51 protein-coding genes (1 of these 51 running past the window's edge) are annotated in these 57,005 nt (G+C 66.6%); 25 read left to right on the top strand and 26 right to left on the bottom strand.

The window, feature by feature from the left end:
• Positions 1-66, top strand: a 66-nt coding sequence (locus DXK93_RS32640) for an IS3 family transposase (protein ID WP_370126299.1), incomplete at its 5' end; no start/stop codon positions are given.
• A gap of 67 nt (positions 67-133) precedes the next feature.
• On the opposite strand, the gene DXK93_RS30710 is transcribed toward DXK93_RS32640, so the two are convergent.
• A complete protein-coding gene (locus DXK93_RS30710; RefSeq protein ID WP_054457459.1) occupies positions 134-1,033 on the bottom strand; it encodes an AEC family transporter in 900 nt (299 codons plus the stop codon).
• A gap of 241 nt (positions 1,034-1,274) precedes the next feature.
• Here DXK93_RS30710 and DXK93_RS30715 point away from each other — a divergent pair, with 241 nt between their 5' ends.
• The gene (locus tag DXK93_RS30715) at positions 1,275-2,267 is read left to right on the top strand and encodes a tripartite tricarboxylate transporter substrate binding protein BugE (protein ID WP_054457457.1); all 993 of its coding nucleotides are present in this window, start codon (positions 1,275-1,277) and stop codon (positions 2,265-2,267) included.
• 87 nt (positions 2,268-2,354) lie between these two features.
• On the opposite strand, the gene DXK93_RS30720 is transcribed toward DXK93_RS30715, so the two are convergent.
• Positions 2,355-3,260 (bottom strand): LysR family transcriptional regulator, encoded by a 906-nt coding sequence (locus DXK93_RS30720; protein ID WP_054457455.1) that lies wholly within the window; start codon positions 3,258-3,260, stop codon positions 2,355-2,357.
• Positions 3,261-3,383: 123 nt separating this feature from the next.
• On the opposite strand from DXK93_RS30720, the gene ggt reads away from it, so the two are divergent.
• Complete coding sequence (gene ggt, locus DXK93_RS30725) at positions 3,384-5,141, top strand: gamma-glutamyltransferase (RefSeq protein ID WP_119452125.1); 1,758 nt, start codon at positions 3,384-3,386, stop codon at positions 5,139-5,141.
• Between the two features lie 12 nt (positions 5,142-5,153).
• Here the strand turns inward: ggt and DXK93_RS30730 are convergent, their stop codons facing one another.
• Genes DXK93_RS30730 through DXK93_RS30740 form a run of 3 tightly spaced genes read right to left on the bottom strand, consistent with a single transcriptional unit; the run spans position 5,154 to position 9,024 of the window.
• Entirely contained in the window at positions 5,154-6,281 is a 1,128-nt protein-coding gene (locus DXK93_RS30730) for a CaiB/BaiF CoA-transferase family protein (RefSeq protein ID WP_119452126.1), read from the bottom strand.
• 11 nt (positions 6,282-6,292) lie between these two features.
• Positions 6,293-7,276 carry a tripartite tricarboxylate transporter substrate binding protein gene (locus tag DXK93_RS30735; protein ID WP_054457449.1) on the bottom strand — a complete coding sequence of 328 codons (984 nt, stop codon included), beginning with the start codon at positions 7,274-7,276 and terminating at the stop codon, positions 6,293-6,295.
• 47 nt (positions 7,277-7,323) lie between these two features.
• Positions 7,324-9,024, bottom strand: coding sequence for an acyl-CoA dehydrogenase family protein (locus tag DXK93_RS30740; RefSeq protein WP_119452127.1), 1,701 nt, complete (start codon positions 9,022-9,024; stop codon positions 7,324-7,326).
• A gap of 125 nt (positions 9,025-9,149) precedes the next feature.
• Here DXK93_RS30740 and DXK93_RS30745 point away from each other — a divergent pair, with 125 nt between their 5' ends.
• Complete coding sequence (locus tag DXK93_RS30745) at positions 9,150-10,097, top strand: LysR family transcriptional regulator (protein WP_054457446.1); 948 nt, start codon at positions 9,150-9,152, stop codon at positions 10,095-10,097.
• A gap of 3 nt (positions 10,098-10,100) precedes the next feature.
• On the opposite strand, the gene purU is transcribed toward DXK93_RS30745, so the two are convergent.
• The 6 genes from purU to DXK93_RS30775 form a co-directional block, all read right to left on the bottom strand.
• On the bottom strand, positions 10,101-10,955 hold the full coding sequence (gene purU / locus DXK93_RS30750) for a formyltetrahydrofolate deformylase (protein WP_119452128.1): 855 nt from the start codon (positions 10,953-10,955) through the stop codon (positions 10,101-10,103).
• Positions 10,956-11,034: 79 nt separating this feature from the next.
• On the bottom strand, positions 11,035-12,144 hold the full coding sequence (locus tag DXK93_RS30755; protein WP_054457440.1) for an NAD(P)/FAD-dependent oxidoreductase: 1,110 nt from the start codon (positions 12,142-12,144) through the stop codon (positions 11,035-11,037).
• On the bottom strand, positions 12,141-12,665 hold the full coding sequence (locus DXK93_RS30760; RefSeq protein WP_059371570.1) for a flavin reductase family protein: 525 nt from the start codon (positions 12,663-12,665) through the stop codon (positions 12,141-12,143). The genes DXK93_RS30755 and DXK93_RS30760 overlap by 4 nt, the downstream gene beginning before the upstream one ends.
• Before the next feature lie 38 nt (positions 12,666-12,703).
• Entirely contained in the window at positions 12,704-13,333 is a 630-nt protein-coding gene (gene pdxH / locus DXK93_RS30765; RefSeq protein WP_054457438.1) for a pyridoxamine 5'-phosphate oxidase, read from the bottom strand.
• Positions 13,334-13,438: 105 nt separating this feature from the next.
• Complete coding sequence (locus DXK93_RS30770) at positions 13,439-14,101, bottom strand: gamma-glutamylcyclotransferase (protein WP_054457436.1); 663 nt, start codon at positions 14,099-14,101, stop codon at positions 13,439-13,441.
• 2 nt (positions 14,102-14,103) lie between these two features.
• Positions 14,104-15,312 (bottom strand): MFS transporter, encoded by a 1,209-nt coding sequence (locus DXK93_RS30775; protein ID WP_119452129.1) that lies wholly within the window; start codon positions 15,310-15,312, stop codon positions 14,104-14,106.
• Positions 15,313-15,723: 411 nt separating this feature from the next.
• On the opposite strand from DXK93_RS30775, the gene DXK93_RS30780 reads away from it, so the two are divergent.
• The 3 genes from DXK93_RS30780 to DXK93_RS30790 are packed head-to-tail and all read left to right on the top strand — an operon-like array spanning position 15,724 to position 20,316.
• Complete coding sequence (locus DXK93_RS30780; RefSeq protein ID WP_054457433.1) at positions 15,724-16,911, top strand: efflux RND transporter periplasmic adaptor subunit; 1,188 nt, start codon at positions 15,724-15,726, stop codon at positions 16,909-16,911.
• 1 nt (position 16,912) lies between these two features.
• Positions 16,913-18,871: a MacB family efflux pump subunit gene (locus DXK93_RS30785; protein ID WP_119452200.1), complete on the top strand. Its 1,959-nt coding sequence runs from the start codon at positions 16,913-16,915 to the stop codon at positions 18,869-18,871.
• Between the two features lie 5 nt (positions 18,872-18,876).
• On the top strand, positions 18,877-20,316 hold the full coding sequence (locus DXK93_RS30790) for an efflux transporter outer membrane subunit (protein WP_119452130.1): 1,440 nt from the start codon (positions 18,877-18,879) through the stop codon (positions 20,314-20,316).
• Between the two features lie 831 nt (positions 20,317-21,147).
• Here DXK93_RS30790 and DXK93_RS30795 read toward each other — a convergent pair.
• The gene (locus DXK93_RS30795; protein WP_370128021.1) at positions 21,148-22,926 is read right to left on the bottom strand and encodes a M61 family metallopeptidase; all 1,779 of its coding nucleotides are present in this window, start codon (positions 22,924-22,926) and stop codon (positions 21,148-21,150) included.
• 31 nt (positions 22,927-22,957) lie between these two features.
• Here DXK93_RS30795 and DXK93_RS30800 point away from each other — a divergent pair, with 31 nt between their 5' ends.
• Positions 22,958-23,734 (top strand): enoyl-CoA hydratase, encoded by a 777-nt coding sequence (locus DXK93_RS30800; RefSeq protein WP_054455195.1) that lies wholly within the window; start codon positions 22,958-22,960, stop codon positions 23,732-23,734.
• Here the strand turns inward: DXK93_RS30800 and DXK93_RS30805 are convergent.
• Positions 23,731-23,991, bottom strand: a complete 261-nt coding sequence (locus tag DXK93_RS30805; protein WP_119452131.1) for a hypothetical protein — start codon at positions 23,989-23,991, stop codon at positions 23,731-23,733. The genes DXK93_RS30800 and DXK93_RS30805 overlap by 4 nt on opposite strands.
• On the opposite strand from DXK93_RS30805, the gene DXK93_RS30810 reads away from it, so the two are divergent.
• From DXK93_RS30810 to DXK93_RS30880, 15 genes are all read left to right on the top strand, one after another.
• Positions 23,990-25,540: a DUF1254 domain-containing protein gene (locus tag DXK93_RS30810; RefSeq protein ID WP_119452132.1), complete on the top strand. Its 1,551-nt coding sequence runs from the start codon at positions 23,990-23,992 to the stop codon at positions 25,538-25,540. The two genes, DXK93_RS30805 and DXK93_RS30810, sit on opposite strands and share 2 nt — an antisense overlap.
• Positions 25,541-25,974: 434 nt before the next feature.
• Entirely contained in the window at positions 25,975-26,391 is a 417-nt protein-coding gene (locus DXK93_RS30815) for an ATP synthase subunit I (protein WP_367648175.1), read from the top strand.
• 82 nt (positions 26,392-26,473) lie between these two features.
• Positions 26,474-27,355 carry a F0F1 ATP synthase subunit A gene (atpB, locus tag DXK93_RS30820; RefSeq protein ID WP_054455191.1) on the top strand — a complete coding sequence of 294 codons (882 nt, stop codon included), beginning with the start codon at positions 26,474-26,476 and terminating at the stop codon, positions 27,353-27,355.
• A 118-nt stretch (positions 27,356-27,473) separates the two neighbouring features.
• Entirely contained in the window at positions 27,474-27,716 is a 243-nt protein-coding gene (gene atpE / locus DXK93_RS30825; RefSeq protein ID WP_003815363.1) for a F0F1 ATP synthase subunit C, read from the top strand.
• A 144-nt stretch (positions 27,717-27,860) separates the two neighbouring features.
• Entirely contained in the window at positions 27,861-28,331 is a 471-nt protein-coding gene (locus DXK93_RS30830) for a F0F1 ATP synthase subunit B (protein WP_013391129.1), read from the top strand.
• Between the two features lie 12 nt (positions 28,332-28,343).
• Complete coding sequence (locus DXK93_RS30835) at positions 28,344-28,883, top strand: F0F1 ATP synthase subunit delta (protein ID WP_054455189.1); 540 nt, start codon at positions 28,344-28,346, stop codon at positions 28,881-28,883.
• Between the two features lie 28 nt (positions 28,884-28,911).
• Positions 28,912-30,453, top strand: coding sequence for a F0F1 ATP synthase subunit alpha (gene atpA, locus DXK93_RS30840; RefSeq protein ID WP_054455187.1), 1,542 nt, complete (start codon positions 28,912-28,914; stop codon positions 30,451-30,453).
• A 98-nt stretch (positions 30,454-30,551) separates the two neighbouring features.
• Complete coding sequence (atpG, locus tag DXK93_RS30845; RefSeq protein ID WP_054455186.1) at positions 30,552-31,457, top strand: F0F1 ATP synthase subunit gamma; 906 nt, start codon at positions 30,552-30,554, stop codon at positions 31,455-31,457.
• A gap of 43 nt (positions 31,458-31,500) precedes the next feature.
• Positions 31,501-32,901: a F0F1 ATP synthase subunit beta gene (gene atpD / locus DXK93_RS30850; protein WP_054455184.1), complete on the top strand. Its 1,401-nt coding sequence runs from the start codon at positions 31,501-31,503 to the stop codon at positions 32,899-32,901.
• A gap of 9 nt (positions 32,902-32,910) precedes the next feature.
• Positions 32,911-33,336, top strand: coding sequence for a F0F1 ATP synthase subunit epsilon (locus DXK93_RS30855; protein ID WP_013391134.1), 426 nt, complete (start codon positions 32,911-32,913; stop codon positions 33,334-33,336).
• 251 nt (positions 33,337-33,587) lie between these two features.
• Positions 33,588-34,400 carry a helix-turn-helix domain-containing protein gene (locus tag DXK93_RS30860; protein WP_119452202.1) on the top strand — a complete coding sequence of 271 codons (813 nt, stop codon included), beginning with the start codon at positions 33,588-33,590 and terminating at the stop codon, positions 34,398-34,400.
• 174 nt (positions 34,401-34,574) lie between these two features.
• Positions 34,575-35,648 (top strand): uroporphyrinogen decarboxylase, encoded by a 1,074-nt coding sequence (gene hemE / locus DXK93_RS30865; RefSeq protein ID WP_119452133.1) that lies wholly within the window; start codon positions 34,575-34,577, stop codon positions 35,646-35,648.
• 304 nt (positions 35,649-35,952) lie between these two features.
• Entirely contained in the window at positions 35,953-38,040 is a 2,088-nt protein-coding gene (locus DXK93_RS30870; protein ID WP_054455181.1) for a primosomal protein N', read from the top strand.
• A gap of 208 nt (positions 38,041-38,248) precedes the next feature.
• Positions 38,249-40,312 carry a UvrD-helicase domain-containing protein gene (locus DXK93_RS30875; protein ID WP_054455179.1) on the top strand — a complete coding sequence of 688 codons (2,064 nt, stop codon included), beginning with the start codon at positions 38,249-38,251 and terminating at the stop codon, positions 40,310-40,312.
• A 104-nt stretch (positions 40,313-40,416) separates the two neighbouring features.
• A complete protein-coding gene (locus DXK93_RS30880; RefSeq protein ID WP_054455178.1) occupies positions 40,417-41,271 on the top strand; it encodes a class II glutamine amidotransferase in 855 nt (284 codons plus the stop codon).
• A 13-nt stretch (positions 41,272-41,284) separates the two neighbouring features.
• Here DXK93_RS30880 and dapD read toward each other — a convergent pair whose 3' ends face one another.
• The 10 genes from dapD to DXK93_RS30930 all read right to left on the bottom strand — a co-directional run bounded on the left by dapD (position 41,285) and on the right by DXK93_RS30930 (position 52,023).
• Positions 41,285-42,268, bottom strand: coding sequence for a 2,3,4,5-tetrahydropyridine-2,6-dicarboxylate N-succinyltransferase (gene dapD / locus DXK93_RS30885; protein WP_054455175.1), 984 nt, complete (start codon positions 42,266-42,268; stop codon positions 41,285-41,287).
• A gap of 59 nt (positions 42,269-42,327) precedes the next feature.
• Positions 42,328-43,326: an autotransporter outer membrane beta-barrel domain-containing protein gene (locus DXK93_RS30890; protein ID WP_233564655.1), complete on the bottom strand. Its 999-nt coding sequence runs from the start codon at positions 43,324-43,326 to the stop codon at positions 42,328-42,330.
• Between the two features lie 7 nt (positions 43,327-43,333).
• Entirely contained in the window at positions 43,334-44,464 is a 1,131-nt protein-coding gene (locus DXK93_RS30895) for a M20 family metallopeptidase (RefSeq protein WP_054455173.1), read from the bottom strand.
• Positions 44,465-44,503: 39 nt separating this feature from the next.
• Positions 44,504-45,409: a hydrolase gene (locus DXK93_RS30900; RefSeq protein ID WP_054455171.1), complete on the bottom strand. Its 906-nt coding sequence runs from the start codon at positions 45,407-45,409 to the stop codon at positions 44,504-44,506.
• Positions 45,409-46,419 carry an ABC transporter ATP-binding protein gene (locus tag DXK93_RS30905; RefSeq protein WP_013391145.1) on the bottom strand — a complete coding sequence of 337 codons (1,011 nt, stop codon included), beginning with the start codon at positions 46,417-46,419 and terminating at the stop codon, positions 45,409-45,411. The genes DXK93_RS30900 and DXK93_RS30905 overlap by 1 nt, the downstream gene beginning before the upstream one ends.
• On the bottom strand, positions 46,416-47,399 hold the full coding sequence (locus DXK93_RS30910; RefSeq protein WP_054455169.1) for an ABC transporter ATP-binding protein: 984 nt from the start codon (positions 47,397-47,399) through the stop codon (positions 46,416-46,418). The genes DXK93_RS30905 and DXK93_RS30910 overlap by 4 nt, the downstream gene beginning before the upstream one ends.
• A complete protein-coding gene (locus DXK93_RS30915) occupies positions 47,396-48,316 on the bottom strand; it encodes an ABC transporter permease (protein ID WP_054455166.1) in 921 nt (306 codons plus the stop codon). Before DXK93_RS30915 ends, DXK93_RS30910 begins: the two co-directional genes overlap by 4 nt.
• A gap of 6 nt (positions 48,317-48,322) precedes the next feature.
• The gene (locus DXK93_RS30920; protein WP_054455165.1) at positions 48,323-49,300 is read right to left on the bottom strand and encodes an ABC transporter permease; all 978 of its coding nucleotides are present in this window, start codon (positions 49,298-49,300) and stop codon (positions 48,323-48,325) included.
• Between the two features lie 49 nt (positions 49,301-49,349).
• Entirely contained in the window at positions 49,350-50,981 is a 1,632-nt protein-coding gene (locus DXK93_RS30925; RefSeq protein ID WP_119452134.1) for an ABC transporter substrate-binding protein, read from the bottom strand.
• Positions 50,982-51,051: 70 nt separating this feature from the next.
• Positions 51,052-52,023 carry a succinylglutamate desuccinylase/aspartoacylase family protein gene (locus tag DXK93_RS30930; RefSeq protein WP_054455161.1) on the bottom strand — a complete coding sequence of 324 codons (972 nt, stop codon included), beginning with the start codon at positions 52,021-52,023 and terminating at the stop codon, positions 51,052-51,054.
• Positions 52,024-52,304: 281 nt separating this feature from the next.
• Between DXK93_RS30930 and DXK93_RS30935 the strand changes: the two genes are divergently transcribed.
• Complete coding sequence (locus DXK93_RS30935) at positions 52,305-53,219, top strand: LysR family transcriptional regulator (protein WP_054455159.1); 915 nt, start codon at positions 52,305-52,307, stop codon at positions 53,217-53,219.
• An 82-nt stretch (positions 53,220-53,301) separates the two neighbouring features.
• Here DXK93_RS30935 and DXK93_RS30940 read toward each other — a convergent pair whose 3' ends face one another.
• The 3 genes from DXK93_RS30940 to DXK93_RS30950 all read right to left on the bottom strand — a co-directional run bounded on the left by DXK93_RS30940 (position 53,302) and on the right by DXK93_RS30950 (position 56,516).
• Entirely contained in the window at positions 53,302-54,915 is a 1,614-nt protein-coding gene (locus tag DXK93_RS30940) for an ABC transporter substrate-binding protein (RefSeq protein ID WP_054455157.1), read from the bottom strand.
• Between the two features lie 386 nt (positions 54,916-55,301).
• Positions 55,302-55,535 carry a hypothetical protein gene (locus tag DXK93_RS30945; RefSeq protein ID WP_054455155.1) on the bottom strand — a complete coding sequence of 78 codons (234 nt, stop codon included), beginning with the start codon at positions 55,533-55,535 and terminating at the stop codon, positions 55,302-55,304.
• A 120-nt stretch (positions 55,536-55,655) separates the two neighbouring features.
• A complete protein-coding gene (locus DXK93_RS30950) occupies positions 55,656-56,516 on the bottom strand; it encodes an NAD(P)H-hydrate dehydratase (RefSeq protein WP_119452135.1) in 861 nt (286 codons plus the stop codon).
• Between the two features lie 113 nt (positions 56,517-56,629).
• On the opposite strand from DXK93_RS30950, the gene DXK93_RS30955 reads away from it, so the two are divergent.
• Positions 56,630-57,005, top strand: the 5' end (the start) of a protein-coding gene (locus DXK93_RS30955) for an enoyl-CoA hydratase/isomerase family protein (RefSeq protein ID WP_054455150.1). Its footprint extends 458 nt past the window's final position; the window shows 376 of its 834 coding nt (coding positions 1-376); it begins with the start codon at positions 56,630-56,632; its stop codon lies off the right edge, out of view.

The following is a 57,005-nucleotide window of genomic DNA, read 5'->3' on the forward strand; positions in this document are numbered from 1 at the left end:
CGCATCAAGCTCAAGCTAAAAGGCCTGAGCCCGGTGCAGTACCGAGCTCAGGCCTTCGGCCTTTAGCTTCTGACCATCCAACTTCTGGGGGTCAGTTCAGCGGCGGTCTTTTTTCGTTGTCGGGCCTTGCCGCTCAACCTGCGCCGGTGAGCATCAGCCACAGCGGAATCGTCAACGCCGAAAGCAGCGTGCCCAGCGATATCAGCACGGCCACCATGCGGCCGTCGCCGCCCATGCGCATGGCCAGCACATAGGCCGCGGACGCGGTGGGCAGGGCCGCGAACAATAGCAGCATCTGCGATTCCAGCGGCGGCAGCGCCAGCAGATGCGCGATCAGCAGGGCCGCCGCGGGCAGCGCCAGCAGCTTGACCCCGAGCATCCAGGCGATCAGCGCGCCATGGCCCTTGCCGCCTTCCCATGAAAGGCTGGCGCCCACGCACATGATGCCCAGCGCGAGCGCGGCAGCGCCCAGGCGTCCCAGCGCCGTGTCCAGCGGGCCGGGCAGATGCACGCCGGCCAGATTGCAGGCCAGGCCGGCCAGCGTGGAAATGACCAGCGGGTTGCGTGCCAGTTCGCGCAGCAGGTTGCCGCCGCTGTGGCGCGCCAGGCCGTAGACCGCCGCCATGTTGGCCATCGGCACGGCGAACCCGACGATCAGCGCCATGACCGTCTGGCCCTGGGCGCCGCCCAGGCTGGCCGACAAGGCCAGGCCGAGATAGGTGTTGAAGCGGTAGCCGCATTGCGCGGACGAGGCCAGGCTGAGCGGCGACGGCCGCAGCGCCCAGCGCGCCAGCCAGGTCAGCGCGACGCCGGTCGCGATGACGGCTGCGCAGGCCTGCAGCAGCATGGCGGCGTTGCCGGCGGTGATGGGGGTGCGCAGGATGGACTGGAACAGCAGTGCGGGGAGCAGGACGAAGTAAACCAGGCGCTCGGTGCCGGCGAAGAATTCGCGCGAGAAATTCAGTTTGTGACGCAGCGCCCAACCCAGCGCGACCAGCATGAAATCAGGGAAAACCAGAAGGGCAACGGACATGTGAGAGCAGGTATTTGATGCGCGTCAGAAGGGGATCCCGGCGCTATGCGTCTGTAAGCATTTGCTGCTATTCTCCGTCATTCTGGCGGGCGCATGTGCCACAAGCAACCTATAAAAGCAGTGCTCTCCCTGCGCACAGAACTTGCGCCCTCCCGCCGTTCATTGCTGACCTGTCTACAGGCAGGCGCATCACACAACGGTCCGTACACACACGGGCTCGCATATTGGAGGAAACACACCTATGAATAAAGTCCGCTCCCTGGCCGTGGCCATTGCCCTGGCCTCCGGCGTTGCCGGCACCTTTGGCGCCTCCGCCGCCTTCGCTGCCGACAAGTACCCGAGCAAGCCTATCCGCGTGATCGTTCCGTTCGCGCCTGGCGGCTCGACCGACATCATCGCGCGCCTGGTGACGCAGCGCATGAGCCAGGAACTGGGCCAGCCCATGGTTGTGGAAAACAAGGGCGGCGCCGGTGGCGCCATCGGCGCATCCGAAGCCGCGCGCGCCGATGCCGACGGCTACACGCTGTCGATCGCCACCGTGTCGACGATGGCCGTGAACCCCGCTTGCCGCCCCAATGACCTGCCCTACGATCCGATCAAGGACTTCCAGCCGGTCACCAACTTCGCCAACACCGCCAACGTGGTGGCCGTGAACCCGAAGTTCCCCGCCAAGGACTTCAAGGGCTTCCTGGAAGAGCTGAAGAAGAACCCGGGCAAGTACTCCTACGGCAGCTCGGGCACTTGCGGCGTGCTGCACCTGATGGGCGAATCGTTCAAGATGGCCACCGGCACGGACATCGTGCACGTGCCGTACAAGGGTTCGGGCCCGGCCGTGGCTGACGCCGTCGGCGGCCAGATCGAAATCCTGTTCGACAACCTGCCGTCGTCGATGCCGCAGATCCAGGCGGGCAAGCTGCGCGCCATGGCCATCGCGTGGCCGACCCGCATCGATTCGATCAAGGACGTGCCGACCTTCAAGGACGCCGGCTTCCCGGTGCTGAACCAGCCGGTCTGGTACGGTCTGCTGGCGCCCAAGGGCACGCCGATGGAAGTCGTGAACAAGCTGCGCGACGCTGCCGTGGTGGCCCTGAAGGACCCCAAGGTCATCAAGGCGCTGGACGACCAGGGTTCGGCGCCGTCGGGCAACACGCCGGAAGAATTCGCCAAGGAAATCAAAGAGCAGTATGACTGGGCGAAGGACGTCGTGAAGAAGCAGAACATCAAGCTGGATTGACGCCGCGCGGGGCGGGCGCTGCCTGCCCTGTCTGCACGCAATGACGGGCGCCTTCGGGCGCCCGTTTTTTTTTGTGCGCCGGCCGCTTCAGGCCGCGGCGTCGAGTCCGGCCTGCAGCGCTTCGCAGGCGGCGCGCAAGCGTTCGATGAAGTCGCGGTGCAGCGCTGACAGCGGATCCTGGTTGCGCACCATGATGCTGATCGGCACGCGCAGCGCGGGGTCCAGCCGGCGCAGGTTCATGCCGGGACGCAGCATCGCCTGCGCGGTGATGGCGTCCACGATGGCGTCGCCGCAGCCTGCGTCCACCAGCGCGCAGGCCACGTAGTGCGTTTGCACCTGGATGGCGACTTGCGGATCCAGGCCCTGCGCGTCCAATGCCATCTGCAGCAGGGCGCCGGAGGCGTCGGCCGCGTCCAGCACGATCAGCGTGTCGCCCGCCATGGCCGTCAGCTCCGCCAGCGGCAGCGGTCCCGTGCCTTCCTTGCGGCTCAGGTGCACCAGCTCCGTGTGGCCCAGCCCCATGCGGGTCAGGCCCGGATAGTCGTTGGTGTCGAAGGTGATGGCCAGGTCCAGTTCGCGCGTCAGCAGCCCCTGTACGAGTTCGGTGCTGTGATGCGTGTGGATGTCGAAGGTGATGCCGGGCTGCGCCTCCCGGCTGTCGCGCACCACGCCGGGCAGCAGCCCCAGGCCCAGCGCTGGCGCGCAGCCCAGTCGCAGGTGGCCGTTGGGATGGTCGCGCAGGCTGGCGGCCAGCCTGCGCACGCTGTTGAGGTCCTGGTTCAGGCGCGCGACTTCGGGCGTGAGGATCTCGGCTTCGCGCGTGGCGACGAGCCGGCCCTTGACGCGCTCGAACAGCTTGAAGCCCAGCTGCGCCTCGGCGTGCGCCAGGAGCTTGCTGGCCGCGGGCTGCGAGATATGCAGCGCGGCCGCGGCCTCGGTCAGGGATCCGGTACGGCGGATCGCTTCGAAAATCTCGATGTGGCGCAAACGCATGGCACGGTGGACGGTGGGCGGAAACCGCGATTCTAAGCCGGATGCGGCTGGCGTCGCGACAGCCGCGGGCGCCTTGACTATCATGAACCCCTGCCGGAAAGCCGGCGCACACTGGAGCTTCCCATGCGCGCACCCCGCCACGCCGCCGCCCTCATGCTTGCCGCCGCGCTTGCCGCCATGCCCGCGGCCTGGGCCCGCACGCCGCAGGCCGCCGAGGACCTGAACCCCGAGGCCGCCAGCGGCATACAGACGCGCCAACTGGTGCGTGCGCCGCATTTCATGATGGCATCGGCCAATCCGCTGGCGACGCAGGCGGGCGACGAGATGCTGCGCCGGGGCGGCAGCGCGGTGGACGCCGCCATCGCCGCCCAACTGGTCCTGAACCTGGTGGAGCCGCAATCGTCGGGCATCGGCGGCGGCGCCTTCATGGTGGTGTATTCGGCCAAGAGCGGCCGTATCCAGACCTACGACAGCCGCGAGACCGCGCCCGCCGCGGCCCAGCCGCAACGTTTCCTGGATGCGGACGGCAAGCCGGTGCCATTCGCCCGTGCGGTGAACAGCGGCCTGGCGGTGGGCGTGCCGGGCTTGCTGCGAGGCTTGGAGCTGGCGCACAAGGAGCAGGGCGCGCTGCCCTGGGCCGACTTGTTCCAGCCCGCGATCCGGCTGGCCGAACAAGGTTTTGCCGTGTCGCCGCGCTTGCATAAGCTTTTGGCCGGCAACAAGGAACTGCGCACGCAAGCCGCGGCCGCGGCCTACTTCTACGCGCCGGACGGCGCTCCCTGGCCGGTGGGCCACGTGCTGAAGAACCCGGAATTCGCGCGCACGCTGCGCGCGGTGGCGGAGCAAGGCGCGGACGCGTTCTACCAGGGCGACATCGCCCGGGATATCGTTGCCGCCGTGCGCGGCCACGCCGTGCCTGGCGACCTGACCCTGGCCGACCTGGCGGGCTATCGCGCCAAGACGCGCGATCCCGTCTGCGGCGCCTATCGCGGCTACCAGCTGTGCGGCATGGGGCCGCCCAGCAGCGGCCCGATCGCGGTGCTGCAGATGTTGGGCGAACTGGAGCAGTTCCCCCTCGCCCGCTACAAGCCGGGCAGCCTGGAGGCGGTGCATTACTTTTCGGAAGCTGGCCGGCTGGCGTTCGCCGACCGCGATTTCTACGTGGCCGATCCGGACTTCGTGAGGGTGCCGGTGCGCGCCATGCTGGACCCCGCCTATCTGCGCGCGCGCGGCGCGCTGATCCAGCCGGACCGCAGCATGAAGGTGGCGCTGCCCGGCGATCCGGAAGGCAAGCTGCTGTCGCTGGGCAAGGACGACGCGTGGGCGCTGCCCTCGACCAGCCATCTGGTGGCGGTGGACGCCCAGGGCAATGCCTTGAGCATGACGACCACCATCGAAAACGAGTTCGGCAGCAAGATCTTCGTGCGCGGCTTCCTGCTGAACAACGAGATGACGGATTTTTCCTCGTCCTACAAGGATCCCGAGGGCCGCCTCGTCGCCAACCGCATCGAACCGGGCAAGCGCCCGCGCAGCTCGATGGCGCCGATGATCGTGCTGCGCGATGGCAAGCCCTATCTGCTGGTGGGGTCGCCGGGCGGCAGCGCCATCATCAACTATGTGGCCAAGACCATTGTGGGCGTGCTGGACTGGGGCCTGGACATCCAGGCGGCCATCGACCTGCCGAACATGGGCAGCCGCAACAAGGAGACCGAGCTGGAGAAGGGCACCGCGCTGGAGGCGCTGGCGCCAGAGCTTGAGCGCATGGGGCATCCGGTGCGCATCACCGAATTCCCCAGCGGCATCCACGGCATCGTGATCGATGCTGGCGGCCTGCAGGGCGGCGCCGATCCGCGCCGCGAAGGCGTGGCCCAGGGCGGCTGAGGCCGCGCGGGCCTATTCGCCGGCGTCGGAGGGACGCAGCGTCGGCGGCAGCTTGCGCAACGTGGCTGGCGTGCGCGACAGCTTGATCGGCGAACCCACGCCGCGATAGTCGCCGTGCTCCAGCACCATGCCGCGATGGCGGGTATGCGGATGCGCCAGGGCCTGGTCCACGGTCTGTACGGCGGCGGCGGGGACGCCGCCACGCAGCAGACGGTCGGCCAGCGCAGCGGCGTCGTGGCCCGCCAGCAGCGCGGACAGGTCGTCGCGCAAGGATGAGCGGTTGCGCAGGCGGTCGGCGTTGGTGGCGTAGCGCGCATCGTCCGCCAATCCTGGCGCTTCCAACGCCTGAGCCAGCTGCGCGAACTGGCGGTTGTTGCCGACCGCGAGAAAGATCGGGCCGCTGGCCGTGGGCAGCGTTTCGTAGGGCGCGATGTTCGGGTGCGCGTTGCCGCTGCGCGCGGGCACCTTGCCGCTGTAGAAGTAATTGGGCGCGTGCGGATGCAGCAGCGACAGGGCGCAGTCGTACAGCGTGATGTCCAGGAATTGCCCCAGTCCGCTGCGCGTACGCTCATTGAGCGCCAGCAGGATGGCCACGGCCGCGTTCAGGCCGGTCACCATGTCCACCACCGGCAGTCCGACCCGGGTGGCTTCGCCGTCCGCATCGCCGTTCACGCTCATCAGGCCGCACATGGCCTGGGCGCAGGCGTCGTAGCCGGGCAGGCCGCCCAGCGGACCGTCCGCGCCGAAGCCGCTGACCCGGCAATGGATCAAAGCGGGGAAGTCGCGGCTCAGCGTGTCGTATCCCAGGCCCCATTTCTCCAGCGTGCCGGGCTTGAAGTTCTCCACCAGCACATCGGCGTCGGCCAGCAGATGGCGCAGCAATTCCTGCCCAGCGGGCTGCGACAGGTCCAGCGTCATGCCGTCCTTGTTGCGGTTCACGCCGATGAAGTAGGACGCCGTATCGCCCAGGAAGGGCGGCCCCCAGCCGCGCGTCTCGTCGCCGCCGGGAGGCTCGATCTTCAGCACGTCGGCGCCGTGGTCGGCCAGGATCTGCGTGCAATAGGGGCCGCCCAGCACGCGCGACAGGTCTATCACTTTGCAGCCGGCGAGCGCGCCGGCGTTGGGCAGGGTTGCAGCCATGTGGGGTCCGTTCAGTCGATGGAAACGTGGGCGCTCTTGATGAGGTCGCGCCATTTGGGCACTTCGGCCGAGATGAAGGTCGCCAGGCCCTGCGGCGTCTGGTCCTGGGCTTCGACGATGCCCTGGCTGCGCAGCGTCTGCGCGACCTCGGGATCGGACAGCGCGGTCTTGAAGGCGCGGTTCAGCGTGTCCACTACGTCAGCCGGCGTGCCCTTGGGCGCGACGATGCCGAAGAAGACGCTGACGTCGTAGCCCTTGAGTCCCTGCTCGGAAAGCGTCGGCAGGTCGGGCAGCGCATCCGAGCGCTGGGCGCTGGCCAGGCCGATGGCGCGCAGCTTGCCCGCCTTGATGTAGGGCAGCGCGGTGAGGATGTCGGTGAACGACATCGACACCTGCCCGCCCAGCAGGTCATTGAGGGCCGGTCCCGTGCCTTTGTAGGGGATGTGCATGATCTGGGTGCCGGCCATATTGTTGAAGAGAATGCCGGCCAGGTGCGACGAGGCGCCGTTGCCCGACGAGGCGTAGCTCAGCTTTTCCGGATTCTTCTTGGCGTAGGCGATCAGTTCCTGCGCATTGTTGGCGGGCACTGACGGGTTCACCACCAGGATGTTGGGCAGGTGGCCGATGCGGATGATGGGCGCGAAGCTGGTCTCGGGGTTGTAGCCCTGCTTCTTGTACAGGCTGACGTTGATCGCCAGCGGCCCCGAGGTGCCGAACAGCAGGGTGTAGCCGTCCGGCTTGGCGGTCGCCACGTACTCGGAGCCGATGTTGCCGCCGGCGCCTGCGCGGTTTTCGACGATGACGTTCTGGTTGAGCGGTTGCCGCAGCTTGTCGGCCAGCCTGCGCGCCAGGGCGTCGGTGGGACCGCCCGGCGGGAAGGGCACGATCAGCGTCACGGGCCGGGCCGAGGGATAGGCGTCCGCGGCCAGCGCGGGTGCGGCGGGGGCGATGGCGGCGGCAGCCGCCAGCAGCAAAGGGGCGAAGGTTCGGTTCATGCTTGTCTCCAGTGGTTGCGCGCCGGCTGTGCCGCCGGCGTCGGTTCTTACAGCGCGTATTGCAGGATGGCGCGGCACGCCGTGCTTTCGTCGGCCGCAATGGCATAGGGATCGCGCGGGCCCAGGCGATGCCGCAGCACCTGGTCGGCCAGCAACGCGCGGCTTTCCAGGCCGGGTTCGGTGGCTTCCCAGCGCAGGGCGGCCATGGAAACCGCGTGGTACAGCAGCGAAGCCGCCTGGCGCGCCAGCTCGGGGCGGTCGGCCTGCGCGGCGTGTTCGGCCAGGGCATAGGTCTGCTCCAGCGCGCGCGCCTGCATGTCGGCCAGTTCGGGCGGGCAGGGGCGGCCTGCGGCCAGCAGGCCGTCGATATGGCTGCGCAGCGCCGGCAGCGAGTTTTCCCGGGTGATGGCGCGCAGCACGTCCAGCGCCACGATGTTGCTGGTGCCTTCCCAGATGGAGCCCAGGTGGGCGTCGCGCACCAGACGCGGTTCGGTCCATTCCTCGATGTAGCCGCAGCCGCCGCGCACTTCCATGGCGTCGCCGGTCACTTTGCGCGCATCGCGGCAGGCGCGGAACTTGATCAGCGGCGTGAGGATGCGCGCCAGCGCCGGATCGGCCGCGCCCTGGTCCGCGTCGGCCAGCGCACGCGCCGTCTGGAACATCACGCTGCGGGCCTGTTCGGCCCAGACCGTCATCTTGACCAACTGGCGCTGCATCAGCGGCATGTCGATCAGGCGTTTGCCGAAGGCGCGCCGGTGCTGCGAGACATAGACCGCCTCGGTCACGGCGCGGCGCATCAGGCCGGCGGCTCGCATGCCGTTGGACAGGCGCGAATTATTGATCATGTCGGCCATGTGCTTGAAGCCGCGGCCGCGCTCGCCCACCAGCCAGGCCACCGCGCCTTCCAGGCGGATCTCGCCGCTGGCCATCGAGCGCGTGCCCAGCTTGTCCTTCAGGCGCAGGATGCGGTAGTGGTTGTGCGTGCCGTCGGCCAGGTCGCGCGGCAGCAGGAACAGCGATACGCCCTTCAGGCCGGGCTGGGATTCGCTGCGCGCCAGCACCATGGCGTAGCCTGCGTCCGGATTGGAGCAGAACCATTTGTCGCCGTGGATGAGCCAGGTGCCGTCGTCCTGCGCCGTGGCGGTCACTTCGGTGGCGCTGACGTCGGACCCGGCGCCCTGTTCGGTCATGAACATGGCGCCCTGGCGCAGCGCATCGAAATCCTGCGAGGTCACTTCGGGCAGGACTCGCTCGACCAGTTCCGGGTCGCCGAACTTGCGCAGGGTGCGAGCCAGCGAGTCGGTCATGCTGACCGGGCAGCACAGGCCGAACTCCGCCTGCACGAACAGGTGGCTGAGCGCGTACTTGGCGGCCGCGGGCATGGGTTCGGGCCAACCCAGGACGCCGCCGCGGTGCGACAGCGCCGCCAGGCCGAATTCGCTGTAGGCCAGGCGCTCCAGTTCGACGTAGGCCGGATGCTTGTCGATGCGGGACTCGTCGGCGCCGGCGCGGCTGCGCACGGACAGCGTGGGCGGGTGCTTGTCGGCGGCGGCGGCCAGTTCGTCCATGACGCCGCCTGCCAGCGCGCCCAGCCGTTCCAGGTGGGGCAGCAGGTGGGCGTGCAGCGCGGGCGGCAGGTAGCGCCGGCTGAGCGCCTCGGCGTAAGGGTCCGCGCTGAACAGGTTTTGTCCGCGCGAATCCGGAACGGGCGTGGCGGCGGTGGGCGCGGTCTTGACGGGGGTATCCATGGCGGCATCCTGCTGAAGACGGGAACGATGCCTGTGATGGTGCTTGCATGGATTAATCTATACAAATACTGTTTGTGTGTAGAACAATCCAAAAAAAGTATGGATTGCAGTCCCAGGGGAGACAAATGGACCTGGATCCGCGCCTGTTGCGCTATTTCATCGCCGTGGCCGAAGAACGCCACTTCAGCCGCGCGGCCACGCGGCTGCACATTTCCCAGCCGCCGCTCAGCTACGCCATCCGCCAACTGGAGGACAACGTCGGCGCGCGCCTGCTGACCCGCACCAGCCGCCACGTCGAGCTGACCGACGCCGGCCAGGTGCTGTACCGGGAAGCCCTGACGTTGCTGCGCCAGGCGGAAGAGGTGCGCACGCTGGTGCAGCGCGTGGACGCGGGCCTGCGCGGCCGGCTGCGCATCGGCTTCGTCGGTTCCATGCTGTACCGCGGCCTGCCAGCGCTGCTCAACGCCATGCGCGCCGAGCTGCCGGACGTGGAACATGTGCTGACCGAATTGAATTCCCATGACCAGATCGAGGCCGTGCGCCGCGGCGAGCAGGATCTGGGCTTCATCCATGCCAATCCGGTGCCGCCAGGCGTGCTGGCGCGCGACTTGATGGCCGAGCCTTTCGTGGTGTGCCTGCCGCAGGCGCATCCCCTGGCCGGCCGGGAGTCCCTGCGGTTGGCGGAATTGGCCGCGGACGACTTCGTGTTCTTCGCCCGGGCCGCTTCGCCCAGTTATTACGAGACGGTGCTGTCCATGTGCGTGTCGGCGGGCTTCATGCCCGTGATCCGGCACGAGGTCAGGCACTGGCTGAGCGTGGCGTCGCTGGTGTCGCAGGGGCTGGGCGTGTCCATCGTGCCGGCCTGCCTGTCGCGCAGCGGGCTGGCGGGGACGCGCTTCATTGCCTTCGAGCACGCGGCCCGCTCGGTCAGCCAGATGATCTGGCCCGAGGCTGCGCGTTCGCCGCTGCAGGAAAAGGCGGTGGAAATGGCGGCGCGCCAGTTCCCGCTGGGGGCAGGCGCGCCCGAGGATCCGCCGCCAGGCGAATCCGCCGGACGGCGATCCGCAAGCTGAGGATCAGCGGAAGACGACGGTCTTGTTGCGGTTGAGCAGGATGCGGTGCTCGACGTGGCTGCGCACGGCGCGCGACAGCACCAGGGATTCGATGTCGCTGCCGACCTGGGTCAGGTCCTGGGCGGTCATCGTGTGGTCCACGCGTTCGATGTCCTGGTCGATGATGGGGCCTTCGTCCAGGTCCGAGGTCACGTAGTGGGCGGTGGCGCCGATGATCTTGACGCCGCGCGCATGCGCCTGGTGGTAGGGGCGGGCGCCCTTGAAGCTGGGCAGGAAGCTGTGGTGGATGTTGATGGCGCGGCCGTTCAGCGCGCGGCACATGTCTTCCGACAGGATCTGCATATAGCGGGCCAGCACCACAAGGTCGATGCCTTCCTGATCGACCAGGGCCAGCACCTGCTTTTCCTGTTCCGCCTTGGTGTCGGCGGTGACCGGCAGGTGGTGGAACGGGATGCCGTAGGACGCCGCCAGGCTGGCGTAGTCGTTGTGGTTCGAGACGATGGCGGCCACTTCGGCGTGCAGATGGCCGCTGTGCACGCGGAACAGCAGGTCGTTCAGGCAGTGGCCCTGCTTGCTGACCATGATCAGCAGGCGTTCCTTGCGGCGGGCGTCATGCAGCTTCAGCTCCATGCCGTATTCCGCCGACATCCCGTCCAGCCGCGCCCGCAGGTCGCTGGCGGCTACGCCCGCCGGGACGTCGAAGTGCACCCGCAGGAAGAAGCGCCCGGTCTCTTCGTCGCCGAACTGCTGCGAATCCAGGATGTTGCAGCCCAATTCGAACAACAGGCCGCTGACGCGGTACACGATGCCCGTGCGGTCGGGGCAGGACAGGGTCAGGATGTAGTCGTTGTGCTGCATGGTTCAGGGAGAGGAGAAAAAGGAGAAGAGGTGACAGTATTTGTTGATGCCGCCACGCGCGGCATGCGCGGCGTGGGGATCATCCGTTCAGACGGGCCAGGGTCTCTTCGGCCAGGGCCAGGCTGGAGGTCAGCCCCGGGGATTCTATGCCGAACAGGTTCACCAGGCCGGGCACGCCATGCGCGGCCGGGCCGGCGATGACGAAATCGGCCGCGGGCTCGTGGGGGCCGGAGATCTTGGGGCGGATGCCGGTGTAGCCGGGCGCTAGCGCGTCATCGGGCAGGGCCGGCCAATAGCTGCGCACGGCCTCGTAGAAGACGTCGGCGCGGGCCGGGTCCAGCGTGTAGTCCTCGGTTTCGACCCATTCGGTGTCGGGGCCGAACTTGGCCTGGCCGCCCAGATCCAGCGTCAGATGCACGCCCAGGCCGGCATGCTGCGGCACAGGGTAGATCAGGCGCGAGAACGGCGCGCGGCCGGACAGCGTGAAATAGCTGCCCTTGCACAGGTAATCCTTGGGGATGTTGGACGCGGGCAGACCGTCGATGCGGCGCGCCAGCGCCGGCGCGTGCAGGCCGGCTGAATTGATCAGCACGTTGCAGCTCAGGGTCATGGCGTCGTCGCCGCCGAATTGCAGCTCGAAGCCGCCTTCGGGGCGGACCCGGCCGGACACCAGCGGCGTGTGGAAGACGCACTGGGCGCCGGCGTTTTCGGCGTCGCCCTGGAACGAGAGCATCAGCGCATGGCTGTCGACGATGCCGGTGGACGGCGAGGACAGCGCCGCGGTGCAGCGCAGCGCGGGCTCCAGGCGCATGGCGTCCTCGCCGGAAATGAACTGCAGGTCGTCCACGCCGTTGGCGCGGGCGCGCTGGGCAATGCCCTCCAGCTGCGCGGCCTGTTCCGTCGTGGTGGCGACGATGAGCTTGCCGAGCCGCTTGTAGGGCACGCCGCGCTCGGCGCAATAGGAGTAAAGCAGGTGCTTGCCGCGCACGCAGAGCCGGGCCTTGAGGCTGCCCGCCGGGTAGTAGATGCCGGCGTGTATGACTTCGGAGTTGCGCGAACTGGTGCCGGTGCCGATCGCCTCGGTGGCTTCCGCCACCAGCACCTCGCGTCCGGACTGGGCCAGCGCGCGCGCGATCGCCAGGCCCACCACGCCCGCGCCGATGACGACGCAATCCACATCCACGCTCATGGCGTTTTCCTTTCCGAACGGGCGCCAGCCGGGGTCAGGTCGAAACCGCCGGCATGGAAGACCAGCGGCGGCTCGCCGCTATGGCCGCAGCGCTCCACTTCGCCCACCATGATGACATGGTCGCCCTCGACGTAGCGGCTGCGGTTGTGGCATTCGAACCAGGCGGCGCAGTGGCCGTCCAGCATGGGCGTGCCGCCCGGCGCGTGGTGCACCGTGAGGCCTGCGTAGCGGTCCGGCGTCTTGCCGGTGGCGAAGCGGCGCGCCAGCGCGATCTGCTCCGCGCCCAATACGTTGACGACGTAGCGCTCGCACTGCTCGAAGGCGGCCAGCGACGACGAACTGCGCGACAGGCTCCACAGCACCAGTGGCGGGTTCAGCGACACGGAGTTGAAGGAGCTGACCGTCAGGCCGATGGGCGCGCCATCGGGGTCGGCGGTCGTCACGACGGTCACGCCCGTGGCGTAACGGCCCAGCGCGGTGCGGAAAAAGGCGGCGTCAAAATCAGGGGAGGAGGCGGTCATGCAATCGTTAATTGGGGGCGGGCGCGCGGCGCCCGGCATCAAGGCGACAGGCGTTCGATCTTCCAGGCCTGGCCGTCGGCGACATAGCGCAGGCGGTCATGCAGGCGCGAGGGCCGGCCTTGCCAGAATTCGAAGGCGGTGGGCTTCAGGCGGTAGCCGCCCCAGTGCGGCGGGCGCGGCGGCTGTTCGCCGAAGCGCTCGCGGAATTCCCGTTCGCGGGCTTCCAGCTCTTCACGGGTGATGGGCTGGCTCTGGCGCGAGGCCCAGGCGCCGATGCGCGAACCGGCGGGGCGGCTGTGGTAGTAGGCGTCCGACTCGTCGCCGGCCACTTTTTCGACCACGCCTTCGATGCGGACCTGGCGCTCCAGTGGCTGCCAGAAGAACAGCAGGCTGGCGCGCGGCTCGGCCTGCAGGTCCAGGCCCTTGCGGGATTCGTAATTGGTGAAGAACGTGAACCCGCGCTCATCGAAGCCCTTGATCAGGACGATGCGCGCGCTGGGCTGGCCGCTGGCGTCCACCGTGGCCAGGGTCATGGCGTTGGGTTCGGGGACCTTGGCGGCCAGGGCCTCGTCGAACCAGCGGGTGAACTGCTCGAACGGGGAGGCGGCGGCCTGGCCTTCGAGCAGCACGTTCTTGTCGTAGCTTTGACGCAGATCAGAGACGGACATGGGGCTAGTAGTTCAGCGTTGATAACAAGGAGTTTATACCGCCTGGGAGGCGGTACCCTCATTGACCCCGCTCAGGGCGCAGGCAAGATTTCCCGAGGCCGGGCCTCAGGCGCCTTCCGGCAGGGTGTGCCCGTCCAGCTCCAGCCGGCGCGCGATGGCGTCCAGGCGGGCGTCATGGATGCCGGCGGCGCGCAGCGCCTGGGCGGTCTGCACCACGTATTCGGTGCAGGGGCCATAGCGTCCGGCAGCGCGGCGCACGATGGCCAGCAGCTCGGGTTCGGGCAGGGCGCGGATGTAGGCCGGATTGTCCCGGTTCATGATGAAGACCAGCGCCCGCACGGTGCCGGTATCGGTGGCGCAGTTGATCCAGCGGGGCAGATAGGCGCCAGTGGACATCTCGCGCTCCCAGAGCGCGGGGAAATAGGTCGGCACCTGGTCGCCCGCCAGGCGGTAGACCACCCCGCGGCAGGAGCCTCCCCGGTCCAGGCCGAATACCAGACCGGGGCATTCCGGGGTGCCGCGGTTGACCCGCGACCACAGGCACAGCGCCCGGTGGTGGCCGCGCAGCGTTGCCAGCCGGCGCTCCACGAAGTCGAAGTCGGGCCGCCAGATCAGGGAGCCGTAGCCGTAGACCCACACGTCTTCGCCCGATTGCCAGTGGCGCAGCGCCTCGTCCAGTGATTCCTGCCGCTCTTGCGCAGTCCAAAGACGAAAGGGCAGGCTGGCGCCGGAATTGCCGGCGGCGGGAGGAGAGGACTGCATGTTCACGGCTACGCTTTGCGTTCAGATTCGATCGGGGGATTGCGGTTGGCCCAGCCTCCGGCCATCAGGGCCACGGAGTACGCCCAGAAGAGGGGGGCAACGCCAATTACCGCACCGAGCGCGCCGAAGGTCAACGGCAGGGACACCTGCGAGCCGTTGATCAGGGCCATCCGCAGGCCCACCGCCTCGGCGGCGCGGCCCGGCGGCGAATGCTGGTGCAGCAGGGAAAGCATACTCGGCTGGCAGCAGCCCAGGGCCAGACCAAGGATGAAAGACAGCACGATCAGGACGTTAACGTCGGTGAACAGCGGGTAAAGCATGAAATCAATGGCCGCTGTCGCCATTGCTACCCGCACCAGCGTCCAGGACCGCACACGGCGCTGGATGAAGGGCAATATCAGGCGGATAACGAAAGTAGCCGCCGCGAAGGACGCAAGAATGACGCCAATGGTGGTAGCCGACAGGCCGATGGCGACGCCGAAAATGGGCACGACGAACAAATGGGTGTCCCACGCGCCGGACAAAATCGTGTTGACCATCAGGATGCGGCGCAATGCCGGCACTTCCAGCAATTCAGTAACGCGCCGCTTTTCAGCCTCTTTTTTGCCTGACAGCTGCGAATCCACCGCCTTCAATTGGTGACGCAAGACATAAAGGCCGCCCGCCGAAAGCAACGGACCCAAGGTCAGCAGGCCGAAGGCCAGACGCGTCCCCAGATGGTCGATCGCCAGCCCGGCGATCAGCGGGCCCGAGAATCCGGACCCCGCCAGCGCCAGCGACATAAAGGAGAAATTGCGCAGCCGTTGAGCCGGTTCCGCGTGGCCCAGCAGGTCTTGCGTGGCGACCTGATGCAACATGAAGCCGATGCCGATGCAACAGGAGGCTATCAGCAGGGCGAACTGGGTCTGTGAGATGAAGGGCAGCGCGGTGCCCGAGGCGACCAGGGCCGTGCCGATGACCAGCGGCCGCACAATGCCGACCCGGTCAACCCAGCGGCCGGCGCGCACAGAGAACAGCATGGGCAGCACCGCGAACACCGCGACCAGCGTGCCCACCTTGAAGGTCGACAGCCCCATCTGCAGCGCGGTGAGGGAAACCGTGATCCGTCCCCCAGTGAGCGCCACGTGATTCATCATGGCCAGCAGGCACAAAAGCACCGCCCCGGAAAATTCTGGGGAACTGGGTGACGAAGAGGGGGATCTATGAGAAGTGGACACGGATACGGCGTAACTGCGTTCATTCTGGCCATATCGTCGCCCTATGTCGAGGCGCTGCTGTTTTGCAGCGCCGCAAACGTATTTTGGCGCCAATCGCATGATGGCGGCTATCTAGGGGCGAAGTCGCATGCTTATGGCGCAAGATGGCGGCACGTTCGCCGCATCTGTGTGCGAGGGCTTGCGTGGGTGACGGACAAAGCGTTGTATCGTTCATGCAACGGAACAATCACGCGGACCTTGACGTTCCGTTCCGCTTTACTGTTTTTCACCGTTTCGCCACAGATCGTCGATGGTTCGGACGCACTAGACGTTTAGGATGTGCAGGCAGCGTGGGCAAGCCTCCCCTTGTCCGGTCCGCAATTCGCAATACCGGCGCTGGCTCGATTTCCAGCGCCACATCCGACAGGTTCAATGAAAAAGTCTCGCAGCAAGTTCAAGCGCTACGCCCTGATCGCCGTTTTTCTGCTTTTAGCCGGTTTCGGCGTGCGCGCCGCATTCTTTTCCGCGCCGCCGCCGCCCACTTTCGCGGTGGCCGAGGTCACCCGGGCCGACCTTGAAGACAGCGTGCTGGCCAGCGGCACCATCGACGCCATCGAACGCGTCAGCGTCGGCGCCCAGGCTACCGGCCAGCTCAAATCCCTGAAGGTGGCGCTGGGCGACCGCGTCAAAAAGGGCCAGTTGGTCGCCGAGATCGACGACATGACCCAGCAGAACGAGCTGCGCAACGCCGAGGCCGCCTTGCAGACCCGGCGCGCCGAGCGGGCCGCCAAGGTCGCCACGCTGAAGCAGGCCGAGCTGGCCTTCCGCCGTCAGCGGCAGATGCTGGCGGCCGACGCCAGTTCGCGCGAGGCCTACGAGAGCGCCGAGGCTACGCTGGGCGTGACCCGCGCCGAAATCGCCTCGCTGGATGCGCAGATCGCGCAGGCCGAGATCCAGGTCGACACCGCCCGGGTCAACCTGGGCTATACGCGCATCGTCTCGCCCATCGACGGCATGGTGGTCGCGGTGGTGACCAAGGAAGGACAGACCGTCAACTCGATCCAGAGCGCGCCCACCATCATCAAGGTGGCTCAGGTGGACACCATGACCATCAAGGCGCAGATCTCGGAAGCCGACGTGACCCGCGTGAAGCCCGGCCTGCCGGTGTACTTCACCATCCTGGGCGAACCCGACGAGCGTTACCGCGCCGCCCTGCGCGCCGTGGAGCCGGCGCCGGATTCCGTGCAGAAGGACGACGCGGCGTCTTCGCTTACCGGATCGACCAGCGGCAGCTCCACCACCGCCGCCGTCTACTACAACGGCCTGTTCGACGTGCCCAATCCGGACGAGAAGCTGCGCATCTCCATGACCGCCCAGGTCTTCATCGTGCTGGGCGAGGCCAAGAACACGGTCGTGGTGCCGGCCTCGGCGCTGGGCAAGCGCGGCGAGGACGGCCGCTACGCCGTGCGCGTGGTCCTGAAGGACAACAAGACCGAAACGCGCCAGGTCAGGATAGGCATGAACAACAACGTCCAGGCGCAGGTGCTGGAAGGGCTGGAGGTGGGCGAGCGCGTCGTGTCGGCGGATGCCGCGCCGGCCGCGGCTGCGCCGGGGGCCTGACATGAGCGGGCCTTTGATATCGCTTACGGGCGTGCGCCGCGAGTTTCCCGCGGGCGAACAGACCATCGCGGTGCTGAAGGACGTCAACCTGGCTATCGAGGCCGGCGAGATGGTGGCGATCGTGGGTGCGTCCGGGTCGGGCAAGTCCACGCTCATGAACATCCTGGGCTGCCTGGATCGCCCCACCCGCGGCGAGTACCGGGTCGACGGGCGCAGCACGGGCGAGCTGGACCCGGACGAACTGGCCGAGCTGCGCCGCGAGCACTTCGGCTTCATCTTCCAGCGCTACCACCTGCTGTCCGATCTGACCGCGCAGGGCAACGTCGAGGTGCCGGCCGTCTACGCCGGCAAGCGGCGCGAGGCGCGCCTGGAACGCGCCGATGAACTGCTCAAGCGGCTGGGATTGGGCGACAGGTCCGGGCACCGGCCCGGCCAACTGTCCGGCGGCCAGCAGCAGCGCGTCAGCATCGCGCGGGCGCTGATGAACGGCGGCGACATCATCCTGGCCGACGAGCCGACCGGCGCGCTGGATACGCACACCGGCCAGGAAGTGCTGCGCATCCTGGAAGAACTGAACGCGGCCGGCCACACCATCATCATCGTCACGCACGATATGAATGTGGCGCGCCACGCCCAGCGCATCATCGAGATCAGCGACGGCGAGATCGTCGCCGACAAGCGCAATCCCGACGCGCCGCGGCGCGAACGCGTCAATGAAGATGCGCCGGCGCTGGCCGCGCGGCCTGTGTGGCAGGCCTACCTGGACCGTTGCCGCGAGGCTTTGCGCATGGCGTTGCTGGCGATGAATGCGCACCGGCTGCGCACCTCGCTGACGATGCTGGGCATCATCATCGGCATCGCGGCCGTGGTGTCGGTGGTGGCGCTGGGCGAAGGCTCGCGCCGCAAGATCCTGGACGACATCAGCGAGATCGGCACCAACACGGTGGAGATCTTTCCGGGCAAGGACTTCGGCGACGAGAAGGCCGTCAATATCCGCACCCTGGTGCCGGCCGACGCCGACGCCCTGGCGCGCGAATCCTATGTGGACAGCGTCACGCCGGAAGTCTCCACCAGCAACACGCTGCGCTATCGCAACGTGTCGGTGACCGGCGTGATCCAGGGCGTGGGCGAGCAATATTTCCGCGTGCGCGCCATCAAGCTGGCCCAGGGCAAGTTCTTCGACGAGACCAGCGTGCTGCGGCGTGCGCAGGAAGTGGTGATCGATGACGCCACCCGGCGCAAGCTGTTCGGCTCGCATACCGAGCCCATCGGGCAGGTGGTATTCCTGGGGTCGATGCCGGCGCGCGTGATCGGGGTGACGCAAAAGAAGGAAACCGTCTTCGGCAGCAATGATTCGTTGAACGTGTGGGTCCCCTACACCACGGCGCTGTCGCGCGTGCTGGGCCAGCAGCATCTGAAAAGCATCACGGTGCGCGTCAATGACGCCTCGCCGCCCGCCGCGGCGGAGCAGGCCATCGTGCGCGTGCTGACGCGGCGCCACGTGACCAAGGATTTCTTCGTGTTCAACACGGACGCGATCCGCAAGACCATCGAACGCACCACCGCCACCATGACGCTGCTGGTGTCCATGATTGCCCTGATCTCGCTGATGGTCGGCGGCATCGGCGTCATGAACATCATGCTGGTGTCGGTGACCGAGCGCACCCGCGAGATCGGCGTGCGCATGGCGGTGGGGGCGCGGCGCAGCGACATCATGCAGCAGTTCCTGATCGAAGCGGTGCTGGTGTGCCTGATAGGCGGCGCCATCGGCATCGTGCTGTCCCTGGGGCTGGGCGTGCTGGTGTCCAAGGCCACGGGCGGGTCGTTCCAGATGATCTATTCCACGACATCGATGGTGGCGGCGTTCAGCTGCTCGACGCTGATCGGTGTGCTTTTTGGCTATTTGCCGGCGCGCAATGCCGCGCGCCTGGATCCCGTCGAGGCCCTGGCCCGGGAATGAGGAAGATGAAAGCGGTTTCCCTGATCTGCAAACCTGCCGCCCTGGCGCTGCTGCTGGCCCTGGCCGGCTGCGGCAGCCTGCTGCACACCGACTACGAGCCGCCGCTGACGTCCATTCCAGCCGCCTGGACCCATGCGCCCGCAGGCGACTTCCAGGCCGGGCCGCTGGCCGATGGCGGCCAGTGGTGGCGCAATTTCAACGACCCGACGCTCAACGGCCTGGTCGACGCCGCGCTGGCGCGCAACAACAACCTGGCCGCCGCCGCGATCCGCGTGCGCCGGGCGCAGTACCAGGCTGGAATCACCGAGGACAAGCTGCTGCCGCAACTGGGCGGCAACGCCAATGTGACGCGCAACCGCAATCTGTACGGAGATCGCGCGATCTCTCGGACCAACGCGGCGGAGTTGACTGTCAGCTACGAAGTGGACCTGTGGGGCAAGCTGTCCAGCCAGCGCGACGCGGCGCAGTGGGATGCGCTGGCGACCGAGCAGGACCGCCAGAGTGCCGCGCTGTCCCTGGTGGGCACCACGGCCACGCTGTACTGGCAGACCGCCTTCATCAACCAGCGTATTGCCAGCAGCGCCGAGAGCATCGCGTACGCACGCAGGACGCAGGACCTGGTGCGCGCCCAATACGCGGCGGGCGGCGCGTCGGCGCTGGAAATGGCCGAGGCTGAACAGACCGTGGCCAGCCAGGAAGCCGCTCATACGCTGCTGGTGCAGCAACGGGTGGAATACGCCAACGCCCTGACCATCCTGTTCGACGGCCCGCCGGACCGCATGATGGCCGACCCGGCGCGATTGCCGGGCTATCCCTTGCCGCAAGCGCGCGCCGGCGTGCCGGCCGACCTGCTGGGCCGCCGTCCCGACTTGCGCGCCGCCGAGCTGCGCCTGCGCCAGTCCCTGTCCACCGTCGACGCAACCCGCGCCAGCTTCTACCCGCCGTTGACGCTGACCGGCGCCTTGGGAAGTTCGAGCCCCACGTTGTCCGATGTCCTGAAGAACCCGGTGGGCTCGCTGGGGGCGGCGCTGACGCTGCCGTTCCTGCAATGGAACCAGATGCAGCTCAACATCAAGATCTCCAAGGCCGACTACGAAGAGCGGGTGGTGAATTTCCGGCAGGCGCTGTACCAGGCGATGGCGGACGTGGAGAACGCGCTGTCCAAGCGCACGCAACTGCGCTTGCAGGCAGAGCAACTGGATGCGTCGCTGCGCGCGGCGCGCGAGGCCGAGCGGCTGTACGAAGTGCGCTATCGGGCGGGAGCGGTGCCGTTGAAGGATTGGCTGGATGCGCAGGAGAAGCGGCGGGTGGCTGAGGTTTCTCGGGATGAGAATATGTTGAATCGGTTGGTGAATCAGGTGACGGTTTATCAGGCGCTCGGGGGGGATGATGTTGTTGGCGGTGGTGCTGCTGAGTCTGCTGCTGGCGCAGCGGCGGGTTCTTAATCCGTCTGGCGCGTCGGTGCGCTGGGGCGCGCGGGGCAACGATTGCGGTCCGGAGCGTTCGCTCCGGACTTGCCTCGGCGGCCCCCCCCCTTCGTCATCGTCGTCCAGGCCTTCGGCCTTCCCTTCCGATTCCCTCGGGCTTATCGACGCCCCGCGCGCCCCAGCGCACCGACGCGCCAGACTCCGCTTTTGAAACTTGGCGTCAGCTGGGGTGACTGGTCTTCGTAGGATTCTCGCCGACGGTGGGGGTTGGGCGATGGTCTTGCGGGGCCCGCCCCAGGCCGGCCGCCCGGGCGGCCTTTTGGGGCTTACGCGGCGTCTTGCGATTGGTGATGCCGCTGTGCGCTGATGATGATCTGCGCTTGAGCAGGAATCGTTGCTGGGCGACGGATTGCATATGAGTGCATGCCTGCACCCGCGCGCAGCGCCATCCGTACAACTGACTGCAACCATATGCCAAAGAAGGCCGCCCGCGCGGCCGTCTTTGGCGTCCCCGCAAGATCTTTCTCTCTTCCTCGTCGGGGAGAAGAACGCCAAGCACACCACCCGTCCCAGCGACCGGCAAGATTCAATCAGCAGAGCCTGGCGCGGCGGCGCCTGGGGTGGCGCGGGGCGTCGATAAGCCCAAGGGAATCCGAAGGAACCGCCGTAGGCGGTGACGAGGATGACGCAGGGGAAGTCCGGAGCGAACGCTCCGGACCGCAATCGTTGCCCCGCGCCACCGGCCGGGCCGCCGCGCCAGGCGGTCTTAAGAACACAAAGACCGGCCCCAAAAACAAGAGGCCGTCCCACAAAAAGACGGCCCCAAAAAACCAAGCAAAGCAAAACAACTCAGCCCGTCAACACACAATCCAAAGCCTCCGGCGCACCCAACCGCACCCGGAACTCCCTCAACTCATCCCGCCGGAACACATGCACAGTCACCCGATCCCCCACCCGGTACTGCGCCAGCAACAGTTCCAGCCCCGCCGGCGCATCCACCCGCAAGCCGTCCACCGCCACCAGCACATCCCCGGCGGACAACCCGCCCTTATGCCCCGCGCCGCCCTCCAGCACTGTCGCCAGCACCAGCGATTCCCCCTGCTTGCGCGTACGCACATCCAGCGAAGGAATATTGGCCGCCGTCTTCCATTGCAGCTTGATGCCCTGCGGCTCCAGTAGTTCCGCCAGCGGCACATCCGCCGTCCCATAGGCATGGCGCGCGATGAAGCGCCGCGTATCCACGCCAGTGGCTTCACGAATCAGCGCCGGCAGTCCATCTTCCGGCAACCCTTGCGGCTTGCCCTGATAGAAATCGCGTCCATAGCGGCTCCAAAGCAAGCGCATCACATCATCCAGCGAGTGCGCGCCACCCGTTTCCCGGCGGATCAGCAGATCCAGTCCCAGTGCCACCAATGCGCCCTTGGTGTAATAGCTGACCAGCGCGTTCGGCGAATTTTCATCCTGCTTGTAATAGCGCGTCCAGGCATCGAACGAACTCTCCGCCACCGACTGTTTCAACCGGCCCGGCGTACGCGCCACGCTGGTGATGGTCTTGGCCAGCAGCCGCAGATAGTCAGGCTGCGTGATCGCGCCCGAGCGTAACAGCAGCAGATCGTCGTAATAGGACGTGAAGCCTTCGAATACCCACAGCAGACGCGTCAGATCGGGCTGCGAAAGATCGTAGGGCACGAAGGCTTCCGGCTTGATCCGCTTCACGTTCCAGGTATGGAAGTATTCATGGCTTACCAGGCCCAGAAAGCCGCGATAGCCTTCGCCCTGGCCTTGCTGGCCCATCACCGGCAGATCCTTGCGGGCCGTCATCAGCGCGGTGCTGGCGCGATGCTCCAGGCCGCCATAGCCGTCGCCCGTCACCATGGTCATGAACACATAGCGGTCCGAGCTGTCCAGGAACGGCGCGCGCTTGCTGCGGGGCTCGAAGAACGCAATCTGCGTTTCGCAGATCTTGCGCACGTCTTCCGTGATCCGTGCCAGATCCAGATTGGGTGCAACGCCCGTGAACACCAGTTCGTGTTCGGCGCCATGCGCCACGAAGCTCGAAACCTGTGGCGTGCCCATCTCCACCGGATGGTCGATCAGCGCGTCATAGTCCGGCGCCAGGTACAGCCCGAAACCGTGGCGGCGCGCAGCGCCCTTGTGGCCGCGCGCTTCAGGCAGGCTGGTGTAGACCTTCCAGCCCTGGATCGAGCGCGGCGGCGCCAGGTCCACCAGGCAGGGCAGATGGTCCTGGCCATGCACGCGCAGGAACACGCTGGTGCCGTTGAAAAAGCCGTGGGTTTCGTCCAGATGCGCGCCGCGCACCGACAGGTCCCAGGCGTAGACCTCGTACTCCACCCGCAGCGGACCCTCGCAGGGCGCGGCCTGCCAGGTATGGTTGTCGATCTTCTCGACAGGCACGCGCCGCGTGCCCGAATAGGCCGCCAGCGATTCGATCTGGCGCGAGAAATCGCGGATCAGGTAGCTGCCCGGAATCCAGGCCGGCAGCGACAGGCGCTGGCCGTCGGGGGAGGGCGCGGCGATGCTTAGGGTTATCCGGTAGCGGTGTCCGGCCGGATCATGGGGCGCGAGGCGGTAAAGTAGCGGCAAAGCGTAGTCTTTTTCCATGGCCATATCTTACTTTCATACTTATTCGGAGACATCAATGAGCGAGTCGTTTGTGCTGGTCGAAACCCGGGGCCGCGTCGGCCTGCTGACGCTGAACCGTCCCAAGGCCCTGAACGCCTTGAACGATCAACTGATGGATGAGCTCGGCGCGGCCCTGCTGGCGTTCGAAGCGGACGCCGATATCGGCGCCGTGGTCATCACCGGCAGCGAAAAAGCCTTCGCCGCGGGCGCCGACATCGGCGCCATGAAAGACTGGTCCTACATGGACGTGTATGGCAGCGAATACATCACGCGCAACTGGGAAACCCTCAAGCGCATCCGTAAACCCGTGATCGCGGCCGTGGCCGGCTACGCCCTGGGCGGCGGCTGCGAACTGGCCATGATGTGCGACATCATCATCGCCGCCGACACCGCCAAGTTCGGCCAGCCCGAAATCAAGCTGGGCGTGATTCCGGGCGCGGGCGGCACCCAGCGCCTGCCGCGCGCGGTGGGCAAGGCCAAGGCCATGGACCTGGCGCTGACCGCCCGCATGATGGGCGCCGAGGAAGCGGAACGCGCCGGCCTGGTGTCGCGCGTGGTTCCGGCCGACAAGCTCATGGAAGAAGCCATGGACGCGGCCACCGTCATCGCCTCCATGTCCCTGCCGTCGGTCATGATGGCCAAGGAATGCGTCAACCGCGCCTTCGAAGGCTCGCTCAACGAAGGCCTGCTGTTCGAGCGCCGCGTGTTCCATTCGCTGTTTGCGACCGAAGACCAGAAGGAAGGCATGGCCGCCTTCACCGAGAAGCGCAAACCGGACTTCAAACACCGTTAATCCTTGTTACGCCCGGGCGGCCTGTCCGGGTGCACCAGGATCCGCCCCGCGCGCCCTCCCAGGGCGCGTTTTTTTGCGCGCTTCCAGGCCCATGAGCGGAGTTGCGCCTTGAAACGGTTCGGCAGCACCTTGTTGCAGAGTTCGGCCCTATCCTGAAAAAGCGTCACCGCGAGGTGCCGCGCCAGAGAGGCTTGCCCGAACTGGCAAGCCCGGCGCGGCGGCTCGCTTGCAGACAAAATCAATAAGGAGCCTTGCATGCGTACATCCATCGCTACCCGCCGCTGGTCCGCCGCGGTCCTTGCTGGCGCACTGAGCGCCTGCTTCGTCACCGCCGCCCAGGCGCAATCGCCGCGGCCTACTTTGCGCCTGGTGTCCGAGACGCCGTACCCGGCCGCCTCCGCGCCCGCGGCGCAGATGAGCGAGCAAGAGCTGCGCGACATCGCCATCGACGCCTATGTCTATGCTTATCCGATGGTGCTGATGGAGTTGGCCCGCCGCAAGGCCACCGCCGTGCAGACGCCGCTGGACGGCAAGGCGCCGGTGAACCAGTTCGGCCACAAGGCCGCCTTCCCCGATCCGCGCGCAGGCGACGTGCCCTGGCCCAGCGCCGACGCGCTCTATTCCAGCCTCTGGTTCGACGTGTCGCGCGCCCCGCTGATCGTGAACCTGCCCGCGACCGGCGACCGCTATATGGTGTTGTCGGCGTTGGACATGTGGAGCGACGTATTCGCCTCGCGCGGCACGCGCACCAACGGCAACGGCGCTCAGTCGTTCGCCATCGTCGGCCCTGGCTGGCAGGGCAGCGTGCCCCCCGGCATGGACGTGATCCACAGCCCTACGGCCACCGGCTGGTTGATCGGCTGGACCCAGGCGGGCGGCCCGCAGGACTACGCGGCCGTCAATCAGATCCAGGCCGGCATGACCGCCAGCCCGATGGCCGCGCCTGTGCTCGCCAGGCCCGCTGCCAACCGCGGTTCCCGCAGCGCCTATCCGCAAACGGGGCCCGGCGTGGGTTCGGCGCCGATCGGCAGCGACCTGCCGCCGCCTATGCCCGTGACGGTGCCCGACGGCACGCCGGCCGAACAGGCGGCCGGCATGGACGCCGCCTCGTTCTTCACGCTGTTCTTCGACGTGATGCGCAGCAACCCGCCGCACGCCAACGACACGCCCATTCTGGACCGCATGCGCCGCATCGGCCTGGACAGCCGCCAGCCGTTCTCGTATGGCCGCCTGAGTCCGGCCGTGCAGCAGGCGCTGGCGCAGGCCCAGCCGTTGGCCGGCCGGCGCATCGCTGATGGCGTGTCGCGCCTGGGTACGCCCATGAACGGCTGGAGCACCGTGCTGTCCGGCATCGGTACTTATGGTACCGACTACACGCGCCGCGCCGCCATCGCCTATGCCGGCCTGGGCGCGCCGACGCCGGAAGACGTGCTGTACCCGGTCACGGTGTCCGACTCCAAGGGCCGCGCGCTGAATTCCGATGAAGACTATGTATTGCACTTCGACAAGGGGCAGTTGCCGCCGGTCAACGCATTCTGGTCGCTGCACGTCTATGACGACAAGCACGGCTTCGCCGACAATCCGGCCAACCGCTACGTACTGCGCAGCACCGATGGCCTGAAGTACAACGCCGACGGTTCGCTGGACATCTACATCCAGCGCCGCGATCCCGGCGAGCGCAAGCGCTCGAACTGGATCGCCACGCCGGCCGCCGATGCGCCGTTCCTGCTCAGCATGCGCCTGTACTCGCCGCAGGATACGGCGTTGGACGGACTGTGGGCGCCGCCGCCGGTCAAGGAGGATTGATCCTGGTTTGATGGTATAAAGCGCGGCCTCCATGACGGAGGCCGCGGTTCATTGAGCAGGGTTTGCGCAGCATGCTGCGAGGGGTGATTCGCGTCCCTAATTTCGGCCGATCCAAGCGTTGTTTGCGCCTTACAAACGGCCGAAAGTTCATTTGCTAGGGTAAAAAGAATCACGCTATACTCTGCGGGTTTGACGCTTGCGGGATAAGAACACGTAGCGGCTGACAAGTAGCGGGCACGGTGTTGATGAGCCTTTTGAAATCAACGACTTGGCGCCGGCTATGGGGGCAGCTACGGGCAGCGAGACGCGCCGGTTCTGATAGGGGCAAAGAAGCAAAGCGAGGAAGTTTGATGCAACAGAACTCCATGCAGCATGAAGTGCGGCAGGGTCCGGTTGACGGTCAGGGTCAGCAGCAAGCAATGTTTGACCACGACATGACGGATAAAGTTCTGGTTCTCAGTGACGCGGATCGCGCGGCGCTGAATGCTCAAGCTAGCCGCGGGCTCCTGTTGGCATTGGCAGCGCAAGGTGCCATGGGGCTCGCAGCAGCAGTAATTGCGGGGGTTGTCGGAGGGGCGGCGGCAGGTTGGTCGGCGCTGGCGGGGGCGGGAGCGTATTTCATTCCCAATGCGTTGTTCGCATTGCGCCTGGCTGTCAGCGTACGGGCCGGTAAGGCCAGTCCCTTTACCTTTCTCTCTGGTGAGTTGATCAAGTTGTTCGCAACGGCGCTGCTGTTGTGGCTGCTTTCGCGTGTGACGCAGGATAGCCTCGTATGGCCTGCCGCGTTGCTCGGTCTGATACTCACATTGAAGGGCTATCTCCTGCTCTTGATGTTCCGCAAGTTGTCATAGCGCCGAGCAGGTTTACGGCAAACGAAATCGTGGAATCGTCCGGTTCGCAAGGGCCGGGCACAGCAAATAGGGTAGGATTCAAATGGCTGCTGCCAGCGACGTGTCGCCTCAGTCCGCGTATATTCAGCACCACCTGGTGCATCTGAACAATACGGGTGAGAAACAGAGCGCTATCGCTCAGTTCGACATCATCAACTACGACTCGTTGTTCTGGTCGGGCCTGATGGGTCTGATCGTCATTTTCTTCCTGTGGCGCGCTGCGCGCCGCGCCACCAGTGGCGTGCCGGGCCGTTTCCAGGCCTTCGTGGAAATGATCGTCGACATGGTCGACGACCAGGCCAAGGGCATCGTCCACAACGCCAAGAGCCGTCTTTTCATTGCCCCGCTGGCGCTCACCGTGTTCCTCTGGATCATCCTGATGAACGCGCTGGACCTGCTGCCCGTCGACCTGCTGCCCTCCATCTGGCGCCTGACCGGCCTGGGCGCTGAGCACGGCGATCCGCTCTACTACCACCGCATTCTGCCGACCGCCGACCTGAACGTGCCGATGGGCATGTCGCTGGGCGTGCTGCTGCTGATGTTCTACTACGGCATCAAGATCAAGCACCCGGGCGGCTTCGTCAAGGAACTGTTCACCGCGCCGTTCCACGCGCACGGCATCGGCGCCATCGTGCTGGCCCCGTTCAACCTGCTGCTGAACCTGATCGAATACGCCGCCAAGTCCGTGTCGCTGGGCATGCGGTTGTTCGGCAACATGTTCGCCGGCGAACTGATTTTCATGCTGATCGCCCTGCTGGGCGGCGCCTGGACCGGCTTCAACGGCGCCAGCATCGGCCTGGGCATCGGCCACATCCTGGCCGGCTCCATCTGGGCGATCTTCCACATCCTGATCGTTCTGCTGCAGGCCTTCATCTTCATGATGCTGACGCTGGTGTACCTCGGCCAGGCTCACGAAGGCCACTGATCCCCCGAATTTCCCATGCTGGCCACCCGGCCAGCATGGGATAGCAAGATTATCTTGCATTGAGCAGTACCCCTTATTTTTCAATTTTTGACTTCAGATTTCTAACCAAGGAGTTGTCATGACCAACGTCGCTTTCGTTGCCCTCGCTTGCGGTCTTATCATCGGTCTGGGCGCTATCGGCGCTTGCATCGGCATCGCACTGATGGGCGGCAAGTATCTGGAAGCCTCGGCTCGTCAGCCTGAACTGATGAACGCTCTGCAAACGAAGATGTTCCTGCTGGCTGGCCTGATCGACGCGGCATTCCTGATCGGCGTGGGTATCGCCATGCTGTTCGCCTTCGCCAACCCGTTCGTCGGCTAAGGCACCGCCCGCCGGCGAAAAGGCGGGTCATGACGCTGGCGGCGATGTGGGTGCAAGCTCCGTCGCCGACTAGCAAAGTATCGAGTGCTCCGTGACGCCCCTTTCCGGGTGCGGTCGGAGCCGCAAGGTGTTAAAGGAACGACCGTGAATCTGAACGCGACGATCATTTTCCAGATGCTCGTGTTCTTCGTTCTTGGCTGGTTCACGATGAAATTCGTGTGGCCTCCCCTGACGAAGGCGATGGACGAGCGCCGCCAGAAAATCGCCGACGGCCTGGCCGCCGCCGAGAAGGGCAAAGCCGATTTGGCTCAAGCCCAGGCGCGCGTCAGTCTGATCGAGGCTTCTGCCAAGTCCGAAAACCACGCCCGCATCATCGAGGCCGAGAAGCAAGCCGCCTCCCTGATCGAGCAGGCCCGCCGTGAAGCGGAAGCCGAACGCGCCCGCATCGTGGCGCAGGCTGCCCAGGATGCCGCGCAGGAAGTCCAGCGCGCCCGCGACCTGCTGCGCGACGACGTCGCTGCGCTGGCCGTCAAGGGTGCTGAACAGATCCTCAAGCGCGAGGTTGACGCCCGCGCACACGCCGAGCTGCTCAACCAGCTCCGCGCGCAGCTTTAATCCGGGACCGTCATGGCTGAACTTTCCACTGTTGCCCGGCCCTACGCTGAAGCGCTCTTCAGCGCGGCGCGCGACGACCGCGCCGGCTTGCCGGCCTGGTCCGATCTGGTCAGCGAACTGGCTCAGGTCGCCTCCAACCCCGACGTGCGCGAGGCCATGGCCGACCCGCGTCTGGGCGACAAGCAGCGCGTCGAGCTGTTCTCCGGCCTGGTAAAGGCCGAACTGCCTCAAGCCGCCCGCAATTTCATCGAGCTGCTGGTCGAAAACGACCGGCTGCTGCTGCTGCCCGACATCGCCGCGCAATTCGCGGTGCTGCGGAATCGTCACGACGGCACGGCGCAGGCGGAAATTACCAGCGCGTTCGAAATGAGCGATGCCCAGGTCAAAGAACTGGTCAGCGCGCTCGAACAAAAATTCGGCCTCAAGCTCAAGCCCAGCGTCACCGTTGATCCGTCGCTGATCGGCGGCGTGCGCGTGGCCGTCGGTGACCAGGTGCTCGATACTTCCGTACAAGCCCAATTGGCCCGCATGCGCGATCAGCTCGCCGCTTAAGGCAACTAACAGGATTCCAGGAGTCAATATGCAACTCAATCCCTCCGAGATCAGCGAACTGCTCAAGAGCCGCATCGAGGGCCTGGGCGCTTCGGCTGATGTCCGTACTCAGGGCACCGTCGTGTCCGTGACCGACGGTATTACCCGCATCCACGGCTTGTCCGACGTGATGCAGGGCGAAATGCTCGAATTCCCCAACAACGTTTTCGGTCTGGCGCTCAACCTCGAGCGTGATTCCGTCGGCGCCGTTATTCTCGGCGACTACACCGGCGTTTCCGAAGGCGACCAGGTCAAGACGACCGGCCGCATTCTGGAAGTTCCGGTCGGTCCCGAACTGAAAGGCCGCGTGGTCAACACGCTGGGCGAGCCGATCGACGGCAAGGGCCCGGTCAACGCCAAGGCCACCGACATCATCGAAAAAGTGGCGCCTGGCGTTATCGCCCGCCGCTCGGTGTCGCAGCCGCTGCAAACCGGCATCAAGGCTATCGACTCGATGGTGCCGATCGGCCGCGGCCAGCGCGAACTGATCATTGGCGACCGCCAGACCGGCAAGACCGCCGTCGCTGTCGACACGATCATCAGCCAGAAGGGCAAGGGCGTCACCTGCGTGTACGTCGCTATCGGCCAGAAGGCTTCGACGATCAACAACGTGGTGCGCAAGCTGGAAGAGCACGGCGCGATGGAATACACCATCGTCGTGGCCGCTTCGGCCTCCGACTCGGCCGCCATGCAGTACCTGGCCGCCTACGCCGGCTGCACGATGGGCGAATACTTCCGCGACCGCGGCGAAGACGCCCTGATCGTTTATGACGACCTGACCAAGCAAGCCTGGGCCTATCGCCAAGTGTCGCTGCTGCTGCGCCGTCCGCCGGGCCGTGAAGCCTACCCGGGCGACGTGTTCTACCTGCACTCGCGCCTGCTGGAACGCGCTGCCCGCGTGAACGAAGAGTACGTCGAGAAGTTCACCAACGGCGCCGTCAAGGGCAAGACCGGCTCGCTGACCGCGCTGCCGATCATCGAAACCCAGGCAGGCGACGTGTCGGCCTTCGTTCCGACCAACGTGATCTCGATCACCGACGGCCAGATCTTCCTGGAAACCGACCTGTTCAACGCCGGTGTCCGCCCCGCAATCAACGCCGGTATCTCGGTGTCGCGTGTGGGTGGCGCTGCTCAGACCAAGGTCGTCAAGAAGCTGTCCGGCGGTATCCGTACCGACTTGGCGCAGTACCGTGAACTGGCCGCCTTCGCGCAGTTCGCTTCCGACCTGGACGACGCGACCCGTCGCCAGCTGGAACGCGGCAAGCGCGTGGTGGAACTGCTCAAGCAGCCGCAATACCAGCCGCTGCAAGTGTGGGAACTGGCCGTCACGCTGTACACGGTCAACAACGGCTACCTGGATGAAGTGGACGTGGCCCAAGTGCTGTCGTTCGAGAAGTCGCTGAAGGATCAACTGAAGGCCAAGCATGCGGCCCTGATCCAGCGCATCGAAGACACCAAGGAACTGTCCAAGGATGACGAAGCCGAATTGGCCGCCGCCATCCAGGAATTCAAGAAGCACGGTGCTTTTTAAGAAAGTGATGGGTTAGGCGTCCGCGACGCCTCACCCATCCTTCCCGGATGGATGAGGCGCCAGCGGAACCCATCGGCCAGTCTTCACAGGAAAGCGCAATGCCCGGAATTAAGGAAATCCGAACCAAGATCAAGAGCGTGCAAAACACGCGCAAGATCACCAAGGCGATGGAAATGGTCGCCGCATCCAAGATGCGCAAGGCGCAGGAGCGGATGCGTGCTGGCCGTCCGTATGCCACCAAGGTGCGCGAGATTGCTGCGCACCTGATGCAGGCCAACCCCGAGTACAGCCACCCGTACCTGGTCGAACGCGAAGTCAAGGCGGTCGGCGTGATCATGGTCACGACCGACAAGGGCCTGTGCGGCGGCTTGAACACCAACATCACCCGCGTGACGTTGGGCAAGCTGAAAGAGTTCGAGAAGAACGGCATCGCCGTGCAAGCGACCGCTTTCGGCAACAAGGGCGTGGGCGTGCTGACCCGCATCGGCGCCAAACTGGTTTCCCAGGAAGTGCAACTGGGCGACAAGCCGCAACTCGACCGCCTGCTGGGCGCGATCAAGGTGCAGCTGGACGCCTACCTGGAAGGCCGCATCGACGCGCTGTACGTGGCCTCGACCCGCTTCGTCAACACGATGAAGCAGGAGCCGTTGTTCTTGCGCCTGCTGCCTCTGGCCAGCGGTTTGGATGATCCGTACCAGACGGGCGCTGATAGCCTGGCCAAGACCTCGGAAGTGAAGTCGGACTACAGCTGGGATTACATCTACGAACCCGACGCCCGTAGCGTGATCGACGACCTGCTGCAGCGTTACGTTGAAGGCCTGCTGTACCAAGCCGTGGCCGAGAACATGGCTTCGGAGCAGTCGGCCCGGATGGTCGCCATGAAGGCGGCGTCGGACAACGCCAAGAAGGTCATCGGCGATCTGCAACTGGTCTACAACAAGACCCGTCAGGCCGCGATCACCAAAGAAATTTCGGAAATCGTAGGGGGCGCTGCCGCCGTTTGAGGCAGGCAGCATCCCGTCAAAAGCTATCAAGCAAGGAATCGACATGAGCAACGGAACCATCGTTCAGTGCATCGGCGCCGTGGTGGATATTCAGTTCCCCCGCGATCAAATGCCCAAGATCTACGAAGCGCTTACCCTGGCCGACGAGGGTTCCTCGTTCGCCGAAAAGGGTCTGACGCTGGAAGTGCAGCAACAGCTGGGCGACGGCGTGGTGCGTACCATTGCGCTGGGCTCCAGCGACGGCCTGCGCCGCGGCATGAAGGTCACCGGCACGGGCGCCCCGATCTCGGTGCCCGTCGGCACCGGCACGCTGGGCCGCATCATGGACGTGCTGGGTCGTCCCATCGACGAAGCCGGCCCGATCCAGCACGACGAAAAGCGTGGCATTCACCAAGCGGCTCCCCGTTTCGACGAGCTGTCGCCGTCGGTGGAACTGCTGGAAACCGGCATCAAGGTTATTGACCTGGTTTGCCCGTTCGCCAAGGGCGGCAAGGTCGGCCTGTTCGGCGGCGCCGGCGTGGGCAAGACCGTCAACATGATGGAACTGATCAACAACATCGCCAAGCAGCACAGCGGCTTGTCGGTGTTCGCCGGCGTGGGCGAGCGTACCCGCGAAGGCAACGACTTCTACCACGAAATGGAAGAGTCGAACGTTCTGGACAAGGTTGCGATGGTGTTCGGTCAGATGAACGAACCCCCGGGCAACCGTCTGCGCGTGGCGCTGACCGGCCTGACCATGGCCGAGAAGTTCCGCGACGAAGGCCGCGACATCCTGTTCTTCGTGGACAACATCTACCGCTACACCCTGGCCGGTACCGAAGTGTCGGCACTGCTGGGCCGTATGCCGTCGGCAGTGGGCTACCAGCCCACGCTGGCCGAAGAAATGGGCAAGCTGCAAGAGCGCATCACGTCGACCAAGACCGGCTCGATCACCTCGATCCAGGCCGTGTACGTCCCTGCGGACGACTTGACCGACCCGTCGCCTGCCACGACCTTCCAGCACTTGGACTCCACCGTCGTGCTGTCGCGTGACATCGCCGCCCTGGGTATCTACCCGGCCGTGGACCCGCTGGATTCGTCCAGCCGCCAGCTCGACCCGCAAGTCGTGGGCGAAGAGCACTACGCCGTGGCCCGTGGCGTGCAGCAAACGCTGCAGCGCTACAAGGAACTGCGCGACATCATCGCGATTCTGGGCATGGACGAACTGTCGCCGGAAGACAAGCAGGCCGTGGCCCGCGCCCGTAAGATCCAGCGCTTCCTGTCGCAGCCGTTCCACGTTGCAGAAGTGTTCACCGGTTCGCCCGGCAAGTACGTTCCGCTGGCCGAAACCATCCGTGGTTTCAAGATGATCGTGAACGGCGAGTGCGATGCGCTGCCGGAACAGGCCTTCTACATGGTCGGCTCGATCGACGAGGCCTTCGAGAAGGCCAAGAAACTGCAATAAGGAACCGATATGGCTACCCTGCATGTGGATGTCGTCAGCGCAGAGGAAGCGATCTTCTCCGGTGAGGCGAAGTTCGTGGTGCTGCCTGGCGAAGCGGGTGAACTGGGCATTCTGCCCGGCCACACCCCGCTGATTTCGCGCATACGCCCCGGGACGGTCAAGATCGTTCGTGCCGACCAAGGCGAGGAAAACATCTTCGTCGCCGGGGGCATTCTGGAAGTGCAGCCGGGCAGCGTGACGGTTCTGGCCGACACGGCTATCCGTGCCGCCGACCTGGACGAAGCCCGCGCCCTGGAAGCGCGCCAGAAGGCCGAACAGGCCCTGGCCAACGCCAAGGACAAGGCGGACATCGCCGTGGTCGAAGCGGAACTCGCCATGCTGGCTGCGCAAGCCATCGCGGCGCGCAAGCTGCGCCAAGGCGGCCGTTCGCACTAAGCGGCGAAGCTGTGCCCCGGGGTTCGCCCCGGAATCGAAAGAAGCGGCCTCAGGGCCGCTTTTTTCATACCTGTTTTTTTCATTGCCGAGTGAAGGTCCGCCGTCCTTTGTGCGGGCCGCAATGCGATCACTACGAATAGCTGCACGCCGGTTGCAACAGTAGCCTTCAATCTTCCTAGTCAAGCGTAGGGGGAAGCGTGCGAGAAGTCCTGGATTGCGGGGTATTGCTGGCGCCCGGCCATGATGGGCCGATGCGCGATCTGGTCGCGCTGCACCCGGCCAGGCAGACGCGCGTGCGGCTCCATCTGGTGTCGCTGAGTCCGGTGCGCTATGCGACCGCGGGCATGGCGGCGCGCGATGCCGTGTCAGGCGCGCAGACCGACGCCGACGCGCATGCCGACAGCCAGGAAGCGGACGTGCAGGCGCTGGCCCGGCTGGCGGTGGCGCTCAGGCGCTACGACTGCTGCATTCTGCCGGTGGCACCGTCATCGCTCGCCTGGACGCGCATGGCGCTGCAACAGGCGGGCAGCGCATTGAGCACGCCGGTGCTGTTGCTGATCTCCGATGTGAAGGCGCCCGCGATCGAAGACCTGCTGAGCCTGGGCGCGTCGGATTTCATCATGCAGCCGGCCTGCCTGGAAAGCATGCGGGTGCGGCTTGGCCGCCTGGCCGGCGCGGCGCACGGGCGTGGCGCGGCGCGGGCGGATATCCGCGAGCCCACGACGGCTTATCGCGAGGCGCGGATGGAACCGGGCGCGGACGGGGCGCCGAGGCTCGCTGCGTTGCACGCCCGGGTGCCACAGGATCTGGTAGAGCAAACCTTGTCGGGCATGCGCAAACCGCATCCGCGGCCTGCGCATGAATCCTTCCGCATCGCGAAGGCGCGGGTGGTGGACGGCTTCGAGCGCGACTATATCCGGCTTGCGCTGTCGCGCCATGGCGGCAACGTGGCGCAGGCGGCGCGGGCTTGCTGCAAGCACCGGCGGGCGTTCTGGGCGCTGATGCGCAAGCACGGCATCGAGGCGGCGCCGTACCGGCAGGCCGCGCAGGAGCGGGGGGCCTGAAGCGACGGACCTGCGGGCGGTCGGTCGACGCACGGCCAGCGGGCGGGGCGCCGCGCGCGCCGCCTTGCCTCTGAAAGCGCTCCGCTTGCGCGCCGGCAAGTCCGGCGCAGAGCCTGGCTGCGACTTGTCAGCCAGGGGAAGTAAAATCACGGCTTCCGATCATCGAGGATAGTCGTGTCTGCTTCCGTACTGAAGAACGATGTGTTCTTGCGCTCGCTGCTGCGCGAGCCCGTGCCCTATACCCCGATCTGGCTGATGCGCCAGGCCGGCCGCTACCTGCCTGAATACCGCCAGACGCGGGCCCGCGCAGGTTCCTTCATGGGCCTCGCTCAGAACCCGGACTACGCCTCGGAAGTCACGCTGCAGCCGCTGGAGCGTTTCGACCTGGATGCGGCCATTCTGTTCTCGGACATCCTGACGGTGCCGCACGCCATGGGCCTGGGCCTGGACTTCGCCGAAGGCGAGGGCCCGCGCTTCGCCCGTCCGGTGCGTACCGAAGAAGACGTGGCGCGCCTGGAAGTGCCGGACATGGACAAGCTGCGCTATGTATTCGATGCCGTGCGCACGATCCGGCGCGACCTGGACGGCAAGGTGCCGCTGATCGGCTTTGCCGGCAGCCCCTGGACCATCGCCTGCTACATGGTGGAAGGCCAGGGCAGCGACGACTATCGCCTGATCAAGACGATGCTGTATGCGCGTCCCGACCTGCTGCACCGCATCCTCGAAAACAACGCCGAAGCCACGCTGCAGTACTTGAACGCGCAGATCGCCGCCGGCGCCCAAGCCGTGATGCTGTTCGACAGCTGGGGCGGCGTGCTGGCCGACGGGCTGTTCCAGCAGTTTTCGCTGGCCTACACCCGCAAGGTCGTGGCCGGGCTGACCCGCGAACACGAAGGCCGCCGCGTGCCGGCCATTGTCTTCACCAAGGGCGGCGGCCAGTGGCTGGAACAGATCGCTGCTTGCGGCGCCGATGCCGTGGGCCTGGACTGGACGGTGGATCTGGCCGCCGCGCGGCGCCGCACCGGGGACTCGGTCGCGTTCCAGGGCAACCTCGACCCCATGGCCTTGTTCGGTGGCGGACCCGCCATCCGTGCCGAGGCGCGGCGCGTGCTGGACGCGTTCGGACCGGTCGGCAAGGGCGGCCACGTGTTCAACCTGGGCCACGGCATATCCCGCTTTACTCCGCCAGAAGCCGTAGTCGAATTGGTTGATGAAGTCCACCAGCACAGCCGTTCGCTGCGAGGGTAAGTGAGTGGACGCTTCGGTCTACAGGGCCGGAGCAGGAGGGTCCCTGAGGACACTTGTGCACAGCAAGATTGCCCTCGGGGAAAACCCTTTAGATGCTAGTTTACAATCTCGGAAGCTCTCATAAGTCATTGTTTTAAATGGTGAAATGAGGGTTTTCAACAAGATTTCGCAAGTTTGCGCAATCTTGTCAAATTCCAATTTCCGATGTTGCTCCTGCCTTTTCCCCAAAGTTATCCACAGGCGGAAAATGGAGCGCGCCGGCATCATCCGGGATCATCCTTCTACATGCTCCGTCCTAGCACCCATGTCTGAAACGCTGTCGAACACGACCCCCGCGGTCTGCTGGGTGCGGGTGGCGCTGGACGTGCCCCTGCCGGGTCCGTTCGACTACCGCAGCGACGCGCCGGTGACGGTGGGCCTGCGGGTCATCGTGCCGTTCGGCCGCCGCAAGCTGATCGGCGTGGTGGTGGACAACCCGGCGGAGCCGTCCTTCGACCCCAAGCAGATCCGGCCGATCGAAGAGGTGCTGGATGACCTGCCGCCCTTCGACGAGGACTGGCTGCGCCTGGCCCGCTTTGCCGCTGACTACTACCAGCGGCCGCTGGGCGAGGTGATGCTGCCCACGCTGCCGCCGCCGCTGCGCAAGCCCACGGCCTACCAGGGCAAGCGCTCGGCGGGCGGACCCGTGGCGCGCCTGGACGGGCGCAAGCGCAAGACGGCGCGCGCGCCGGCCCAGGCCGACCAGCCGCCGGAGCTCAACGACGCCCAGCGCGAGGCGGTGGACGCCATAGGCGCGCTGGACGGGTTCAAGCCCGTGTTGCTGCACGGGGTGACGGGCAGCGGCAAGACCGAGGTGTACCTGCGCGCGGCCGAAAGGGTGCTGGCGGCGGGACGCCAAGTGTTGCTGATGGTGCCCGAAATCAACCTGACGCCGCAGCTCGAAGGCGCGCTGCGCGCGCGCCTGGAGGCACTCGTTGGACCGGACGGTCTGGCCGTCATGCATAGCGGCCTGTCCGATGGCGAACGCTTGCAGGCCTGGACCCGCGCCCAGCGCGGCGAGGCCCGCATGCTGCTGGGCACGCGCATGTCGGTGTTCGCGCCCTTGAGCCAGCTGGGCCTGATCGTGGTGGACGAGGAGCACGACGCGTCCTACAAGCAGCAGGACGGCTTGCGCTATTCGGCGCGCGACCTGGCGGTGTGGCGCGCCCATGACCTGAATATTCCAGTAGTGCTGGGGTCGGCCACGCCGTCCCTGGAGACCTGGCAGCATGCCGAGCGCGGGCGCTACCTGCGCCTGACCCTGCCGGGCCGGGCGCGCGCCAGCAGCCTGCCGTCCATGCGCCTGATCGACACGCGGCGCCTGCAACTGAAGCAGGGCATGTCGCCGCAACTGCTGGATGCCATCGGACAGCGCCTGGAACGCAAGGAACAGTCCCTCATCTTCCTGAACCGCCGCGGCTATTCGCCGGTGCTGCATTGCCAGTCCTGCGCGTGGGTCAGCAATTGCCCGCGCTGCACTGCATTTACCGTCCTGCACCGTACCGACGGCCGCGGCCATCGCCTGCAGTGCCATCACTGCGGCTACCAGGCCCCGGTGCCGCGCGCTTGTCCCGAATGCGGCGACCAGGACCTGGCGCCCATGGGGCGCGGCACGCAGCGGGTGGAAGAACATCTGGCGGAATTGTTTCCCGAGGCGCGCATCCTGCGCATCGACGCCGACAGCACGCGCAAGAAGGGCAGTGCCGAAGCGCTGTTCGCCTCGGTGCATGCCGGCGAGGTGGACATCCTGGTGGGCACGCAGATGGTGGCCAAGGGCCACGACTTCGCGCGCCTGGGATTGGTGGGCGTGCTGAATGCGGATTCCATGTTGTTCGCGCATGACTTCCGCGCGCCCGAGCGCCTGTTCGCGCAGTTGATGCAGGTGGCGGGCCGCGCCGGCCGCCATCAAGGCAACGGCGAGGTGCTGATACAGACCAACTACCCCGAGCAGCCGGTCTATCAGGCGCTGCTGCGGCATGACTACGCGGGCTTTGCCCGCCATGCCCTGCACGAGCGGGAAAGCACCGGCCTGCCGCCTTTCGTTTACCAGGCCCTGCTGACCGCGGAGGCGCGCGAGCTGAAGGTGGCGCTGGAATTCCTGGAGCGGGCGCGGGCCTTGCCCGAGGGTGAATGGGCGGCCGATTTTCCAGGCCTGGACGCCATCATGCTGTACGACCCGGTGCCGCTGCGCGTGGTGCGCGTGGCCAATATCGAGCGCGCCCAGTTGCTGGCGGAAAGCAGCAGCCGGCCGGCTTTGCAGGCCTTCCTGGCGTCCTGGTCGCACCACCTGCCGTACCTGGCCAACGAGGCCCGCGTGCGCTGGCAACTGGAAGTCGATCCGCTGGAAATCTGATCGGCTGCGGCCGGGGCCAATGCGCCGTCGATCCGATTGTTCTATGATCTTTCTCCTCTATCGCGCCGGCGCGGCAGGCCCGCCGTGGCGGCTGCGCCCGTCCCCTTTTTCTCGCGTGTTACCGGCCCGCTGACGGGCGGCCGCAAGCTTCATGCTTGCTGGCCGCAGCTTCAATGCGGCCGCCGCGATGCATGATCACCTGACTCGAATGTCCGCCAGCGAACCTATAGCCCAAGGCATGAACCCCGCTCAACGCGAAGCGGTGCTGTATCTGGACGGCCCCTGCCTGGTGCTGGCCGGCGCCGGCAGCGGCAAGACGCGCGTGATCACGCAGAAGATTGCGTACCTGCTGCGCGAGTGCGGCTATATGGGGCGCAACGTGGTGGCGCTGACCTTCACCAACAAGGCCGCGCGCGAGATGGACGAACGCGTGAAGACCCTGGTGGATCGCAAGCTGTCCAAGGGCCTGATCATCAGCACCTTCCATTCGCTGGGCGTGAAGATGCTGCGCGAGGAAGCGCGCAACGCGGGCCTGAAGCCGACGTTCTCGATCCTGGACGCCGACGATGCCATGGCCATCATCCAGGAACTCTTGAACACGACCGACAAGGCCCGCCTGCGCCACGTGCAGGGCATCATCTCGCTGTGGAAGAACGGCTTGATGGAACCGGACGATGCCGCGCGCGAAGCCATCACGCCGGCCGACGTGGAAGCGGCCAACGTCTACCGCAGCTACGCCGCCACGCTGGCCGCCTACCAGGCGGTGGACTTCGACGACCTGATCCGCATCCCCGCGCTGCTGCTGGCCAATAACGAAGAAGTGCGCACCCGCTGGCAGAACCGCGTGCGTTATCTGCTGGTGGACGAATACCAGGACACCAACGTGTGCCAGTACCGCCTGGTGCAGCTCCTGACGGGTTCGCGCGCCATGTTCACGGCGGTGGGCGATGACGACCAGGCGATCTACGCCTGGCGTGGCGCAACCATCGAGAACCTGGCCAAGCTGACCACCGACTACCCCAACATCAAGCTCATCAAGCTGGAGCAGAACTACCGGTCGGTGCAGCGCATCCTGGCGGCCGCAAACCAGGTGATTGAAAAGAACCCCAAGCTGTTCGACAAGAAGCTGTGGTCCGATCTGGGCGTGGGCGAACCCATCCTGGTATCGGCCATGGACGGCGAGGAGCAGGAGGCCGAATCCATCGCCATGAAGGTGTCGGCTTCGCGCTTCGAGCGCCAGGCGCAGTGGAAGGATTTTGCCATCCTGTACCGCAGCAATCATCAATCGCGCATCCTGGAACAGGCGCTGCGCAACCTGAAGATCCCGTACACGATCTCGGGCGGGCAGAGTTTCTTCGACAAGACCGAAGTGCGCGACGTGCTGGCCTATCTGCGCATCCTGGCCAACGACGACGACGATCCGGCCTTCATCCGCGCGGCCACCACGCCCAAGCGCGGCATCGGCCAAGCCACCTTGCAGACGCTGGGGCAGTACGCCGCAAGCCGCGAGCTGTCGCTGCTGGCCGCCGTGGCCGAGACCGGCCTGGAAAGCCTGCTGGCGCCACGGCAGCTGGAGCCGCTGCGCACCTTCACCGAGTTCATCCGCCGCATGCAATGGCGCGCGGGCCGTGGCGCGGCCGATGCGAAGGACGCCGCGCCGTCCGAGCCCGCGGGCGTGCTGCTGGACGATCTGCTGGAAGCCATCCAGTACGAACGCCATCTGTACGAGCTGTTCGAAGAGCGGCCCGCGCAGACGCGCTGGCAGAACGTGCTGGAGCTGACCGGATGGCTCAAGCGCAAGGCCGAAGAAGACAACATGACGCTCTTCGACCTGGTGCAGCATGTGGCGCTGGTCACCATGCTGGAGCGCGGCGAGGAAGAAGAGCCCGATGCGGTGAAGATGTCCACCCTGCATGCTTCCAAGGGGCTGGAGTATCCGCACGTGTACCTCGCGGGCGTCGAGGAAGGCTTGCTGCCGCACCTGGGCAAGGATGACGAAGTCGGCGATCCGGCGCGCGCGGCCGAGAACCTGGCTTCGCGCATCCAGGAAGAGCGCCGGCTCATGTACGTGGGCATCACGCGCGCGCAGCGCAGCCTGAACCTGAGCTGGTGCAAGCGCCGCCGCCGCGCGCGCGAAGACCTGGTGCGCGAGCCTTCGCGCTTCATCGAGGAAATGGGCCTGGGCGATGTGCGCATGCAGGAAGACGCGGCCACCGCTGCAATGAATCCCAAGGAGCGCATGGCCATGCTCAAGGCGTTGCTGAAGAAATAGGGGCGGGGCGGCGGCTTGTGGAAAGCCGCGGCCTGCTCCTACACTGGACTGCGCCCGCCCCGCCGTCCGGGGCGCGGCAATCCCGTGGATCGAAGGAGCGCGCCATGTGTCGCTGGCTGGCTTATACCGGTAGTCCCATACAGATGGAGAGCGTGCTGTTTAAGGCCAAGCACTCCCTGATCGACCAGAGCCTGCACTCGCGGCTGGGCGCTACCACCACCAATGGCGACGGCTTCGGGCTGGGCTGGTATGGCCGTCAACACGAAGGCCGGCCGCCGGAGCCGCCGTTCCGCTACCGCAGCGTGCATCCGGCCTGGAACGACCGCAATCTGCGGGAAGCGGCGCGCGCGATCCACGCGCCGCTGTTCGTGGCGCACATCCGCGCCGCCACCGACACGCCCGCGCAGGAAACCAACTGCCATCCGTTTCGCCACGGCCAGTGGCTGTTCGTGCACAACGGCGTCATCCGCGACTATCCGTTGCTCAGGCGCGACCTGATGCTGATGATCGCGCCGGCCTATTTCGGCTCGCTGGAAGGGTCGACGGATTCCGAGGTGATGTTCCTGCTGGCTTTGAGCTTCGGCCTGGAGGAAGACCCGCTGGCGGCGCTGGCCCGCATGGTGGGCGCGGTGGAAGAGACGGGCAGGAGGCATGGCGTGGCGCAGCCCATCAACATGACGGTGTGCGCGCTGGACGGCCAGCGGCTGATCGCCGTGCGCTATTCCAGCGAGGCCGATTCACGCACGCTGTTCCACAACACCTGCGTGCGCCATCTGCGCCAGCTATATCCCGACAATCCGCAGATCGCGGCGCTGGATGACGACGCATTCCTGCTGCTGTCGGAGCCCTTGACCGAGATGCCCGGCGCCTGGGAGGAAGTGCCCGAAGCCACCGCCATCATCGCGGGCGGCGGCACGGTGGCGCACTATCCGTTCGTGCCGGTGCCGCCGGGGGCCTGAGCCGGGCCGGGCTTCAGTGGCCCGTATGCAGGGCCGGATTCAGCGTGCCCCAGGCGGCGGTGCGCACCAGGCACTCCACGGCGCCGGTCTGCGAATTGCGGCGGAACAGCAGGCCTTGCTGACCCGCCAGCGAGGTGGCCTTCACCACCGCGCCTTCCGGCGTCAGCACGCGCGTGCCGGCGGTGACGTAGCAGCCGGCTTCCACCACGCAGTCGTCGCCCAGCGAAATTCCTATGCCCGAGTTGGCGCCCAGCAGGCAGCGCTTGCCGATGGATACCACCTGCTTGCCGCCGCCGGACATGGTGCCCATGATGGATGCGCCGCCGCCGATGTCGCTGCCGTCGTCGACGATGACGCCGGCGCTGATGCGGCCTTCGACCATGGACGCGCCCAGCGTGCCGGCGTTGAAATTGCAGAAGCCTTCATGCAGCACCGTGGTGCCGGGCGACAGATGCGCGCCCAGGCGCACGCGCGCGGTGTCGGCGATGCGCACGCCGCTGGGCATGACGTAGTCGGTCATGCGGGGAATCTTGTCCACGCCGCGGATTTCCAGGATCTGTCCGGAGGCGCGCAGATGCCAGCGCAGCGCATCCACCTGATCCACCGCGCAGGGCCCGGCCGACGTCCAGGCGACGTTGGCCAGCACGTTGAACAGGCCGTCCAGGTTGGCGTCGTGCGGACGGATCAGCCGGTGGCTGAGCAGGTGCAGGCGCAGATAGGCGTCGTGCGCATCGACCGGCGGTTCGTCCAGCGACGAGATCGCGGTACGCACGGCGACGATGTCGACCTTGCGGCGGGTGTCGCGGACCAGGGCGGTGGGCACATGTTCGCCCAGCGCGGCGCGGGCTTCCTCGGGCGACAGGTGGCGGGTGCCGGTGGCCGGCGAGTTGTCGGCCAGCGAGGGACGCGGATACCAGGTATCCAGGATGGCGCCGTCGGCGGCCAGCGTGGCGACGCCATAGGCGATGGCGCTGAGGGGCTTGGGGGAATCGGCCATGATGAAAGAGGAAGTGCGCAGTCTGGGTGCGTAATTCTAAGGCGAAAGGGCCCCGGTTTTCAGAGGCTGCCGAAGGCCCAGCGCAGGCTCAGCGACCCGGTGTGTTCGCGGTTGCCGCCGCCATACTGGCCGCCGTAGGCCAGGCCGATGACGGCCGAGCGCGACACGGCGATTTCCAGGCCGGCGCCCGCCAGCGCGGCGGACCGGGCGATGGGCGCGCCGGCGACCGTCAGCACGCTGCCGCCGTCCAGCACCAGGGTGGTTTCCGGTTGTACGTCGCCAAAGGCGCGGCGCCAGCCCAGTGTCGCGTGCAGTCTGCCGAAGGTGGGGCCGAGCGCGAAGCCGGTCTGGCCGCGCAGGCCCAGCGTGGTGGTGGTCTGCTGGATCCGTCCCGCGTCGGCCGAGAGCGCGGTGAATCCGCCCGATTCGCTGAAGCTGCGCGTGCGCACGTTGCGCACCGCCAGGCCCGCGAATGGTTCGATGGTCGCGCTTTCCGACAGCGGCAGCTCGTAGCCCAGTTCCGAAAAGGCCTGCGCGGTGTAGGCGCTGAAGTCGGCGGTCAAGGTCTGCCGGGCGATGCCGGGCATCTCGAAATGCCGCCGGGTGTCGATGTCGTGCCAGGTGTAGGAGGCGGCCGTCAGCAGGTTCAGCTTGCCGGGGCCGGCGTCGAACGACTTCTTGCCGTAGATCCCCGCGGTATAGCTGTATACGTCCACCCGCGCATCGGCCGCGTCGATGCGGACGCGGCTGCGGGTGGCGCCCAGCGCGCCGCCCAGCCGCCAGCCGGCGCCCGCGTCGAATTCGCCGCCGCCATACAGGCCGGTGGTGCGTTGCTTGATGCGGGCGGTGTTGGCGCCGCCTTCCAGCGTTTGCCAATTGTCGACGACGACGAGCCAGCCCGGCTGGGCCGGCGTGGGACGGGCCGGACGGTCGGCCAGCAGGCTGCGGTCCGGTTCGGCCTGTCCGGCGTGCGCGTGCGCTGCGCCAGCCGCGAACAGGACCTGCATGGCGAACGCCCGCGCCAGCAGCCGCCGGCGCACGGCTATCGGTGGCGGCAAGGACTGTTTACGCCAGTTCTTTCAGCAGCAGTTCCCAGAATTTCATGCGCTGTTCCAGCGTCGAAACCAGGATGTACTCGTTCAAGGTGTGCGCGCCGTCGCCGTCGGCGCCCAGGCCGTCCAGCGTCGGGATGCCCATGGCGGACGTGAAGTTGGCGTCGCTGCCGCCGCCCGTCATGGGCGCGTCTTCCAGCAGGAAGCCGGCGCGTTCGGCATAGCCCTGCACCAGCGCCAGCAGATCGGCGGCGGCTTCGGTCTTCACCATGGGCGGGCGGTTCAGTTCCACGTCGATGTCCAGTTCCACGTCCGGACCCACGGCGCACAGCTCGCGCATGCGGCGCAGCACGTCTTCGGCGGCGCCCATGTCGGGCACGCGGAAGTCGACCACGCAGCGGCACAGCGCTGGCACGGTGTTGGTCACGGTGCCGCCGGCGATGGTGCCGACGCTCACGGTGATGCCGCGGTCATAGTCGGTCATGGCTTCCAGCGCCAGCACCTGATGGGCCATTTCGCGGATGGCGCTGCGGCCCTTCTCATGCTGCATGCCGGCATGGGCCGGACGTCCCTTGACGTTCAGGTTCAGCATGCCGGTGCCCTTGCGCGCCGTGACGCACTTGCCGCCGTTGGGGCGGGCGGGTTCGCAGACCAGCGCGTACTTGGCGTTGGCGGCAAAGCGCTCGATGTGCGCGCGCGACGCGTGGCTGCCGGTTTCTTCGTCGGGCACCACCAGAAAGTCCACCGGCAGCTGGGTCGCGCCGGGGCGCGCCAGGCCGGACAGCGCCGTCAGCGCCAGGTAGATGCCGGCCTTCATGTCGTAGCCGCCCGGCCCATAGAGGCGGTCGCCTTCGATGCGCACCGGGTTCTCCAGCAGCGTGCCCACCGGATGCACCGTGTCCATGTGCGCCAGGATCAGGATGCCGGGGCGCGTGTCGCCGGGGGCGCGGTTGGTCGCGTACAGCAGCGGACCCGTGGTCGGGCCCAGGGACGATAGCTCCACCGTCAGGCCGGCGGCCGCGGCGTAGTCGGCGATGATGCGCGCCATGGCGGCGATGCCCTCGGGGAAGTTCGAGGGCGATTCGCATTGCAGCCAGCTCTTGATGCCGGCGACGATCTGTTCAGTGCTCTGGGTGTTGGACATGACGGTATCGGATATCTGCAACGAAGAAAGTGGGGGCGGTCAGGCGACCTGCTGGCCGGCCAGGCGGGCCAGTTCGGCGGCGTCGGGCATCTTGCCGTCGAACCAGAGGCTGGCGCAGACGGCGGACATGGCGCGGCCGTCGTGGCCGATGCCCGGTACGACCTGCAGCTTCCAGCCGAACGGCACGCCGCGGCGCTCGGCTTCCTTGCGGCCGAACTCGAAGTAGTTCTGCGCGCGTGCGAAACGGTGCGGGCCCTGGCGCATGGCGGCGGGTTCGGACGGCAGGTTGGGGTCGTCGGTGGCGATGTCCTGGTCGCCCGCCAGGATGGTCATCGGATAGGCCAGCAGCTTCACCAGGTGGTCTTCCGTCATGCCTACGCCGTCCATGCCTTCAGGGAAGGGATAGTCGAACGTGGGCAGCGTGTACCAGCCCGGGTTGCCGGCAGCCACGGCCTTGAACGGCGCGTGCGACTGGCTGCTCATCAGGCGGTGCACGAACTGGCCGCCGGCGGAGTGGCCGAACAGGTAGACGTTCTGGCCGTCGGTGATTTCGCCGGCGATCAGGTCCTTGATGACATTGCCCACCAACGCGTAGGTCCAGCCGTCGATGTGGCGCGGATTGCCGCCGGCCGAGAACACGCGGCCGTTGTTGTAGCTTTCCACGCCGGGCCAGATCTCGTTGGAGAAGGTCAGCGCCACGATCAGCAGCTTGTGCTTGTCGGCGGCTTCCACCCAGAAATCGCGGTACTCGTCGCCGTTGCGCAGCACGCCGTGCTGCACGATGACCACCGGCATGTCGGGCGTGTAGCCGTAGGGGCGGTAGGTCTGCAGCTTGAAGGGGCGGTCGGAGTTGCGGTCCTCGTCCACATACAGGATGGCGTTGCGGCCGGCATGGCCCAGTTCGATGGCGATGCGGTCGACGTTGGACATCTCGGAGGGTTTCATCAGGCGTTCGCCTCATTCAGGTGGCAGGCCGACCAATGGCCTGCCGAGATTTCTTTCAGGACCGGCGCCTGCTCGCGGCAGCGCGGCATGGCGTGGGGGCAGCGGGGATTGAAGGTACAGCCCGGCGGCGGATTCAGCGGCGACGGGATCTCGCCCTTGATCGGCGTGAACTTGCGGCCGCGGCGGCCCACGTCCGGCACCTCGGCCATCAGGGCCTGGGTGTAGGGATGGTTGGCGCGCGCGAAGATCTCGGCCGACGTGGAGATTTCCACGATCTTGCCCAGGTACATGATCGCCACGCGGTCGGAGATGTGCTTGACCACGCCCAGGTCGTGGCTGATGAACAGGTAGGTGAAACCGTGCTGTTCGCGCAGGTCCATGAACAGGTTGATCACCTGCGCCTGGATCGACACGTCCAGCGCGGCCACGGGCTCGTCGCAGACCAGGAACTTCGGCGCCACCATCAGCGCACGCGCGATGCCGATGCGCTGGCGCTGGCCGCCCGAGATCTGGTGAGGGAAGCGGTCGCGGTACTCGGGGTCCAGGCCCACTTCCTTCAGCGCCTGGTCGATGCGCGCGGGAATCTGGGCGGCGGGCGCCAGTTTGTGGACCTTGAGCGATTCGCCCAGGATCTGGCGCAGGCGCTGGCGCGGATTCAGCGAGGCCTGCGGATCCTGGAAGATCATCTGCACGCCCAGCGTATAGGCCAGCTTGTCGGCGCCGCGCAGGCGGCGGGCTTCCTGACCCTGGTACAGCAGCTGACCTTCAGTCTGGCCATGCAGGCCGGCAACGACGCGGCCCAGCGTGGACTTGCCGCAGCCGGATTCGCCGACCAGGCCCACAACTTCGCCGCGCTTGATGGACAGGTCCACGCCGTTGACCGCATACACGGTGCGGCGGTCGATGGGACGGCCGGTCAGGGCCAGGATGCGCTGGGCCAGGTCGGGCCGCTGCTCGAAGCGCTTGTGGACGTTCTTGAGCTCGATGACGGGGGTATCGGCTTGGCTCATACCGGCTGGGCCTCGCGGGTAATCGGCACGTAGCAGCGGTAGTTGCGCGCGCCTTCGGTGGTGACAGTGGGGGCTTGTTCGGTGCAACGCGTGACCGCGCTGGTGCAGCGCGGGCGGAACGGACAGCCCGATGGGCGGCCGGCGAGGCTGGGCGCCATGCCGTTGATCTGGTGCAGGCGCGCGCCGGGCTGGGTGGCGCCGGGCATCGAATCCAGCAGGCCCTTGGTGTAGGGGTGGCGCGGCGCGTCCAGCACTTCTTCGACCGGGCCGCTTTCGACGATGCGGCCTGCGTACATCACGGCCACGCGGTCGGCCAGTTCAGCCACCACGCCCAGGTCGTGGGTGATCCAGATCAGCGCGGTGTTGTGTTCGCGGCAGATCTCCTGCATGCGGTAGAGGATCTGGCCCTGGATGGTGACGTCCAGCGCCGTGGTCGGCTCGTCGCAGATGATCAGGTCGGGCTTGTTCAGCATGGCGATCGCGATCGCCACGCGCTGGCGCATGCCGCCCGAGAATTCGTGCGGATAGCTCTTCAGGCGCTTTTCGGGCGAAGGAATGCCGACCATGGCCAGCGCCTCGCGGCAGCGTTCCTCGGCTTCGGCGCGCGGCACGTCTTCGTGGGTCAGGATGGCTTCCATCATCTGCTCGCCGATGCGCAGCACCGGATTGAGCGTCATCAGGGGATCCTGGAAGATCATGGCGATGCGGTTGCCGCGCAACTGGCGCATCTGCTCTTCGCTCAGCTTGCGCAGGTCCGTGCCCTTGAACTTCACTTCGCCGTCCACCACTTCCCCGGGCGGGTCGATCAGGCCCAGGAGCGAAAAGCCGGTGACGGATTTGCCGGAACCCGATTCGCCGACCAGGCCGACGATCTCGCCGCGGCGCACGGTCAGGTCGACGCCGTCGACCGCCAGCCACGCGCCGGCTTCGGTATGGAATGCGGTGCGCAGGCCGCGCACGTCTAGAAGGATTTCGCTCATGCTCGTCGCGGGTCCAGGCTTTCGCGCAGGCGGTCGCCCACGATGTTGATGGAGAGGATCAGCACCAGCAGGGCGATGCCCGGGAACAGGCTGATCCAGTAGTCGCCCGACAGCAGGTACTGGAAACCGTTGGAAATCAGCAGGCCCAGCGACGGTTCGGTGATGGGCACGCCCACGCCCAGGAACGACAGCGTGGCTTCCAGCGCGATCGCGGTCGCGATCTGGATGGTGGCGAACACCATGACGGGGCCCAGGCAGTTGGGCAGCAGGTGGAACAGCATGATGCGCCAGGCGGGGAAGCCCAGGTTGGCGGCGGCTTCCACGTATTCCTTGCGGCGTTCCTGCAGGGCGCGGCTGCGCATGATGCGGGCGTAATGCCCCCACTGCACCAGCACCAACGCCAGGATCACCTTGTCGACCCCTCGCCCCAGCACCACCAGCAGCACCAGCGCCACCAGGATGGTCGGAAAGCCCAGGATGAAGTCGACGATGCGCATGAGCACGGTGTCGACCACGCCGCCGACATAGGCGGCTACCAGGCCGATGGCGCCGCCCACGGCGGTGGCCAGGACCACGGCGGACAGGCCCACCATCAGGCTGATGCGCAGGCCATACAGGATGGCGCTGAGCATGTCGCGGCCCTGGTCGTCGGTGCCGAGCCAGGCGATGCTGCCGTCCATCAGCGCCTGGCGCGGCGCCAGGCGGCCGTCCATCAGCGAAAGGTTGGCGAGGTCGTAGGGATTCTGCGGCGCGAAGAAAGGCGCGAAGACCACCAGGACGATCAGGATGGTCAGCGCGATGACGGAGCCGCGCACCGTCGGGCGCGCGTGCAGTTTCTTCAGGATGGAGGCGCGCTGGGGCGTCTCAGCCAGGGGCTGGACGGTGCGGGTGCGGCCGGGATTCGGAGTTTGAGCCATGGCGGATTATTGAGCGGGAGTCACGAGCTGCACGCGCGGATCGAGCGTGGCGTACAGGATGTCCACAACCAGGTTGATGATCACGAAGATCAGGGTGACCAGCATCACGTAGGCCACCACGACCGGGCGGTCCAGCTGGTAGACGCTGTCGATCAGCAGCTTGCCCATGCCTGGCCAGGCGAACACGGTTTCGGTGATGGTGGAGTAGGCGATGAGGGTGCCGAATTCCATGCCGATCACGGTGACCACGGGGATCAGGATGTTGCGCAGGATGTGGCGGCGCACGATGCGGCCGGGCTTGACGCCCTTGGCGCGCGCGAACTTCACGTAGTCCTGGCTGCGGGCCTCGACCACGCCGGACGCGGTCAGGCGCAGCACCAGGGCGATGTTGGCCAGCGCCAGGTTGATCGCCGGCATGATCAGGTGCGACCAGCCATCGGCAGTCAGGATGGACAGCGGCACGCCCAGCACGGTGACCGTGTCGCCGCGGCCGGTGGCGGGCAGCCAGCCCAGCCATACCGCGAACAGCAGGATCAGCATCATGCCTTGCCAGAAGTTCGGCAGCGAAAAGCCCAGCACCGAAGTGGCCATGATGCCGCGGCCCAGCGGTTGGTCGCGGTACAGGCCCGCGATCAGCCCCAGCGGAATGCCGAACACACAGGTCAGCATGATGGCGACCACCACCAGCTCGAACGTGGCGGGGATGCGCTGCACGATCAGCTCGATGGCGGGGATGCCGTGCACGAAGGATGTGCCCAGGTCGCCGTGCAGCGCGCGCCACAGGAATCCTGTGTATTGCTGCCATACCGGCAGGTCCAGGCCCAGGCGGGCGATCATCGCCTCGCGTGCGGCCTGGCTGGCTTCGGGGCTGACCAGCAGTTCGATCGGATCGCCCACGGCATAGACCGCGAAGAAGACCACGACCGAAACGGCCAGCAGCACGAACAGACTCTGTATCAGTCTGCGTAGGATGAACAAGGCCACGAGATTATTTCCTTGGTGGGCTCAGGGTTTGCGGGCGCCGCGTAGGGTCTTACTTGGCGGGCTTGGCCGACATGGCCAGGGTGTACTGGTCGGCGCGGCCTTCATAGGTCAGTCCCTTGCGGAACGCCCAGATGCTGCTTTCGAAATGCAGGGGAATGCTGGGCAGGTCGGCCAACGCCAGCGTCAGCGATTCCTGCAGCAGCTTTTCGCGCGCGGCCGGGTCCACGGTGACGAGGGCGCGCTTGAACACGCGGTCGAACTCGGGGTTGTCATAGCCGCCGTAGTTGCTGGTGCCCAGGCCGTGTTCCTTGTCGAACGCGCTGACCCAGTATTGCAGGAAGGACGAGGCCTCGCCGGTTTCCGACGACCAGCCGCCCATGGCGAAGCTGAACTCGCGCTTGGCGCGCTTGGGGAAGTAGACCGAGCGCGTCATGGTGTCGACGGTGGTCTTGATGCCCACGCGCGACAGGTATTGCGCCACTGCCTGCGTGACCTGCGCATCGTTGATGTAGCGGTCGTTGGTCGATGAGACGGTCAGCTCGAAGCCGTTCGGGTAGCCGGCTTCGGCCAGCAGCTTCTTGGCGGCGGCCGGGTCGTACTTCAGCGCGGGCGGGTTGGGCAGGGTGCCGAACATGCCGTCAGGCAGGAACTGGTTGGCCGGCGTGGCGGCGCCGTCCATGATGCGGTCGGCGATGGTCTTGCGGTCGATGGCCATGGAAATGGCGCGGCGCACGCGCACGTCCTGCAGCGGGTTCTTGCCGTCCGCGGCTTTCACGCCAGGGCTGGGATTGCGCGCCACGTCGGGCTGGAAATACACCACGCGCACCGACGGGGTGATGACGTGGCCGAAACCCGGCGTTTCCGAAATGCGCTTCACGTCGCGCGCGGCGGGATTTTCGATCAGGTCGAAGTCGCCCGCCAAGAGGCCGGTCAGGCGCGGGCCAGCGGCAGGCACCGGCACCAGCTTTACGTCCTTCCATGCCGGCTTCGCGCCCCAGTAGGCGTCGTTGCGCGTCAGTTCGATGGCGGTGCCCTTGACGTAGCTCTTGAGCGTGTAGGGCCCGGTGCCGATCACGGAGCGGCCGGTGTTGAAGTCGGCCACGGTAGGCCAGGAGCCGGTGACGCCGCACTTGTTCTTCAGGTCGAAGCTGATCGGGCCATGTTCTGCGATGCCGTTCCACAGCATGCCCATGCGGGTCAGGTCGTTGGGCAGCAGCGGATAGGGCTGGCGCGTCTTGATCACCAGCGTGTTCCCGTCGCGCACCTGCACGTCGGCGAACTTCTGCACGATGGAGGGGTACGAGCTGCTGATGGACTGCTCGTTGTTGACCACGCGACAGAAAGTGAACAGCACGTCCTGCGCCGTGAAGGGCTGGCCGTTGGAAAACTTGACGCCATCGCGCAGCGTGAATTCCCAGGTCGTGTCGTCCACCGGCTTCCAGGCCGTGGCCAGGCGCGGGATCAGGTTCATCTTGGCATCCTGCCCCACCAGCGTCTCGAACATGTGCGAGGTCATCGCATCGTTCGGCGTGGCCTGGTGGTAGTGCGGATCCATCGACGTCGGCTCGGACGACAGGCCGATCCGCAGAACGCCGGCGGCATCCTGGGCGATGGCCGCGGTGGTACAGGCGGCCATGGCGAAGGCCGTGAGCATGCTGCGGTAGAGCGTCTGGGCAGACATGGATTTTGTCCCTTTGTTGTATTGGTTATGGTGTTGCGGGGCGGCGTTCCTGGCGGGCCGCCGCGGGTCTTCAGGCGATGGGCTGCGCCAGCCGGACGACGGTCACGCCGGGCCGCAGATTGGCGGTGGAAGGCATGATCAGCACGCAATCGTCATAAGGCGTGACGACGGGCTCGCCCTCGGACCAGCCGATCAGGTCGCCGGCGCGGGCCAGCGTTTCCAGGCCCTTCCAGGGTTGGGCGAAGCGGAAATCGGCGCTCTTGGCGGCGATCGCATGCGTCACGCGCAGTGCGCGCTGCGTGGACGCGGCGGGGGCGAACCAATCCGCGGGCAGGTCGCCGCGGTCCACCGTGCCCGCCTCCACCAGGAAGCGCGCCATCTGGTCGACAGCCACGCCGCGCGCTTCGGGCGCGCCATGGAAGCCGCATTCGATCAGCAGGGAACGGGTGCCGTTGTCGCCGGCTTCGCCGAAGCGGCCATAGTCGCGCATGCGCACGCCCGCGGCGTGGCCGGCGTCGGCGATGATGGTGGCGGGGTTGCCCAGGGCCAGCGCCAGGTCGATATTACGTTGCTCCATGCCGGTCAGCTGCAGCGGCACGTCGGAATTGCTCATCGAATGGAAATCCAGCAGCCAGTCGGCCTGCTCGACCCAGGGCTGGATCTCGGCTGCGCGGCGGCGTTCCTGGCTGGTCGGCACGCTCAGCTTGTCGTCGCTCCAGACGCGGTTCATGTCTTCGTCGACGAAGCGCGCGGGCGCGTAATTCGCAGGGTCGAAGCGATCGAACGCCGCCAGGTTGCAGAACGCCAGCGTCAGCGAACCGCGGCGCGGGCGCAGGCCCGCCGCCAGCGCGTCCTTCAGCGCCCAGGCGCCGCAGAGTTCATTGCCGTGGATCAGCGCGCTCAGCATGACGCGTTTGCCTGGCACGCCCGAATCGAAATGCCAGACCCCCGGGGTATCCGTGTTGCCCACCCGCTCTGCCGACAAGTTCGGACAGGCAAGTAGAAATGGACGCGGTGTGGACGCGGGGGCGGACGTGGGCATGGGAACTCCGATGAAGCGACGGGATTGTATAGGCGATGGCGCTGGGGGGGCGGCTAGCGGCCGGCATGAGCGGGCGCCGCGGCGCGACGGGCGCTGAAACAGGCTGCTAGCACGGGTTTTCCCTTATATATAGGGCGCGTCAGGCGCGCGCCGCCTTTGAGTATTGGGCGAATTCTAGGAGCTTGGCTGCTTTCTCTACAATTAGAATATTTATCTCGAGCTTTGCAGAAAAGGCAAAGCTTGTTCCCCATTCCCATTCTCTGAGAACCGCGAGGGCTGACGTGCACGGCATCGCCTTGAAGTATTTTCTGGAGGTAGCCCAGGCGGGCAGCCTGAGCGGCGCGTCCGAGCGCCTGCATGTGGCGGTGTCGGCCATCAGCCGGCAGATCGCCAAGCTGGAGGAAGAGGCGGGCGCGCCGCTGTTCGAGCGCGCCGCGCGCGGCATGGTCCTGAGCGAAGCGGGCCAGCTGCTGCTGGCGCATGCCCGCCGCACCATGCTGGAAGCCGATTCCGTCCTGCAGGAAATCGCCGCCATCAAGGGCGCCGCGCGCAACGAGATCCGGGTGGCCTCTGTCGAGGGCGTGGCGCGGATCTTCCTGCCCTCGGTGATGGCGCGTTTTCGTCGCGACTGGCCCAACATCCGCTTCGACCTGCACGTGGGGTCGCCGGCCGAAGTCAGCCGCCGGGTGGCCGAAGGCAGCGTGGAACTGGGCATGGTCTTCATTGCCGAACGCATCGGCGGGGTCAGTCCGCGCTATTCGCGCCGCGCGCCGGTGCATGCGGTGATGGCGGCCGACCATCCGCTGGCGGGGCGCGCCAGCGTCAGCCTGCAGGATCTCAGCCAGTATCCGCTGGCGCTGACCGGGCCGGGCACCACCACGCGCCAGCTGTTCGAGATGGGCTGCGCGCTGGAGTCGGTGCAGCTGGAGCCAGCGCTGACCTGCAACGATTCCTCACCCCTGCACGGCTTCGTCTTCGGGTCGGACGCCATCATGCTCAGCGGCTATATCTCGGTGGCCTGGAGCCTGCGGCGCGACGAGCTGATCGCCGTGCCGATTTCCAATGCCGAGCTGCAATCGCGCACCCTGCAGATCCAGGTCATGCCGGGCCGGGTGTTGCCGCCAGCGGCCGAGGCCTTTGTCGAATTGCTGGCGCGGGAGCTGGACGACGCGCTGCAAGGCAGGGCGGCCGCATAGTCCGCCAAGGACGCAGAAGTCCTCCGCCCAGGCAAAAAAACGGCTGCCCTGGGGCAGCCGTTCTTCGTTCAGGCGGACCTGATTACTTCTTTTCGGGCGTGACCGAAGTGGCCAGCGTGTACTGGTCGCGGCGGCCTTCGTAGGTGATGCCCTTGCGGAAGGCCCAGATGCTGCTTTCGAAGTGCAGCGGGATCAGCGGCACGTTGTCCAGCGCGATCTGGGTGGATTGCTGCAGCAGCTTCTCGCGCTTGGGCGCGTCCACCGTCACGATGGCTTCCTTGTAGACCTTGTCGAAGTCGGCATTGCTGAAACCGCCGTAGTTGCTGGTGCCCAGGCTGTTGGGGGAATCCAGGGATGCCACCCACAGCTGGAACAGGGCCGAGGCTTCACCCGTTTCCGCCGGCCAGCCGCCCATCGAGAAGCTGAACTCGCGCTTGGCGCGCTTGGGGAAATAGATGGAGGCCGTCATGGCGTCCACATTGGTCTTGATGCCGACGCGGGCCAGGTACTGGGCCACGGCTTGCGCCACCTGGCCGTCGTTGACGTAGCGGTCGTTGGTCGACGACAGGGTCAGTTCAAAGCCGTTCGGGTAGCCGGCTTCGGCCAGCAGCTTCTTGGCGCCTTCCGGGTCGAACTTGATTTCCGGCGCCTGGGGCAGCGCGCCGAACATGCCGTCGGGCATGTACTGGAAGGCGGGCGTGGCCATGCCGTCCATGATGCGGGCGGTGATGGTCTTGCGGTCGATGGCCATCGAAATCGCCTTGCGCACGCGCAGGTCCTGCAGCGGGTTCTTGCCGTCGGCGCTCTTGACGAAGGGGCTCGGGTTGCGGCCCACGTCAGGCTGGAAGAACACCAGGCGGGTCGACGGGGTGGCGACGAAACCGAACTTGGGGTTGTCCTTCAGGCGCGGCAGGTCGCGGGCGGCGGGGTTTTCGATCATGTCGAAGTCGCCGGACAAGAGGCCGGTCAGGCGCGGGCCGGCCGACGGCACCGGCACGAACTTCACTTCCTTCCAGTACGGCTTGGGACCCCAGTAGTTTTCATTGCGGACCAGCTCGATGCCGGTGCCCTTGACGTAGGACTTCAGGGTGTACGGGCCGGTGCCGATGGCGTCCTTGCCGTTGTTGAAGTCGGCCACGGTGGGCCAGGGGCCGGTCACGCCGCAACCCTTCTTGGGGTCGAACGTGAGCTTGCCGTGTTCGACGATGCCATTCCAGACGATGGGCAGCGAACGCGCCAGTTCGGCGGGCATCAGCGGGAAGGGTTCGCCGGTCTTGATGATGACGGTGTGCGCGTCCGGCGTCTGCACGTCGGTGATGCGCTTGGTCATGTCCATATAGGACTGCGACACGTTGGTTTCGTTGTTCAGCGTGCGGCAGATGGTGAACAGCACGTCTTCGGACGTGAACGGCTTGCCGTTGGAGAACTTGACGTCGTCGCGCAGCTTGAATTCCCAGGTCTGGTCGTCCAGCGTTTTCCAGGAGGTGGCCAGGGCCGGAACCAGCTTCATGTCGGCGCTGCGGCCCACCAGGGAACTGTAGACGTGCGCAGAGAAGGCGTCGTTCTGCGTCATCTTGTGGTAGTGGGGATCCGCCGAGGTGGGCTCGGCCGACAGGCCGATCTTCAGCGTCTGGGCTTGGGCGGCGGCCAGGGGAATGGCGGCGGCCGCAAGGGCCAGGGTGGTACGCAACTTCATGGTGACAACTCCGGATGGGGAACGAACCGGATCGCGCCTGCGTGTAAACCGGCCTGCGCCAGCCGCGCGGGCGGCGTCGCCTGGAAGGGGCTCAGGGGGTTTTGGCGCCGGGCACGACGGCAAGGGGCCGATTATCGGTAGGGGCTTCGCGCACTGTCAATGCGCAATGGCAAGCGTGGCGCTAGGGAAAACGCGGAGAGGGAGGGGGAAAGAGGGCGCCGCGCTGCCTCGTCTGGAGGCCTGCGCGGCGCGATGGCGCCCGGGTGAGGGGCTGGGCGCCGAAGAACCGCCGCAAGGGGCGCCGGGAAACCGGCGGGCGTTGCGGCGGGGTCGCGCCGGGCTGAATCGCGGGAGATCGATCGCGACTCAGGCCGGCGCGGCAGGGCTTACCACTGCGAACCGGAGAAGCGCGAGCTGGCGGCGCGGGCCTTGTTCATCGACTCGTTCACTTCGTCGATGAAGGAAAACACGGCGGCAACAGCTGCCACTACGGCTTGGCCGGCCTTCTTCAGGCTGGTCAGCGGATGGGAATTCGGTTGGTTCTCGAGGGCGCCGCGGAGCAGGTCACGCTCCAGCGCGTCGGTCAGGCGGGCAGTGTGGTTCAGGGTCAGTTCGCTCATGGTTTGCTCCAGTCCGTTTCGTCTTGGGGTAAACCATTATAGGGATAACCCTAGAACAAAAGCAATGCCATTTATAGGGTAAACCCCTATATGTTGTAAAAATGTTTATGCCGCAGGGACTTAGCCGCCATTGCGCAGGGCGCGGGCGGCATCCGCCAGCTCTCCGGCGGTCAGTCCGATGGGGCCGACACCCTGGGCGACCAGCGCGTCGGCGGCCGCGCCGTGCAGCCAGACTGCCCCGGCGACCGCCTGCTCCAGCGGCAGCTTCTGGGCGATCAACGAGCCCAGCATGCCCGCTAATACGTCCCCGGTTCCGGCGGTGGCGAGCCCCGGATTGCCGCTGGTATTGACCCGCAGATCGCCATCCGGGGAGCAGACCACGGTGCCCGCGCCCTTCAGTACGATCCAGGCGCGGTAGCGCTGGGCCAGTTCCCTGGCGGCGGCCGGCCGGTCGGCCTGCACCTCGGCCGTGTCCATGCCGAGCAGCCGCCCGGCCTCGGCCGGATGGGGCGTCAGCACCACGGCGCCCTCGCCCCAGTTGGGCTGGATGTCGCCGCGGGCCAGCAGATTCAGGCCGTCCGCGTCCAGCACCAGGGGCGAGCCGCGGCGCAGCACGAACAGTTCGGACAAGGCGTTGGCCGCCAGGGCGCCCGTGCCGATGCCGCAGCCCGCCACCCAGGCGGTGACGCCCCAGTCTTGTTCCAGCAGCGAGCGGGCGTCGCGCAGCATCAGTTCGGGCTGCAGCGGATCGCAGGCCAGCGGCGCGGCGTCCTGGGCGAAGCCGACCAGCACCTTGCCGGCGCCGGTCTTCAGGGCGGCGCGCGCAGCCAGCAGCGCCGCGCCCGTCATGCCCGGGCCGCCGCCCACAACGCCCACTGTGCCGAAACTGCCCTTGTGGGTGTCCTGGCCGCGCGGCGCGAACAGGGCGGGCAGGGCGGCGCGGTCGATGGTGCCGCCGGCGGACGGGGCGGGTGTGTTCATGGGCTGAGGCTCCTGGGGATGGCGGCGTGGCGCGAAAGCGCGTATCTACTATAGTGCGCCCAAACCGGCCGGCATCCGGCCCGGCCTCAAGACAAGATTACGTGGAGACGAACATGAGCGACATCACGCTGGAACACTATTCCGCCTATGAGTCCCTGAAACTGCGCCGGCACCCCGGCGGGGTGCTGGAGGTGATCATGGGCGCCAAGGGCGGCATGCCGGGCAAGCTGTCCACCGCCGATGACCGCATGCACCGCGAATTGGCCGACATCTGGCGCGATATCGACACCGACCCGGACACCCGGGTGGTGGTGATCCGCGGCGAGGGCAAGGGCTTTTCGGGCGGGGGCGACCTGGACCTGGTGCAGCAGATGGCCGACGACTTCGACGTGCGCACCCGCGTCTGGCGCGAGGCTCGCGACCTGGTCTACAACATCATCAACTGCAACAAGCCCATCGTGTCCGCCATGCATGGCGCGGCCGTGGGCG

Source organism: Achromobacter sp. K91 (assembly GCF_003576205.1).
GTDB lineage: Bacteria > Pseudomonadota > Gammaproteobacteria > Burkholderiales > Burkholderiaceae_B > Achromobacter > Achromobacter aegrifaciens.

Coding starts and splice junctions, on each gene's coding strand:
- DXK93_RS30710 (WP_054457459.1), bottom strand. CDS start 1,033: ATGTCCGTTGCCCTTCTGGTTTTCCCTGATTTCATGCTGGTCGCGCTG.
- DXK93_RS30715 (WP_054457457.1), top strand. CDS start 1,275: ATGAATAAAGTCCGCTCCCTGGCCGTGGCCATTGCCCTGGCCTCCGGC.
- DXK93_RS30720 (WP_054457455.1), bottom strand. CDS start 3,260: ATGCGTTTGCGCCACATCGAGATTTTCGAAGCGATCCGCCGTACCGGA.
- ggt (WP_119452125.1), top strand. CDS start 3,384: ATGCGCGCACCCCGCCACGCCGCCGCCCTCATGCTTGCCGCCGCGCTT.
- DXK93_RS30730 (WP_119452126.1), bottom strand. CDS start 6,281: ATGGCTGCAACCCTGCCCAACGCCGGCGCGCTCGCCGGCTGCAAAGTG.
- DXK93_RS30735 (WP_054457449.1), bottom strand. CDS start 7,276: ATGAACCGAACCTTCGCCCCTTTGCTGCTGGCGGCTGCCGCCGCCATC.
- DXK93_RS30740 (WP_119452127.1), bottom strand. CDS start 9,024: ATGGATACCCCCGTCAAGACCGCGCCCACCGCCGCCACGCCCGTTCCG.
- DXK93_RS30745 (WP_054457446.1), top strand. CDS start 9,150: ATGGACCTGGATCCGCGCCTGTTGCGCTATTTCATCGCCGTGGCCGAA.
- purU (WP_119452128.1), bottom strand. CDS start 10,955: ATGCAGCACAACGACTACATCCTGACCCTGTCCTGCCCCGACCGCACG.
- DXK93_RS30755 (WP_054457440.1), bottom strand. CDS start 12,144: ATGAGCGTGGATGTGGATTGCGTCGTCATCGGCGCGGGCGTGGTGGGC.
- DXK93_RS30760 (WP_059371570.1), bottom strand. CDS start 12,665: ATGACCGCCTCCTCCCCTGATTTTGACGCCGCCTTTTTCCGCACCGCG.
- pdxH (WP_054457438.1), bottom strand. CDS start 13,333: ATGTCCGTCTCTGATCTGCGTCAAAGCTACGACAAGAACGTGCTGCTC.
- DXK93_RS30780 (WP_054457433.1), top strand. CDS start 15,724: ATGAAAAAGTCTCGCAGCAAGTTCAAGCGCTACGCCCTGATCGCCGTT.
- DXK93_RS30785 (WP_119452200.1), top strand. CDS start 16,913: ATGAGCGGGCCTTTGATATCGCTTACGGGCGTGCGCCGCGAGTTTCCC.
- DXK93_RS30790 (WP_119452130.1), top strand. CDS start 18,877: ATGAAAGCGGTTTCCCTGATCTGCAAACCTGCCGCCCTGGCGCTGCTG.
- DXK93_RS30795 (WP_370128021.1), bottom strand. CDS start 22,926: ATGGCCATGGAAAAAGACTACGCTTTGCCGCTACTTTACCGCCTCGCG.
- DXK93_RS30800 (WP_054455195.1), top strand. CDS start 22,958: ATGAGCGAGTCGTTTGTGCTGGTCGAAACCCGGGGCCGCGTCGGCCTG.
- DXK93_RS30810 (WP_119452132.1), top strand. CDS start 23,990: ATGCGTACATCCATCGCTACCCGCCGCTGGTCCGCCGCGGTCCTTGCT.
- DXK93_RS30805 (WP_119452131.1), bottom strand. CDS start 23,991: ATGCAAGGCTCCTTATTGATTTTGTCTGCAAGCGAGCCGCCGCGCCGG.
- DXK93_RS30815 (WP_367648175.1), top strand. CDS start 25,975: ATGACGGATAAAGTTCTGGTTCTCAGTGACGCGGATCGCGCGGCGCTG.
- atpB (WP_054455191.1), top strand. CDS start 26,474: ATGGCTGCTGCCAGCGACGTGTCGCCTCAGTCCGCGTATATTCAGCAC.
- atpE (WP_003815363.1), top strand. CDS start 27,474: ATGACCAACGTCGCTTTCGTTGCCCTCGCTTGCGGTCTTATCATCGGT.
- DXK93_RS30835 (WP_054455189.1), top strand. CDS start 28,344: ATGGCTGAACTTTCCACTGTTGCCCGGCCCTACGCTGAAGCGCTCTTC.
- atpA (WP_054455187.1), top strand. CDS start 28,912: ATGCAACTCAATCCCTCCGAGATCAGCGAACTGCTCAAGAGCCGCATC.
- atpG (WP_054455186.1), top strand. CDS start 30,552: ATGCCCGGAATTAAGGAAATCCGAACCAAGATCAAGAGCGTGCAAAAC.
- atpD (WP_054455184.1), top strand. CDS start 31,501: ATGAGCAACGGAACCATCGTTCAGTGCATCGGCGCCGTGGTGGATATT.
- DXK93_RS30855 (WP_013391134.1), top strand. CDS start 32,911: ATGGCTACCCTGCATGTGGATGTCGTCAGCGCAGAGGAAGCGATCTTC.
- DXK93_RS30860 (WP_119452202.1), top strand. CDS start 33,588: ATGCGCGATCTGGTCGCGCTGCACCCGGCCAGGCAGACGCGCGTGCGG.
- DXK93_RS30870 (WP_054455181.1), top strand. CDS start 35,953: ATGTCTGAAACGCTGTCGAACACGACCCCCGCGGTCTGCTGGGTGCGG.
- DXK93_RS30875 (WP_054455179.1), top strand. CDS start 38,249: ATGTCCGCCAGCGAACCTATAGCCCAAGGCATGAACCCCGCTCAACGC.
- DXK93_RS30880 (WP_054455178.1), top strand. CDS start 40,417: ATGTGTCGCTGGCTGGCTTATACCGGTAGTCCCATACAGATGGAGAGC.
- dapD (WP_054455175.1), bottom strand. CDS start 42,268: ATGGCCGATTCCCCCAAGCCCCTCAGCGCCATCGCCTATGGCGTCGCC.
- DXK93_RS30895 (WP_054455173.1), bottom strand. CDS start 44,464: ATGTCCAACACCCAGAGCACTGAACAGATCGTCGCCGGCATCAAGAGC.
- DXK93_RS30900 (WP_054455171.1), bottom strand. CDS start 45,409: ATGAAACCCTCCGAGATGTCCAACGTCGACCGCATCGCCATCGAACTG.
- DXK93_RS30905 (WP_013391145.1), bottom strand. CDS start 46,419: ATGAGCCAAGCCGATACCCCCGTCATCGAGCTCAAGAACGTCCACAAG.
- DXK93_RS30910 (WP_054455169.1), bottom strand. CDS start 47,399: ATGAGCGAAATCCTTCTAGACGTGCGCGGCCTGCGCACCGCATTCCAT.
- DXK93_RS30915 (WP_054455166.1), bottom strand. CDS start 48,316: ATGGCTCAAACTCCGAATCCCGGCCGCACCCGCACCGTCCAGCCCCTG.
- DXK93_RS30925 (WP_119452134.1), bottom strand. CDS start 50,981: ATGTCTGCCCAGACGCTCTACCGCAGCATGCTCACGGCCTTCGCCATG.
- DXK93_RS30930 (WP_054455161.1), bottom strand. CDS start 52,023: ATGCCCACGTCCGCCCCCGCGTCCACACCGCGTCCATTTCTACTTGCC.
- DXK93_RS30940 (WP_054455157.1), bottom strand. CDS start 54,915: ATGAAGTTGCGTACCACCCTGGCCCTTGCGGCCGCCGCCATTCCCCTG.
- DXK93_RS30945 (WP_054455155.1), bottom strand. CDS start 55,535: ATGAGCGAACTGACCCTGAACCACACTGCCCGCCTGACCGACGCGCTG.
- DXK93_RS30950 (WP_119452135.1), bottom strand. CDS start 56,516: ATGAACACACCCGCCCCGTCCGCCGGCGGCACCATCGACCGCGCCGCC.